The organism is Mycolicibacterium pulveris (assembly GCF_010725725.1).
Taxonomy (GTDB): Bacteria; Actinomycetota; Actinomycetes; order Mycobacteriales; family Mycobacteriaceae; genus Mycobacterium; species Mycobacterium pulveris.
Window position 1 is genome coordinate 1,530,617 of the sequence record NZ_AP022599.1, and the last position, 54,343, is coordinate 1,584,959.

Annotated in this window: 61 protein-coding genes and 1 pseudogene (2 of these 62 cut by a window edge); 28 read left to right on the forward strand and 34 right to left on the reverse strand. The window is 68.8% G+C overall.

From position 1 onward, the window contains the following. Both G6N28_RS07510 and G6N28_RS07515 read right to left on the reverse strand, forming a co-directional pair. Positions 1-946 carry the 5' portion of a GlxA family transcriptional regulator gene (locus G6N28_RS07510; RefSeq protein WP_163905945.1) on the reverse strand. 5 nt of this gene lie to the left of the window's left edge, so the window shows 946 of its 951 coding nt (coding positions 1-946); the start codon lies at positions 944-946; its stop codon lies beyond the left edge, outside the window. A gap of 63 nt (positions 947-1,009) precedes the next feature. Next, complete coding sequence (locus tag G6N28_RS07515) at positions 1,010-1,975, reverse strand: o-succinylbenzoate synthase (RefSeq protein ID WP_179962036.1); 966 nt, start codon at positions 1,973-1,975, stop codon at positions 1,010-1,012. Positions 1,976-2,087: 112 nt separating this feature from the next. Between G6N28_RS07515 and G6N28_RS07520 the strand changes: the two genes are divergently transcribed. Further along, entirely contained in the window at positions 2,088-2,705 is a 618-nt protein-coding gene (locus G6N28_RS07520; protein ID WP_163905949.1) for an SOUL family heme-binding protein, read from the forward strand. An 8-nt stretch (positions 2,706-2,713) separates the two neighbouring features. On the opposite strand, the gene G6N28_RS07525 is transcribed toward G6N28_RS07520, so the two are convergent. Then, on the reverse strand, positions 2,714-4,291 hold the full coding sequence (locus G6N28_RS07525; RefSeq protein ID WP_163898874.1) for a long-chain-fatty-acid--CoA ligase: 1,578 nt from the start codon (positions 4,289-4,291) through the stop codon (positions 2,714-2,716). A 197-nt stretch (positions 4,292-4,488) separates the two neighbouring features. On the opposite strand from G6N28_RS07525, the gene G6N28_RS07530 reads away from it, so the two are divergent. Further along, positions 4,489-4,953 (forward strand): YciI family protein, encoded by a 465-nt coding sequence (locus tag G6N28_RS07530; RefSeq protein WP_128108437.1) that lies wholly within the window; start codon positions 4,489-4,491, stop codon positions 4,951-4,953. 17 nt (positions 4,954-4,970) lie between these two features. On the opposite strand, the gene G6N28_RS07535 is transcribed toward G6N28_RS07530, so the two are convergent. From G6N28_RS07535 to G6N28_RS07590, 12 genes are read right to left on the reverse strand one after another with little or no spacing between them, the layout of a single operon-like run. After that, entirely contained in the window at positions 4,971-5,126 is a 156-nt protein-coding gene (locus tag G6N28_RS07535) for a DUF3253 domain-containing protein (RefSeq protein WP_163898877.1), read from the reverse strand. Positions 5,127-5,136: 10 nt separating this feature from the next. Then, entirely contained in the window at positions 5,137-5,709 is a 573-nt protein-coding gene (locus tag G6N28_RS07540) for a hypothetical protein (RefSeq protein ID WP_163898880.1), read from the reverse strand. A 2-nt stretch (positions 5,710-5,711) separates the two neighbouring features. Then, positions 5,712-6,506, reverse strand: a complete 795-nt coding sequence (locus tag G6N28_RS07545) for a mannan-binding protein (protein WP_163898883.1) — start codon at positions 6,504-6,506, stop codon at positions 5,712-5,714. Continuing rightward, positions 6,507-7,163, reverse strand: coding sequence for an Rv1363c family protein (locus G6N28_RS07550; RefSeq protein WP_163898887.1), 657 nt, complete (start codon positions 7,161-7,163; stop codon positions 6,507-6,509). 31 nt (positions 7,164-7,194) lie between these two features. Continuing rightward, a complete protein-coding gene (locus G6N28_RS07555) occupies positions 7,195-8,445 on the reverse strand; it encodes an MlaD family protein (RefSeq protein WP_163898890.1) in 1,251 nt (416 codons plus the stop codon). Next, positions 8,442-9,785, reverse strand: a complete 1,344-nt coding sequence (locus G6N28_RS07560) for an MCE family protein (protein ID WP_163898894.1) — start codon at positions 9,783-9,785, stop codon at positions 8,442-8,444. Before G6N28_RS07560 ends, G6N28_RS07555 begins: the two co-directional genes overlap by 4 nt. Then, a complete protein-coding gene (locus G6N28_RS07565; protein ID WP_163898898.1) occupies positions 9,785-10,906 on the reverse strand; it encodes an MCE family protein in 1,122 nt (373 codons plus the stop codon). Before G6N28_RS07565 ends, G6N28_RS07560 begins: the two co-directional genes overlap by 1 nt. Further along, positions 10,903-11,949 carry an MCE family protein gene (locus tag G6N28_RS07570; protein ID WP_163898901.1) on the reverse strand — a complete coding sequence of 349 codons (1,047 nt, stop codon included), beginning with the start codon at positions 11,947-11,949 and terminating at the stop codon, positions 10,903-10,905. The genes G6N28_RS07565 and G6N28_RS07570 overlap by 4 nt, the downstream gene beginning before the upstream one ends. Beyond that, positions 11,942-12,997, reverse strand: a complete 1,056-nt coding sequence (locus G6N28_RS07575) for an MCE family protein (RefSeq protein ID WP_128108446.1) — start codon at positions 12,995-12,997, stop codon at positions 11,942-11,944. Before G6N28_RS07575 ends, G6N28_RS07570 begins: the two co-directional genes overlap by 8 nt. Continuing rightward, entirely contained in the window at positions 12,994-14,646 is a 1,653-nt protein-coding gene (locus G6N28_RS07580) for an MlaD family protein (protein ID WP_163898904.1), read from the reverse strand. Before G6N28_RS07580 ends, G6N28_RS07575 begins: the two co-directional genes overlap by 4 nt. Further along, positions 14,647-15,501, reverse strand: a complete 855-nt coding sequence (locus tag G6N28_RS07585) for an ABC transporter permease (RefSeq protein WP_163898907.1) — start codon at positions 15,499-15,501, stop codon at positions 14,647-14,649. A gap of 1 nt (position 15,502) precedes the next feature. After that, entirely contained in the window at positions 15,503-16,339 is an 837-nt protein-coding gene (locus tag G6N28_RS07590; protein WP_163898910.1) for an MlaE family ABC transporter permease, read from the reverse strand. Between the two features lie 387 nt (positions 16,340-16,726). Here G6N28_RS07590 and fadD8 point away from each other — a divergent pair, with 387 nt between their 5' ends. Together fadD8 and G6N28_RS07600 are read left to right on the forward strand one after the other, a co-directional pair. Beyond that, on the forward strand, positions 16,727-18,352 hold the full coding sequence (gene fadD8 / locus G6N28_RS07595; RefSeq protein WP_163898914.1) for a fatty-acid--CoA ligase FadD8: 1,626 nt from the start codon (positions 16,727-16,729) through the stop codon (positions 18,350-18,352). An 89-nt stretch (positions 18,353-18,441) separates the two neighbouring features. Further along, the gene (locus tag G6N28_RS07600; RefSeq protein WP_163898918.1) at positions 18,442-19,713 is read left to right on the forward strand and encodes a hypothetical protein; all 1,272 of its coding nucleotides are present in this window, start codon (positions 18,442-18,444) and stop codon (positions 19,711-19,713) included. A 101-nt stretch (positions 19,714-19,814) separates the two neighbouring features. On the opposite strand, the gene G6N28_RS07605 is transcribed toward G6N28_RS07600, so the two are convergent. Together G6N28_RS07605 and G6N28_RS07610 are read right to left on the reverse strand one after the other, a co-directional pair. After that, positions 19,815-20,423 carry a nucleoside/nucleotide kinase family protein gene (locus G6N28_RS07605; RefSeq protein WP_163898920.1) on the reverse strand — a complete coding sequence of 203 codons (609 nt, stop codon included), beginning with the start codon at positions 20,421-20,423 and terminating at the stop codon, positions 19,815-19,817. Next, positions 20,423-20,632, reverse strand: coding sequence for a ribosome modulation factor (locus G6N28_RS07610; protein WP_163898923.1), 210 nt, complete (start codon positions 20,630-20,632; stop codon positions 20,423-20,425). Before G6N28_RS07610 ends, G6N28_RS07605 begins: the two co-directional genes overlap by 1 nt. A gap of 138 nt (positions 20,633-20,770) precedes the next feature. Between G6N28_RS07610 and G6N28_RS07615 the strand changes: the two are divergent. From G6N28_RS07615 to G6N28_RS07675, 13 genes and pseudogenes are all read left to right on the forward strand, one after another. Continuing rightward, positions 20,771-21,434: pseudogene (locus tag G6N28_RS07615) on the forward strand (HAD family hydrolase). Between the two features lie 38 nt (positions 21,435-21,472). Then, the gene (locus G6N28_RS07620) at positions 21,473-21,892 is read left to right on the forward strand and encodes a nitroreductase/quinone reductase family protein (RefSeq protein ID WP_163905951.1); all 420 of its coding nucleotides are present in this window, start codon (positions 21,473-21,475) and stop codon (positions 21,890-21,892) included. A gap of 10 nt (positions 21,893-21,902) precedes the next feature. Next, positions 21,903-22,361 carry a nitroreductase family deazaflavin-dependent oxidoreductase gene (locus G6N28_RS07625; protein WP_163898926.1) on the forward strand — a complete coding sequence of 153 codons (459 nt, stop codon included), beginning with the start codon at positions 21,903-21,905 and terminating at the stop codon, positions 22,359-22,361. Beyond that, positions 22,358-23,269 (forward strand): 1,4-dihydroxy-2-naphthoyl-CoA synthase, encoded by a 912-nt coding sequence (locus tag G6N28_RS07630; protein ID WP_163898929.1) that lies wholly within the window; start codon positions 22,358-22,360, stop codon positions 23,267-23,269. Before G6N28_RS07625 ends, G6N28_RS07630 begins: the two co-directional genes overlap by 4 nt. A gap of 78 nt (positions 23,270-23,347) precedes the next feature. After that, a complete protein-coding gene (locus G6N28_RS07635; protein WP_163898933.1) occupies positions 23,348-24,226 on the forward strand; it encodes an SDR family oxidoreductase in 879 nt (292 codons plus the stop codon). A 5-nt stretch (positions 24,227-24,231) separates the two neighbouring features. After that, on the forward strand, positions 24,232-25,791 hold the full coding sequence (locus tag G6N28_RS07640) for a long-chain-fatty-acid--CoA ligase (RefSeq protein WP_163898937.1): 1,560 nt from the start codon (positions 24,232-24,234) through the stop codon (positions 25,789-25,791). Between the two features lie 64 nt (positions 25,792-25,855). Further along, positions 25,856-26,227: a VOC family protein gene (locus G6N28_RS07645; RefSeq protein ID WP_163898940.1), complete on the forward strand. Its 372-nt coding sequence runs from the start codon at positions 25,856-25,858 to the stop codon at positions 26,225-26,227. Positions 26,228-26,263: 36 nt separating this feature from the next. Beyond that, entirely contained in the window at positions 26,264-27,511 is a 1,248-nt protein-coding gene (locus G6N28_RS07650) for an inorganic phosphate transporter (RefSeq protein ID WP_163898943.1), read from the forward strand. 13 nt (positions 27,512-27,524) lie between these two features. Further along, complete coding sequence (locus G6N28_RS07655) at positions 27,525-27,809, forward strand: hypothetical protein (RefSeq protein WP_163898946.1); 285 nt, start codon at positions 27,525-27,527, stop codon at positions 27,807-27,809. 14 nt (positions 27,810-27,823) lie between these two features. After that, positions 27,824-28,126, forward strand: coding sequence for a DUF3349 domain-containing protein (locus G6N28_RS07660; RefSeq protein WP_163898949.1), 303 nt, complete (start codon positions 27,824-27,826; stop codon positions 28,124-28,126). 47 nt (positions 28,127-28,173) lie between these two features. Further along, positions 28,174-29,277, forward strand: coding sequence for an o-succinylbenzoate--CoA ligase (menE, locus tag G6N28_RS07665; RefSeq protein ID WP_220097458.1), 1,104 nt, complete (start codon positions 28,174-28,176; stop codon positions 29,275-29,277). A 2-nt stretch (positions 29,278-29,279) separates the two neighbouring features. After that, a complete protein-coding gene (locus G6N28_RS07670; protein ID WP_163898952.1) occupies positions 29,280-29,894 on the forward strand; it encodes a pyridoxamine 5'-phosphate oxidase family protein in 615 nt (204 codons plus the stop codon). A gap of 64 nt (positions 29,895-29,958) precedes the next feature. Then, a complete protein-coding gene (locus G6N28_RS07675; RefSeq protein WP_163898955.1) occupies positions 29,959-31,314 on the forward strand; it encodes a hypothetical protein in 1,356 nt (451 codons plus the stop codon). Here the strand turns inward: G6N28_RS07675 and G6N28_RS07680 are convergent. Together G6N28_RS07680 and G6N28_RS07685 are read right to left on the reverse strand one after the other, a co-directional pair. Then, entirely contained in the window at positions 31,279-31,995 is a 717-nt protein-coding gene (locus tag G6N28_RS07680) for a TIGR04282 family arsenosugar biosynthesis glycosyltransferase (protein ID WP_163905955.1), read from the reverse strand. The two genes, G6N28_RS07675 and G6N28_RS07680, sit on opposite strands and share 36 nt — an antisense overlap. Before the next feature lie 5 nt (positions 31,996-32,000). Next, positions 32,001-32,654: a glycosyltransferase family 2 protein gene (locus tag G6N28_RS07685; RefSeq protein ID WP_163905957.1), complete on the reverse strand. Its 654-nt coding sequence runs from the start codon at positions 32,652-32,654 to the stop codon at positions 32,001-32,003. Positions 32,655-32,722: 68 nt separating this feature from the next. On the opposite strand from G6N28_RS07685, the gene G6N28_RS07690 reads away from it, so the two are divergent. Continuing rightward, positions 32,723-33,181: a nitroreductase family deazaflavin-dependent oxidoreductase gene (locus G6N28_RS07690; RefSeq protein WP_163898959.1), complete on the forward strand. Its 459-nt coding sequence runs from the start codon at positions 32,723-32,725 to the stop codon at positions 33,179-33,181. Here the strand turns inward: G6N28_RS07690 and G6N28_RS07695 are convergent. Genes G6N28_RS07695 through G6N28_RS07710 form a run of 4 tightly spaced genes read right to left on the reverse strand, consistent with a single transcriptional unit; the run spans position 33,178 to position 36,938 of the window. Further along, on the reverse strand, positions 33,178-34,305 hold the full coding sequence (locus G6N28_RS07695; protein ID WP_163898961.1) for an NAD(P)H-dependent flavin oxidoreductase: 1,128 nt from the start codon (positions 34,303-34,305) through the stop codon (positions 33,178-33,180). The genes G6N28_RS07690 and G6N28_RS07695 overlap by 4 nt on opposite strands. 13 nt (positions 34,306-34,318) lie before the next feature. Next, positions 34,319-35,134 (reverse strand): alpha/beta hydrolase, encoded by an 816-nt coding sequence (locus tag G6N28_RS07700; RefSeq protein ID WP_163898964.1) that lies wholly within the window; start codon positions 35,132-35,134, stop codon positions 34,319-34,321. Next, positions 35,134-36,165, reverse strand: a complete 1,032-nt coding sequence (locus tag G6N28_RS07705) for an NAD-dependent epimerase/dehydratase family protein (RefSeq protein ID WP_163898967.1) — start codon at positions 36,163-36,165, stop codon at positions 35,134-35,136. Before G6N28_RS07705 ends, G6N28_RS07700 begins: the two co-directional genes overlap by 1 nt. Then, positions 36,162-36,938 carry an S-methyl-5'-thioadenosine phosphorylase gene (locus tag G6N28_RS07710; protein WP_163905960.1) on the reverse strand — a complete coding sequence of 259 codons (777 nt, stop codon included), beginning with the start codon at positions 36,936-36,938 and terminating at the stop codon, positions 36,162-36,164. Before G6N28_RS07710 ends, G6N28_RS07705 begins: the two co-directional genes overlap by 4 nt. Before the next feature lie 33 nt (positions 36,939-36,971). Between G6N28_RS07710 and G6N28_RS07715 the strand changes: the two genes are divergently transcribed. Beyond that, positions 36,972-37,844, forward strand: a complete 873-nt coding sequence (locus G6N28_RS07715; RefSeq protein ID WP_163898970.1) for a 1,4-dihydroxy-2-naphthoate polyprenyltransferase — start codon at positions 36,972-36,974, stop codon at positions 37,842-37,844. On the opposite strand, the gene G6N28_RS07720 is transcribed toward G6N28_RS07715, so the two are convergent. After that, entirely contained in the window at positions 37,837-38,961 is a 1,125-nt protein-coding gene (locus G6N28_RS07720; protein WP_163898973.1) for a DUF1214 domain-containing protein, read from the reverse strand. The genes G6N28_RS07715 and G6N28_RS07720 overlap by 8 nt on opposite strands. Beyond that, positions 38,958-39,533 carry a TetR/AcrR family transcriptional regulator gene (locus tag G6N28_RS07725; RefSeq protein WP_163898976.1) on the reverse strand — a complete coding sequence of 192 codons (576 nt, stop codon included), beginning with the start codon at positions 39,531-39,533 and terminating at the stop codon, positions 38,958-38,960. The genes G6N28_RS07720 and G6N28_RS07725 overlap by 4 nt, the downstream gene beginning before the upstream one ends. 28 nt (positions 39,534-39,561) lie before the next feature. Here G6N28_RS07725 and G6N28_RS07730 point away from each other — a divergent pair, with 28 nt between their 5' ends. The 7 genes from G6N28_RS07730 (at position 39,562) to G6N28_RS07760 (ending at position 45,895) form a co-directional block, all read left to right on the forward strand. Continuing rightward, complete coding sequence (locus tag G6N28_RS07730) at positions 39,562-40,809, forward strand: sulfotransferase family protein (protein WP_163898980.1); 1,248 nt, start codon at positions 39,562-39,564, stop codon at positions 40,807-40,809. Positions 40,810-40,975: 166 nt separating this feature from the next. Then, positions 40,976-41,977: an AAA family ATPase gene (locus tag G6N28_RS07735; protein WP_163898982.1), complete on the forward strand. Its 1,002-nt coding sequence runs from the start codon at positions 40,976-40,978 to the stop codon at positions 41,975-41,977. 2 nt (positions 41,978-41,979) lie between these two features. Next, positions 41,980-42,840: a DUF58 domain-containing protein gene (locus tag G6N28_RS07740; RefSeq protein WP_163898986.1), complete on the forward strand. Its 861-nt coding sequence runs from the start codon at positions 41,980-41,982 to the stop codon at positions 42,838-42,840. Then, positions 42,830-43,303 carry a hypothetical protein gene (locus tag G6N28_RS07745; protein ID WP_163898991.1) on the forward strand — a complete coding sequence of 158 codons (474 nt, stop codon included), beginning with the start codon at positions 42,830-42,832 and terminating at the stop codon, positions 43,301-43,303. Before G6N28_RS07740 ends, G6N28_RS07745 begins: the two co-directional genes overlap by 11 nt. Then, positions 43,294-44,295 (forward strand): hypothetical protein, encoded by a 1,002-nt coding sequence (locus G6N28_RS07750; protein ID WP_163898994.1) that lies wholly within the window; start codon positions 43,294-43,296, stop codon positions 44,293-44,295. Before G6N28_RS07745 ends, G6N28_RS07750 begins: the two co-directional genes overlap by 10 nt. Then, positions 44,292-45,182: a VWA domain-containing protein gene (locus G6N28_RS07755; protein WP_163898998.1), complete on the forward strand. Its 891-nt coding sequence runs from the start codon at positions 44,292-44,294 to the stop codon at positions 45,180-45,182. Before G6N28_RS07750 ends, G6N28_RS07755 begins: the two co-directional genes overlap by 4 nt. Then, entirely contained in the window at positions 45,179-45,895 is a 717-nt protein-coding gene (locus G6N28_RS07760) for a hypothetical protein (RefSeq protein ID WP_163899001.1), read from the forward strand. Before G6N28_RS07755 ends, G6N28_RS07760 begins: the two co-directional genes overlap by 4 nt. A 13-nt stretch (positions 45,896-45,908) precedes the next feature. On the opposite strand, the gene G6N28_RS07765 is transcribed toward G6N28_RS07760, so the two are convergent. Both G6N28_RS07765 and G6N28_RS07770 read right to left on the reverse strand, forming a co-directional pair. Further along, positions 45,909-46,253, reverse strand: coding sequence for an ester cyclase (locus tag G6N28_RS07765; protein WP_163899004.1), 345 nt, complete (start codon positions 46,251-46,253; stop codon positions 45,909-45,911). Positions 46,254-46,296: 43 nt separating this feature from the next. Beyond that, the gene (locus G6N28_RS07770; RefSeq protein ID WP_163899007.1) at positions 46,297-46,605 is read right to left on the reverse strand and encodes a DUF4229 domain-containing protein; all 309 of its coding nucleotides are present in this window, start codon (positions 46,603-46,605) and stop codon (positions 46,297-46,299) included. Between the two features lie 54 nt (positions 46,606-46,659). Between G6N28_RS07770 and G6N28_RS07775 the strand changes: the two genes are divergently transcribed. Beyond that, the gene (locus G6N28_RS07775; protein ID WP_164890155.1) at positions 46,660-46,821 is read left to right on the forward strand and encodes a hypothetical protein; all 162 of its coding nucleotides are present in this window, start codon (positions 46,660-46,662) and stop codon (positions 46,819-46,821) included. Positions 46,822-46,827: 6 nt separating this feature from the next. On the opposite strand, the gene G6N28_RS07780 is transcribed toward G6N28_RS07775, so the two are convergent. The 7 genes from G6N28_RS07780 to hemL are packed head-to-tail and all read right to left on the reverse strand — an operon-like array spanning position 46,828 to position 53,978. Beyond that, on the reverse strand, positions 46,828-47,913 hold the full coding sequence (locus G6N28_RS07780) for a MinD/ParA family ATP-binding protein (RefSeq protein ID WP_235674742.1): 1,086 nt from the start codon (positions 47,911-47,913) through the stop codon (positions 46,828-46,830). Positions 47,914-47,968: 55 nt separating this feature from the next. Then, a complete protein-coding gene (ccsB, locus tag G6N28_RS07785; protein WP_163899015.1) occupies positions 47,969-48,970 on the reverse strand; it encodes a c-type cytochrome biogenesis protein CcsB in 1,002 nt (333 codons plus the stop codon). Next, on the reverse strand, positions 48,967-50,625 hold the full coding sequence (resB, locus tag G6N28_RS07790) for a cytochrome c biogenesis protein ResB (RefSeq protein WP_163899018.1): 1,659 nt from the start codon (positions 50,623-50,625) through the stop codon (positions 48,967-48,969). Before resB ends, ccsB begins: the two co-directional genes overlap by 4 nt. Then, positions 50,622-51,464 (reverse strand): cytochrome c biogenesis CcdA family protein, encoded by an 843-nt coding sequence (locus G6N28_RS07795; protein WP_163899021.1) that lies wholly within the window; start codon positions 51,462-51,464, stop codon positions 50,622-50,624. Before G6N28_RS07795 ends, resB begins: the two co-directional genes overlap by 4 nt. Next, entirely contained in the window at positions 51,461-52,057 is a 597-nt protein-coding gene (locus G6N28_RS07800; RefSeq protein WP_235674500.1) for a TlpA disulfide reductase family protein, read from the reverse strand. The genes G6N28_RS07795 and G6N28_RS07800 overlap by 4 nt, the downstream gene beginning before the upstream one ends. Beyond that, positions 52,054-52,665 carry a histidine phosphatase family protein gene (locus tag G6N28_RS07805; RefSeq protein WP_163899027.1) on the reverse strand — a complete coding sequence of 204 codons (612 nt, stop codon included), beginning with the start codon at positions 52,663-52,665 and terminating at the stop codon, positions 52,054-52,056. The genes G6N28_RS07800 and G6N28_RS07805 overlap by 4 nt, the downstream gene beginning before the upstream one ends. Beyond that, entirely contained in the window at positions 52,662-53,978 is a 1,317-nt protein-coding gene (gene hemL, locus G6N28_RS07810; protein WP_163899030.1) for a glutamate-1-semialdehyde 2,1-aminomutase, read from the reverse strand. Before hemL ends, G6N28_RS07805 begins: the two co-directional genes overlap by 4 nt. 76 nt (positions 53,979-54,054) lie before the next feature. On the opposite strand from hemL, the gene G6N28_RS07815 reads away from it, so the two are divergent. Beyond that, positions 54,055-54,343 carry the 5' portion of a hypothetical protein gene (locus tag G6N28_RS07815; RefSeq protein WP_163899033.1) on the forward strand. The gene runs 14 nt beyond the window's last position, so the window shows 289 of its 303 coding nt (coding positions 1-289); it begins with the start codon at positions 54,055-54,057; its stop codon lies off the right edge, out of view.

Here is a 54,343-nt window from a genome sequence, read left to right on the forward strand (position 1 = left end):
CGAACGTCTTGCGGTACTGGTCGGGCGAAACCCCGAGCCGACGAACGAAGTTGCGGCGCAACGTTTCCGCGGTGCCCAAGCCGCACCGGGCGGCGATCACGGTGAGCGTGTCGTCGGTCTCCTCGAGCTGGCGGCGCGCGGCCTCGGTGCGGATCCGTTCGACATAGGCGCCGGGCGCCTCGCCGACCTCCTCGGTGAACAGCCGGGTGAAGTGACGCGGGCTCATCGCTGCGCGGCGCGCCAACTCCGGAACACTGTGCGGCCCACCGGGTTCGGTCTCGATGGCTTCCTGCACCCGCCGGATCGGGGTGCGCTTGGCCCGCGGCATCCACACCGGCGCGGCGAACTGCGTCTGCCCGCCGGGTCTGCGCAGGTACAGCACCAGCCAGCGCGCCACGGTCTGCGCGACGTCGGTGCCGTGGTCGTCCTCGACCAGCGACAGCGCCAGGTCGATGCCCGCGGTGACGCCCGCGGCGGTCCAGATGCGCTCGTTGCTACGCACAAAAATCGGATCCGGATCGACTGCCACCGAAGGGAATTCACGTGCCAGCCGGTCGGCGAACGCCCAGTGCGTGGTGACCGGGCAACCGTCGAGCAGCCCGGCCTGGGCGGCCAGGAACGCGCCCGTGCAGACGGTGACGACGCGGCGCGCGTGCTGCGCGACCGCCTGGATCCAGGCGATGACGTCGACGTTGGCGCGGGTCTGGTCCACGCCGAAACCGCCGGGCAGGATCAGCGTGTCGACGGGCTCGCCCGGGTCGGGCAGGGGCTGCGCGGCCAGCGCCAGCCCAGTGCCGGTGGTTGCGGGATGGCCGCCCTCGGTCACCACGCGCACCGTGTAGCCGTCGCGGCCGTGGGCGCCCAAATACGTCGAGGCGCCGCTGAACACCTCGTGCGGGCCGACCAGGTCCAGCGCCTGGACACCCGGATAGCCGAGGATCAGCACCGATCGCACGTCACCCAGTGTCGTGCACCCGCGCGATGGCGTCTATGCCATGCATCCCACAGATTAGGACAGGAGCGGGTGGCAGGTCCGCACCCGGCCGATCCACCACTGCCTGCGGTCGGGGGCGGCGGCCAGCGCCTCCAGCCGGGCCGGGTCCGGCACGACGGGCCGCACCGGCAGCGTCCCGTCGTCGAGCGCGAACGGTTCGGCGACGTCCTCGACGAACAACCCGCCGGTGCCCAGCCCGCAGGCGTGGGGCAGGTCCGGCAGCGCCGCGGCGGCCAGCAGCCCGCGCCCGATGCCCACCGCCGTGTCCAGCGCGCTGGACACCACGATCGGGATGTCGATCTGCGCGGCGATGTCCAGCAGCCGCGCCACCCCGCCCAGCGGCGCCACCTTGAGCACCGCGACGTCGGCGGCGTGCGCGCGCACCACGTGCAGCGGGTCGTCGGCCTTGCGGATGCTCTCGTCGGCGGCGACCGGCACGTCGATGCGGCGGCGCAGCTCGGCCAGCTCCGTGACCGATGAGCACGGCTGTTCGAGGTACTCCAGTGGCCCGTCGGCGGTCAGCGCTGCTGCGGCGGCGACGGCCTCGGTGACGCTCCAACCGCCGTTGGCGTCGACCCGCACGGTCGGCACGTGGGCGCGCACGGCGTTGACGCGTGCGACGTCGTCGGCCAGGGTCTGGCCGGGTTCGGCGACCTTCACCTTCGCCGTCGTCGCCCCGGGAAAGCGCGCCAGCACCTCGGGCACCTGCGCGGGTGCGACCGCGGGCACGGTGGCGTTGATCGGGACGCGGTCACGGCGCGGCGGCGGCGACGGGCGGTAGGCGGCCTCGATCGCCGCCGCCAGCCAGTGCGCGGCCTCGGGCGGCTCGTATTCGACAAACGCGCCGAACTCGCCCCAGCCGGTCGGCCCGTCGATCAGCGCGGCCTCGCGAACGGTGATGCCGCGGAACCGAACTCGCATCGGTAGTGCGACGACGTGCATGCGGTCCAGAAGGTCGTCGAGCTCCGGCATGTCGTCCATACTGCCGCACCGCCGATGTTTAGTTCTGGGCGCAACCGGCAAATTCTGAGGCGAACATTTCGAGTGCGAGGAGAACTGTGCCGTTTCCCACCGTGGTAGGGAGCCGACGATGATGCGGCTGCTCGAGATTCCCATGCAGATCGCGGAATCCGTGTTGTCGATCGTGGGCATCCGGGTGGGCACCGAAGAGCCCCACTATGTGGGTACCCAGCTCACGGACAGCGTGGAGATCCGGCGGTACGGTCCGCGGATCGCCGCGGAGACCACGGTGACCGCCGACGAGGACCGCGCCCGCTACATCGGTTTTCGACGCCTCGCCGGGTACATCTTCGGCGGCAATCACCGCGACGAGAAGATCGCGATGACCGCGCCGGTCAGCCAGCAGTCACGCGAGAAGATTGCGATGACGGCGCCGGTGGCGCAGGCCCGAAACGGTGACCACTCGACGATCCGGTTCTACCTGCCGTCGAAGTGGACGATGGACACCTTGCCGACCCCGGATGACGACGAGGTGCGGTTGGTGACCGTGCCGGGTGAGACGGTCGCGGTGTTGCGGTTCAGCGGCGACCGCAGCGCGCACGCCGTCGCTGCCCGGACGCAGGAACTTTCGGAGGTGTTACGCGCCAACGCGATCGAGGTCGCCGGGCCGGCACAGGCCTGGTTCTACGACCCGCCCTGGACGCTGCCGTTTCGCCGCCGCAACGAGATCGCGATCCCGGTGCGCCAGTAGCTCGGTCCTTAGACTGTCGCCCGGTCGCGGCCCTCCCAGTAGGGCTTGCGCAGCTCCTTCTTCAGGATTTTGCCGGTGGGGTTGCGCGGCAGCTCGTCGGTGATGTCGACGCTCTTGGGGCACTTGTAGCCCGCGAGCCGTTCCCGGCACCACGCGATCAGCTCCTCCGGGGTGGCCGAACCCTCCAGCGAGACCACGGCTTTGACGACCTCGCCCCACTTCTCGTCGGGAACGCCGATGACGGCGACGTCGGCGACCGCGGGATGCTCGGCGATCACCCGTTCGACTTCGATCGAGTAGATGTTCTCGCCGCCGGAGATGATCATGTCCTTGAGTCGGTCCTCGACGAAGATGAAGCCCTCCTGGTCGACGCGCCCGATGTCACCGGTGCGGAACCAGCCGTCGGAGGTGATCGCCTCGGCCGTCGCCTCCGGCTTGTTGTGGTAGCCCTTCATCAACTGCGGTGTGCGGAACCACAATTCGCCCTGCTGTCCGGTCGGCACCTCGTCCAGCGTGTCCGGGTCGACGACGCGCACTTCGGCGTTGGGCACCAGCGTGCCCGCGCTGGACAGCCGTTCCTCGCGGCCGGGGTCGCGGTGCGCCTCGGGCAGCAGGTGGCTGATCACCCCACACACCTCGGTGAGCCCGTACACCTGCATGAAATCGGTGTTCGGCCAGGCCTTCAACGCCGCACGCAACAGCGGCAGCGGCATCGGGGACGCGCCGTAGGCGAACGTCTTGAGCGCGCCGAACAGCTTGACCGCTTCCTCGCCGGACTCCAGCACCTTGGCCAACACGGCGGGCACCAGGAATGTTCTGTTGGCACCCTGCAGAATCGCGCCTGCCAACGAGGCGCCGTCGACCTCGCGGGTCATCACGCTGGGCATCCCGTCGTGCAGGCCGAACTGCACATACGACGAGCCGCCGACGTGGAACAGCGGCATCGACACCATGCTCTTGTCGCCCTCGTCGAAGTTGAAGCCCTCGTGGCCGTTGATGGTGTGCGCGATGATGTTGGCCTGCGTCAGCTCAACGCCTTTGGGCCGGCCCGTGGTGCCCGAGGAGTACATGATGATGGCCACGTCGTCGGGTTGGACGTCGGCGCCGCGGTTCACCGGCGTGGCCGAGGCCAGCATCGCCTCGTACTCGTCGCCTTGAGAGCCATTGCCGCCCTCCGGGGTCACCGCGACGATGTGCTCGATGTGGGTGAGCTTGTCGCTGATCTTGTCGATGCCCGACTTGAGCTCGGCCCCGACGACCAGCAGCTTGGCGTCGGAGTCGTTGAGCACGTAGTCGAGTTCGTCGGCGGCCAGCCGGAAGTTGATAATCGCGTTGGCCGCGCCAAGCGATGCGGCGGCCAGCGTCAGCTCCACGCAGGCGGGGTGGTTCTTGTCCAGGAACGCCACCACGTCGCCGCGTTTGACGCCACGCTCGGCCAGCGCGCCGGCGAGCCGACGCACGCGGTCGTTCCACTGCGCCCAGGTCCAGGTGCGGTCCAGATACGTGATCGCCTCGGAGTCGGGCTTGGTTTGCGCCCAGTGGGCGGTTCGTTCGTCGAGGAAACGCGGGTCAGGCAGCTCAGACATGTTCAGAGCGTGCCATAAACCCGGGTTCCAGCCAGGAGAGTTTCGCGAACCTCCGAATCTGCGATCCGTTCGGGCGGCGCGGGTCGGCCGCAGTTGCCGATCTCCCGGGAGACCTTCGATGAGAAATCGCGTCGGGACGTGTCGGTCTCTAAAGGTGCCCGTACGGGGCACGACGAGAACCTGAAGGAGACATCACGATGGCGCGTTACATGCTGATCATGCGCTCCACCCCGGAGGCCGAGGCCGCGATGGCCGAGGCCGAGATCGACTTCGACCAGATCTTCGAACAGATGGGCCGCTTCAACGAGGAGCTCATCAAGGCCGGTGTGCTACTGGCCGGTGAGGGCCTGACCGGACCTGAGGAGGGGTTCGTCGTCGACTTCAACTCCGATCCACCGACGGTCACCGACGGCGGGTACACGGACGCCAGGGAGCTGTTCAACGGGTTCTGGATTCTGCAGGTGTCGTCGAAGGACGAGGCCGAGCAGTGGGCGCGGAAGATCCCCCTGGGCAAGGGCGTCAAGGTCGAGGTGCGGCGGGTCGCCGAGACGACCGAGTTCCCGCTCGACAATCCCTGGGTCAAGAAGGAGATTCAGTGGAAGGCCGAGCTTGCGGAGAAGATCGCGACGCAGGCCCGCGCCGAGGCCGAGCAGTTCGTCTAGGCCCTCGGGCGGCGAGGCTAGGTGGCGCGGATCCGGATGGGTCCGCGCCACGTTGCGTCGGGGTCGAGCACCTCCCCCTTTTGGGTGATCTCGACGTGACCGTCGCGGGCCAGGGGCCCGCGTTCGCGGGACAGGTCCAGGATCGCCTCGCGCAGCCGCCGCCGGGTGCTCATTCGGCCGAATCTACGCTCCCGCGCACACCCCGGAGTCGCGGATCACCCCGCCGTAGACGTTGGCAGTGGCGATATTGGCGTTGATCTGCCCGGCGGGCAGCCGCTTCTTGATCTTGTCGCTGATCTGGGTGAACTGATACCACAGCCGGTACATCGAATCCCCGTGGAACACCGGCGAATACTCGCTCTGGTCCGGGTAGTTGATGATGAACAGCGTGTGCGCACGGGGGTTCAGGAAGGCCGCGGACTGGTCGAGGTTGGCGGCGACGACGTCACCGGCGCGGGTCATCCCCGGCGCCGACCAGTCGTCGTCGTGGTCGGCCAGGAAGTGCTGAAAGCCGAACACCTGCGCCATCAGTTCGTCGTACTGGGCGTTGAACCACTGGCAGGAGTCCCGCATCGCGGTGACCTGTTCGGGGGTGACGCGGATCTGCCACAGGTTGTACGGGAACACGGTGTAGTCGGGCTGCCAGGCCGACGGGTGCGGTGTGAACACCGGCAGCGTCGGCGCAACCTCGTCGGCCCGTGCCATCGGCGCGGCGACCAGCAGCGCCGCGATGCTCGCCACCACAACCCGAAACATGGTCAGGCGCCGCCGAATTCGGGACGCAGCACCGGCGCGAGCGCCGACAGCGGGATATGGGCCTGCACGGTGCCGCCGTCCATCGCCCACTGCATGCGGCCGATCGTGTAGTCCAACGGGCTGTCGCGACCGACCGGATAGTCGGGCATGTAGAGGATCAGCTCATCCGGGGTGAGCGCCCACGCCCGGTAGCCGCCGGAGTACACCTTGTCCGGGGTCCAGCGGTCCGGGGTGAACGGATAGGTGCCGGCCTGGTGCGGCGGCGGTGCGGCATCGAGTGCGGCGACGATGAACGGCGCACCCAGGCGCGGGATCTCGGCCAGGTGGTCGACGCCCGGTTTGAACAGGTCGGCCAGTTGCAGCTGCCGCCCGCCGGCGAAGGTGAAGGTGCGGTAGGCGTCGCTGATGATGGGCGCGTTCGGGTGTGCGAGGGCGTCGGTACCCACTGTGCCCGAATACATCTCGTGGAAGACGGCCGTCATCGCGTCGCCGTGATGGAAGATCTGGAAGTGCTGCTCGCCGAAGCTGTCCTGGACCATCTTCGTCGCGGCGTTGCGCCAGTTGTTCATCAGGTTGGTCAGGTATTCCCGGATGGTGGGGTTGTTCACCAGATCGCCGGGCAACGCCATCTTGATGGTGCGGACGGCGTTGCGCTCCGAGACCACCGACGTGCTGCAGAACTGCCCGTCCCACTGTCCGCCCAGCTCGTCACAGAACGACGGTGCTGACGCTGCAGCAGCGGGTGCGGTCAGCAGGGCGGCGACGACGGCTACCGCGGCCACGACGGACGCGCGCATCTAGGGCAGCTCGACTTCGCTTGCGCGCCAACGACCGTCGACGTACTCCATGGTCATCTTGATCCGGCTGCGATCGATACGCGGATCCGGGACGGTGGCGTTCTGCACCGCCTGATCGACGAATAGCAACACCACCACCTTGTCCGTGGTGGCGGATTGCACTGCCGACTCCAGCACCACCCCGTGCGCGGAGGCCTTGTTGTCGATCAACAACTGGCGCAGCTCGGCGCTGGACTTCGAGTACATGTCCTTGAACTCGCCGGTCGCGCCGTCGAGTACCGCTGCGAAGTTCTCGTCGACCTCGTTGGAGTCGATGCTGGTCAGCACCTGCGCGTACTCGACCGCCGCCTGCTGGGCGGCATCGGCGGCGTGTTCCAGCTGCCGCAGCTGCCATAGCTGCCAGCCCAGAAAACCGGAGCCGGCCAGCACCCCGACGACCAGGGTGGCCAGTGCCGCGAGCCGGATGCGGCGCGGCCAGTTCCGCTCGCCCGCCGTGCCGGACGCCGGGTCGTCGGGTGTCCGGTCGTCGCTGCCCGAGGCGGTCTCGGGGGCGTCGGACACGTCGGTGTCGGGCTGCTCGACGTCCGACGTTGCCTCAGTAGTTTCGCTGTCACCGTCGGGTTTCTTGTCGGTGTCCTTGTCGTTCGTCACAGACAACTTGATCTCCTAGCAACTACGCACTCGCGGCTCACCGCGGTGGCTCGATCGGTAGCGTCGGCCCACCGTACGGGGTGGGAATGGTGAACCGGCCCTTCGGGGTCGGATCCGTCTGCCGACCGAGATCGGCACCGGGCGGGGGGCCCGCGGTGTCGTCGTCGGCCGGCCGCGGCGCGTTCTTGGCTCCGCGGACCAGCATCCCGGGGTGATCGTCGCGGCAGAATGTGTACATGAACGGTTCCGGGTAGTCCGCGTTGGACGGTGGAAGGCGCGGCGTTCCGTAGTCGCAGTGATACCGCGGGTAGATGTCGCCGCTGGCCCACAGCCCGTTGTCGTGCATCGCGCTGCCCAGCGCGTCGAGCAGCGAGCCACGGTAGTCCGGGAACAGCGCATTCAGTGCCGGCACCCGCAGGTACAACAGCCGGGAGACGGTGGTCAGATTGCCGAGCAGTTGCACCATCGTGTCGGAGTTGTCGATGAACAAGGCGTCCACCGCGGACAGCGCATCCGGACCCTGGTTGGTGAGCCGGCGATAGCCGTCGCGCATCTTGTTGATGCCGACGAAGCTCTGGTCGAGATTATCTGAGGCAACTGCGATTCCGGCGTTCTTGTCGGCGGCCAACGTGAGCACCACCCGGCTGGTCCGCAACAGGCTGCTGGTCTCCGGCAACACCGAATCCATCGTGGACAACAGGAACGTACCGCCTTCGACGATGTCCTTCAGCTTCTGGGGACCGGCCTGCGACAGGCTCAACTCTCGCCTGATCAGCTCGAGTTTCTCGGTATCGGCCTGCGCCAACGCCCCGTCCGTGTTGGCCAACAGCTCGGCCAGGCTGACCGGCACCGTGGCCCTACCCTGCTCGATGACGGCGCCATCGGCCAGGAACGGGCCCTGGTCGGACTCCGGCAGGAAGTCAATGTACTGCTCACCGGCCGGCGACAGGCCCGACACCGCGACATCGCTGGATTCCGGGATCTTCATCGACGATTTGACGTTGACCACCGCGTTCACCCCGGCCGGGGTGATGTCGAGCCGGTCCACCCGGCCGATCGGCACGCCACGCATCGTCACGTCCTGGTCGGGCAGCAGGCCGGCCGACTCGGGCAGTTGGATGGTGAGTTGATACTGCGAGGCGAACGGGTTCACCCGCAACGCACCGAACAGCAGGTAGCCGGTCGCTACCACCAGGACCAGAACCAACCCGGCGGAAGATAGCCAGGCGCGGCGGCGGTGGCCGAACCGGACAAGGTCGACCAGCCGGTCGGCAACTGTCGAGATCATCGTGGCGCCTCCGCAGGCAGTGGCGCGGGTGCAGGCGGCGGGGCGGGCGAAGGTGGCAGCGGCGGCCCGGCCACCGGCCCCAGTGCCGGCAGTGGAATATCGGTCGCCGGGGGCGCGACGGGCAGCGGTGCCGGCGGCGTTGGTGGGGCGAGCGGTGGCCCCGCGACCTCCAATTCCCCGGGCTCGGTCGGACTGGGGATCACCGGGACCTGCGGCACACCGGGACCCTTGCCGACGATCTTCTCCTGCAGCCGGTACAGCGTGTACTTGAACGAGCCCACCAGGTGAAACCAGTTGTGCCACTTGGGACCGTGGAACCCCTGGTCTCCGGCGAAGCCGATATCGGGTATGTGTCCGAGGATCAATCGGTCGATGCTCGCGTTGGTCGCGAGCGCGTTGCCGGTCATCGACTTGATGAATGGGGGCATCAGCCGGTTCAGCGCATAGAGCGTCGCGTCGGGGGCCAGCGCGACGTCGTTCCACGCGCCGGCGACGGTGTTGGCGTCAGCGATGACGCTGCGGCCGCTGGTGTCGGTGCCGGCGATCGACGGGAACTTGCGTGCCTGAACGGACACATCACCGACCTGCTCGACGAGGTCGGCGATCTGGGTGGTGTGTGCCGCCAGCGTGTCGGTGGCCGGACGGGCTTCGGCCATCACTTCGCTGATGGTCTGATTCTTGGCCTCGATGGCCTCGACGAGCCGGGAAGTCTCGGTGATCGCGTTCGAGATCTGCCCGGACCGGGCGTTCAGCGTGCCCAGGGTGTCGTTGGTCTTACGGATGAGATTGCCGAACGCCTCGCCCTGATCGCCGGTCGCCTTGCCCAGTCCGTTGATGATGTTGGTGAAGTTGCGCACCGCACCGCCGTTGACCAACACCGCCGCCGATGCCAACACCGATTCGACGGTGGCTGCGGCCGTCGTCGACTCCAATGGGATCGTGTCGCCATCGGTCAACAAGGGCGCGTTCGGATCGGCGGGGAACGGCGGCTTGATCGCGATGAAAATATCGCCGAGGGGTGTCGCGGAACGTAATTCGGCGGTGCTGCCCTGGGGCACCTGAACTCCGTCCATGATGCGCAAGGTGGTCACCGCGGTGTAGTTGCGCGCCTTCATCGACTCCATCTGGCCGACATCGGCACCGGCCAGCTTCACCTTGGCGCTGGCGGGCAGGTTCAGCGCGTTGGAGAACACCGCCGTCAGCTGGTAGCCGCCGGAGCCGACGCCGGGTGCCGGCAGCGGCAAACTGGCCAAACCGTCGGTGGCACAGCCGGAAAGGGCCAGGCACGCCGCCATCGCCAGCGCGATCGGCCGACGGTGGCGCCTGCTGCTCGGGGTCATTATTTCTGTCCCATCGCCGCGAGTCCGTCCAGCATGTACGTCAGCCCGAAGTCCGGCCCGAAGTCCTGCAACGTCCCGGTGCTGCAGCCCAGTTGCCGCAGCCCCATCACGTTGCACACCTCCTTGATGAACTGGTTGTCGAACAACACCCGGTCGGTGAGCACCTTGACCCGCAAGGCGCCGTTCTTCCGGTCGACGATGTTGTACAGGTTGTCCAGTGTCATCGGCGCCACGTCCAGGAATTCCTTGAGATCGCGTTCGTGATCGACAGCCGTGTTCAGCACAATGTCGCCGTTGGCGACGAGATCCTTGATGGTGTCGCGATGGATCTCGAGCACCTCACGGGTGTTGGTCAACACCTCGTTGATCTTTTTGCCGGTGGTCCCGCTGCCGAGGTTCTCATCGGCCAGGATCTGGCTGAGTGCGCGCACCGACGAGCCGAATTCCCGCAGTGTCTCGTCATTCCTGGCCGCCGCCTCTGACAACGAACTCAAGTTCCGGACGATGGTGGTCAGCTGATCCTTGGTCACCGTGCCCCGATCGGCGCTGAGCCGCAGGGCATTCGACAGCTCGCCGAGCGCGTCCTTCATCTGCTGGCCGTTGCCGTCGGCGATCGCGGCGGTGGCGTTGACCACATCGGCGATCGGGCCGTCACCCTTTCCGTCGCCCTCCAGAGATACCGACAGCTTGTCGAGAACGTCGAGCACCCGGGCGAATTCCACCGGGGTCTGGGTGCGATTCAGGCCGATGGTCGCGTGATCCTGCAGGGTCGGACCGCTGCCCGAGTAGGGTGGCGTCAGTTCGATCTGCCGGTCGGTCAGAATCGAGTTGGAAATCGTCACCGCCTGGACGTCCGCGGGAACCTTGACATCCTTGTCCACGGTGAAGTCGACCTCGACGTAGCCCCCCTTGGGGGTGATCTTGGCGACCCGGCCCACCGGCATCCCGAGAACCGCGACGGTGTTTCCCTCGTATAGGCCTGCGGCACTGTCGAACTGGGCGGTCACCGTGATGGTGTCGAGCCGGTCCTTGGTGTAGAGCACCACGACGGTGGCCAACACCAGACCCGCGACCAGTGCGATCGCACCGGCAACCAGCAGCTTGGTCTTGGTGATCCTCATTTGCAGTCCTGGTAGTACTCGATCATGCTGAATTGCTTGGCGCGGCCGCTGATTGCGCACATCCACGAGTCGACCAGCAGGCCGTTGGTCGCGTTGAACCCAGCCGCATTGCCGCTGCCGGTGGCGTTGGCCAAGCCACGCAGGGCGATTGGCCCGGACTGCAGGATGCTGCGCAGGAAGCCGTCACCGTCGCGGGCGAGCAGAGTGGACAACTCGCGCAGATTGCCCAGCAGCTCCTCGAGTTCGGGCCGGTCGTCGATGACGACGCTGCTCAATGTTTCGACGAGGTTGGTGAGCGCATCCATCATCGCGTGGAATGTCGCACGCGACGCGACGAACTCGCCGAGCAACGAGTTGCCCTGGTTTACCAGGCTGCCGATGGTGGACTGCTGACGGCGCAGCGTATTGCTGACCACTTCAGTGGTTTTCAGCAGTTCACCCAGTTGGTCGCGACGCTCGGCGATGATCGTCGACAGCGTGTGGGTGTTCTCCAGGGCCTGCGGCACCACCGGCGGCAACGTCTTCATCTGCTCGCCCAGAATGGACAGCGTCTCGGCGAAATTGTCGGAGTCGACCTGCTCGTAGGTTCGGGTGACGTCGGCGAGGGCTTCCTGCAGGTCGTAGGGGACCTCGGTGTGGGTCAGGTCGAAGGTGTCGTTCGGCAGCGAGCCTGCACCGTCGGGAAACAGGGCCAGATACCGCGAGCCGAGGATCGTGGTGATCTTGATCGAGGCCCGTGAATCCTCGCCCAGCGCAACGTCATTGCGCACCTTGAGCTTGGCCTCGACGTAGTCACCGGCGAGTTCCATACTCAACACCTCGCCCACAGGGATTCCGGCAACCGTGACCGGATTGCCGACTTGCAGCGCGGCGGCCTGCAAGAAGTGCGCGGTGTACTGCCGGTAGCCGAAGTTGGCCACCTTGAACAACAGCAGCGTTCCGACGAGCAACGAAACCACCAGGACCGCAACGACGCCCATCCAGGTCTTGTTGCGGTTCTCCAGCGGGAGTCGCCGGCGCCGCGGCTTCGTCTGATCAGCCATTGGCCATGTTCCTGCACTTCGGGGTGTAACGCGCCTTGTTGCCGGGGGTGGCGGCGTCCACGATGATCGGCACCACGTCGTTGAGGCCGGGGAAGAATCCTTGGATATTCAGGTCACATGCGTAGGCGTTGGCGAAGGAGCCTTCGCTGGTGATGCGTGCAAAGCCCTTCAGCAGCAACGGGAGGTTGGCGCCGGTAAATGCCAGCTGGTTCTCCAGACCGACCATGTGCGCCGCGAACCCCGGTTCGCGGGTGACCATTTCCTTCAGCGACGGGTACACCTCGTCGGAGATCGTCGACAATTGCCGCACCACCTTCGCGATCGAACTCATCGACGCCACCAATTCGGGGCGTCGCGCGTCGAAGGTCGACACCACCGTGCGGGCTTCGCCGATGATGTGGTCGAGGTCGTCGTTGTGCCGGGCGAGGTTGGCCACCACGACGTTCAGGTCAGTGATCACCTCACCGAGTTGCTCGTCCTGACCGGCGAACGACTCGGTGAGCTGGCTGGTCTGGTCCACCAGGGCGGTGATGGACCCCTTGTCGCCCTGCAGCGATTGGATGACACCCTTGGTCAAGTTGTCGGCGTGCTTGGGGTCGAGAACGCTGAACAGTGGCTCGTACCCGTTGAGCAGCCGGCCGACATCGAACGACGGGTCGGTGCGCTCGACGGGGATGACGCTGCCGGGCTTCAGCGGGCCCGGGTCACCGAGATTGCCCAGCGACAGACCGAGATATCGCTGGCCGACGATGTTCTGGTAGGTGACCGAGGCAACGGTGGTGCCCAGCACCTGCTGGTCGCTTTGCACCACGAAGGACACCTTGGCGTGTTTGCCTTGCAGCTCAATGCTTTCCACCCGGCCCACCCGCACACCGGCCATCCGCACGTCGTCGCCCTCACGCAACCCGAACACATCGGTGAACATCGCGGCATAGGGCACGGTCCGGCCGGCCACGTCTCGACGCAGCGTGACGTACACCAGCCAGGTCAGCGTGATCGCGACCACCATGAACAGCGACAGGCCGATCAGCGCTCCGCGGTACTTCATCGGGCCTCCTGGTCAAGCGAGACGGTCGTGCCACGGGCTACCGGTCCGAGCAGCAACTGGGTCGCCGTGGTGGCCGGCTGGCCGGTGATGACGGACAGCTGGTTGCGTTCCTGTCGGCTACCAACGGGTCCGACGTTCCCGCCGAAGGCCGCCGGCTGAGCCGGCGTTATAGCAGGAGCCGGCTGAGCCGGCGTTATAACAGGAGCCGGCGCGGCTTCGGCGGGCAACGGACCGGATGGCTGCGGAGCTACCGGCCCGGCAGGTGGGGCTGGCGGATCCCATGGTTTGGGCGCGACCGGTGCCGGTGGGGATTGGATCACCGGCGGCTGTGGCGTTGGTTCCAGCGCCGGGTTGGCCGATCCGGGTACCGGTGGCGACGGCGAAACTCCCGGTGGCAGAGGTGGATTCGGATCAGCCAGGTTTGGGTACGGGTTGACCAGCGGTGGCCCGACGGCAACCAGGTTGCCGTTCTCCCCCAATACCGTGCCGGGCGGGGGCGCCAGGTCCTTCGGAGGCTGATAGTTCTGTGGTAGCAGCGTATCCGGGAGGGGCGGCCGCACCGGAACCAATGGCGCGGTGTAACAGCTCGGGCCCTTGAGTTCGCCGTACTGCGGGCAATCGGCACGGGTATAGGTGTAGGTCGGCGTGAACGACAGGTTCACCCGCATGTTGCCGATGTCGCGGTCATGCATCCACACCTCGTCGAAGAACTTGTCGGACAGCTCGTTCAGCTTGACGAAGGCCGGCACCCAGTGGCGCGAGGTATCCGCCAGGTTGCCGACCACCGGGGTCAGCTCCGAGCTGATCTTGACCATTCGGTCGGTGTGGTTGTTCAGCGCGGTGTGAGTGGTGTTCATGGTGTGGATACCGCCGTTGACCAGCGTGTCGAGCTGGGCCCGCTGCTCGACCAGCACCTGCATCGGTTGCACCGCCTTCTGCAGCGCGTCGAACAGTTCCGGTGTGGTCTGCTGCAGTCCGACGGCCGCATCGGTGAGCGCCGACACCGTCGTCGAGTCCGGCCCGGTGGCCACAATCGCGTCGACATCATCGATGAGCCGGTCCAGTTGGGCGCCGGCGGCCAGCAACTCGGTGCGGCGGTCCTCGGTGGCCTCGTTGATCGCGGCCAGGATGCCGATGGTTTTGTCTTCGCGACCCCGCCCGGTGGCGGCCAGGATGTCGCGCAGCTTGCTGATCGTCGTCTGGAACAACACGGTCGGCAGCTCGGTGTCCTCCGGAATGTGCGCGCCCGCACGGATCGGCGGCCCGTCGCCGTTGTCGACCAGCTGCACCGACGACACCGCGAACACGTTGCTGGGCACCACCCGCGCGGTGACGTTGGCCGGTATCGAGCGGGCGTAATGCGGGTCCAGGTTGATGTGGACGTAGTTCGGGTTGCCGTCCGCGGCCGGGGTGACGCTGTCGACCGTGCCGACCAGCACGCCGTGGTACTTGACATCCGACCGCTGGGGCAGGCCGTCACCGACGTTGACGAGGTCCGCGACGACCCGGACGAACGGATCGAGCCGCCCGGTCGACTTGACCAGCAGGGCCGTCGAAATCACCCCTAGCACAAGGAGAACCACGAGCCCGCCGACCAGCAGCTGCCGGTCGTTGGGGCCGCGCCCGTCCAGGTCGAAGGAATTCGCCACCTAGCCCCCGAACCTCGCTCCGGAGTCGACGTTCCACAGCGCCATGGTGAGCAGCATGTTGACGATGATCACCACGGTGATGCTGGCCCGCATCGCATGGCCGGCGGCGACGCCCACACCCTCGGGGCCGCCGGCGGCGTAAAAGCCGTAGTAGCACTGGATCGTCGTGGCGATCCACACGAAGATGATGGCCTTCAGCAACGAGTACAAGATGTCCTGGCCCGACAGCATCAACGTGAAGTAGTGCAGATACGAACCCGTCGCGCCGCCGCTGATGACGCGCACCACCACTTGGGTGGTCAGATAACTGACCGCCAGGCACACGACGTAGAGCGGGATGACGGCGACCACCGAGGCCATCAGCCGGGTGGTCACCAGGTACGGCACCGGGCGGATCGCCAGGGACTCCAGCGCGTCGATCTCCTCGGCGATCCGCATGGACCCCAGCTGTGCGGTGAACCGGCAGCCCGCCTGGGTGGCGAACGCCAGCGACAACGCGATCGGGGCCAGCTCGCGGGTGTTGACCAGCGAGGAGATGATGCCCGTCGCCGGGCCAAGGCCCAGCAGGTCGAGGAAGTTGTACCCCTCGATGCCGACGAGCGCACCGACGGTGACGCCCAGCACGATCGCCACCCCGGCGGTACCGCCGCCCACCACCAAAGAGCCGTTACCCCAGGCGATGTCGGACAGCAGACGCACGAATTCGGCGCGATAATGCCGTAGCGCCAACGGGATTGCCGCGATCGCGCGGACGAAGAACACCAGCATGTGGCCGAGCCGGCCGATCGGCGGGGTGGCCTTCTGGTAGAGGCGGACGAAGGGCGCCAGCAGCGGCGGTACGAAAGTCGACGCCATCTCAGAGCCCGACCCGGGGGAACAACATGATGTAGAGCTGGCTGATCGCGACGTTGACGACCATGAGAACGAGAATCGACTCGACCACCGCGGCGTTCACCGAGTTCGCCACCCCGGTCGGCCCGCCCTTGGTCGACATCCCCTTCTGGCAGGACACCACCGCGACGATCGCCCCGAAGATGACGGCCTTGACCAGCGCCACGATCATGTCCCCGGTGGTGGTGAACGCGGCGAAGGTGGCGACGAAGCTGCCCGGGGCACCGTTTTGGAAGTACACGTTGAACAGGTAGCTGGCCAGAAAGCCGACGAAGCACACCACGCCGGTGAGCGCCACGCCGATCATGATGGCCGCGGCGAACCTGGGCACCACCAGGCGCCGGATCACGGAAACACCCATCACCTCCATCGCCTCGGTCTCCTCGCGCATCTTGCGGGAACCGAGATCCGCTGTGATCGCCGAACCGACGGCGGCGGCCATCAGGATCGCCGCGGTCAGTGAGGCGGCCTGACGGATCACCGCCAGACCGCTGGCCGCGCCTGCCAGTGACGTGGCGCCGACCTGGCCGGCGAGCAATGCGAACTGAATCGACAGGGTGACTCCGATGGGCAGGGCCACCAGCACCGTCGGCAGCACGGCGGTGCCCGCCATGAACGCGGCTTGGCGGATGAACTCCCACCACTGGAACCGGCCGGTGAAAAGATCGACGAAGAAGTACTGCACCGTGCGCACCGCGAGCACGAACTGGTCGCCGGCGGTCGCCAGCGCTGCCACGGGGTGACGTTTGACGTAGCCACCGGCCCAGTCGCCGATGACCTCGACGCTGTCACTACGCGCCATAGTTACGAACCGTCATTAACTTATTGCCTCGCGTCTGTGTCCGCCGCATCCCCAAGTCTGCGGGTAAAAGCAGCATATTCACTTGACTTCGCCGTATAGACGTGACCAACCGCGGTGGTGGTCCACCCTGGGCTCCAGTGGCCCCACCGCAGTAGTGATGAGTATGCACATTTACTAATGCCGAGTCTGCAGAATTGCGGAATACCCACCGCGGCGACGAGCCGGGCATGCTGACACGAGCGAAAGCGTGCGCTCAACCGGCATTTCCGGCGGCGCGGAATTGTCGTGGCCGTCAACGAGAGGTGTTTGCGGGTTGGCCGTTCCCGCGAGCCCGCCTTTGTGGGGCACCGGGGGGGGCATTCTGGAACACGTTCTAGTGTGATGGCCATGGTTAACTCCTCGCACGAGCGCTCGTCGGTAGACCTGTTGCGTCACCCCCTGCACTCCGGACACCTCACCGTGGGCGCGCTGAAGCGGAACAAGGACAAACCGGTGCTGTTCCTCGGGGACACCACGCTGACCGGCGGCGAGCTCGCCGACCGCATCAGCCAGTACATCCAGGCGTTCGAGGCGCTGGGCGCGGGCAGCGGAACGGCGGTGGGCCTGCTGTCGCTGAACCGCCCCGAGGTGCTGATGATCATCGGCGCCGGCCAGACCCAGGGCTACCGTCGCACCGCACTACATCCTCTCGGTTCGCTGGACGACCACGCCTACGTGCTCGACGACGCCGGCGTCTCGTCGCTGATCATCGACCCGGTGCCGATGTTCGTCGAGCGCGCGATCGGGCTGTTGGAGAAGGTGCCGTCGCTCAAACAGATCCTGACGATCGGTCCGGTGCCGCAGGCGCTGACGGGCGTCGCGGTGGACCTGACCGCCGAGGCCGAGAAGTACCCGCCGCGCCCGCTGGCCGCGGCGGATCTGCCGCCGGATCACATCGGCGGGATGGCCTACACCGGCGGCACCACGGGCAAGCCCAAGGGCGTGATCGGCACGGTGCAGTCGATCACCACAATGACGACGATCCAGCTGGCCGAGTGGGAATGGCCCGAGCACCCGAAATTCCTGATGTGCACGCCGCTTTCGCACGCCGGGGCGGCGTTTTTCGTGCCGACCATCGTCAAGGGCGGCGAAATGGTGGTGCTGTCCAAGTTCGACCCGGCCGAGGTGCTGCGGGTGATCGAGGAGCAGCGCATCACCGCCACCATGCTGGTGCCGTCGATGATCTACGCGTTGCTGGACCACCCGGATTCGCACACCCGCGACCTGTCCTCGCTCGAGACGGTGTACTACGGTGCGTCGGCGATGAACCCGGTGCGCCTGGCCGAGGCGATCCGCCGCTTCGGGCCGATCTTCGCCCAGTACTACGGCCAGTCCGAGGCCCCGATGGTGATCACGTATCTGGCCAAGGGCGACCACGACGAGAAGCGGTTGACCTCCTGCGGGCGCCCGACGCTGTTCGCGCGGGTGGCGCTGCTGGACTCCGACGGCAACCCGGTGCCCCAAGGTGAGGTCGGCGAGATCTGCGTGTCGGGCCCGCTGGTGTCCGGTGGCTACTGGAACAAGCCCGAGGCCACCGCGGAGACTTTTCGTGACGGCTGGATGCACACCGGCGATCTGGCCCGCGAGGACTCCGACGGCTTCTACTACATCGTCGACCGGACCAAGGACATGATCGTCACCGGCGGGTTCAACGTGTTTCCGCGCGAGGTGGAAGACGTTGTGGCCGAACATCCTTCGGTCGCACAGGTGTGCGTGATCGGCACGCCGGACGAGAAGTGGGGCGAGGCGGTGACGGCGGTGGTGGTGCTGCGGCCCGAGGCCGAGCGGTCCGAGGAGGCGATCGCGCGGATGACCGCCGAGATCCAGGCCGCGGTCAAGGAGCGCAAGGGTTCGGTGCAGTCGCCCAAGCAGGTGATCGTGGTCGACTCGGTGCCGGTGACTGCGCTGGGCAAGCCCGACAAGAAGGCGGTGCGCGCACAATTCTGGAAGGACGCCGACCGCGCCGTCGGCTGAGCCCTTTTGGCGCGAGCGTGCGTGTCTGAGGCCGACACGCCGACAAAATCCGCGAGTTTGCGCACGCTCACGGGAGAGGGTGACCCTCGATGACAGACGACGGGTGGGTGCGCGGTGACTATCTCGGCCTCGACATGCCCGCGCACGCCGACGCCCTGCGCCGCGGCGGCGCATCATTTCTCACCGAGGCGTTTCGGCGGTCGGGGGCACTGACAGCGGGCAACACAGTCCTTGCGATCACCGACCTGCGTGAGTTCCGCGGCGGCAGCACCGGTCGCAAGGCGATGCTGTCGGTCGACTACGACGGCACGGTACGCTTGCCGACCGATCTGTTCGTCAAGTTCTCCCGCGACTTCGGCGACCCCGCACGCGACCGCGGCCGCACCCAGATGGAGTTCGAGGTGCGCTTCGCGTTGCTGTCACGCATGCCGGATTTTCCGATCACCGTGCCTCGCTGCCTGTTCGCCGACTACCACGCGCCGTCGGGCACCGGGCTGCTGATCACTGAGCGAATCCCCTACGGCACCAACGGTATCGAACCCCACTATGACAAGTGCATGGACTACACCATGCCGGATCCGCTGGCCCACTACGAGGCCCTGCTGGGTGCGCTCGGCCAGCTCGCGGGGGCCGGCAAGGCGGGCCGACTGCCGCAAGAACTCGTCGAGCAGTTCCCCGTCGACATGGAGCGGCTGTCGGTCGGGGAACGCGCGCCGTACACTGCCGATCAACTCCAGCGCCGGGTCGACCGGCTCGCCGAGTTCGCCGTCGCGCACCCGTCCCTGCTACCGGACAACGTCCGCGAGCCGGAATTCCTTGCGCGGCTGCGTAATGAGGTGGCCCGCTTCCCGGACCGGGAGAAGGACATCTGGCGACACCTTGCCGACGATCCCGATTACGTCGCGCTGTGTCACTGGAACGCCAGCGTCGACAACGCCTGGTTCTGGCGACGTCCGGACGGGCACCTCGAATGCGGGCTGCTGGACTGGGGTTGCGTCGGCCAGATGAACCTGGCGATGGTGCTCTGGGGTGCGATGTGCAGCGCGGAGACCCAGATGTGGGATCAGCACTTCGATGCGCTGCTCGAGCACTTTCTCGCCGAGTTCCGTTCGGCGGGAGGGCCGGCGCTCGAGGCGGCCACGGTCACACGGCACCTGCTGCTGTACGTCGCGGTGATGGGGCTGGCGTGGTTGCTCGATGTGCCGTCGTACCTGCTGAAGCTGCTCCCCGAACCGGTTTCCGATCGGTTCGACGCGCGGATCGCCGGCGACGAGCAGGCCCGCAGCCGCTTGTTGATGACGACCAACTTCCTCAACCTGTGGGCGACGACCGACGTCGCCGGTGCGCTGGATGCGATTTGACGCCGGGCCGCGCACCCGCGAGCGTGCGTAAACTCGCGGTTCTTGTCGGCGTGTCGCCCTCAGACACGCACGCTCGCGCTTAAAGGAGCACCTAGAAGGTGCTACACGATGAGGTCGGCTTTGTGTCGGCCCGCCTCGATCCGGTCGGCGTTGGGTTCGTCGACCGCGTGGACCCAGGACCGCGCCTGTTCCGCTGTCTTACCGAACTGCACGTGCCGCTTGATAAGTCGGCGGCGACGCTCGGCGGGGTCGACATCGAGGAACCACACCTCATCGAGCATCGCGCGCACGGCAGGCCACGGCTCGTCGTCGTCGAGGAGGTAGTTGCCCTCGGTGACGACCAACCGCGCATCGGGTGCGACGGGGATGCTGCCCGCGATCGGCTGCTCGAGGTCACGGTGAAACGCCGGCGCGTACACGGTGTGCGGCGGCTCTGCCCGAATCCGTTGCAGCAGGCTCAGATAGCCGTATCCGTCGAAGGTGTCGATCGCGCCCTTGCGATCGAGCCGGCCCAGCCGCGTCAACTCGGCGTCGGCGAGATGAAAACCGTCCGCGGGCACATACACGGCACCGTCGAACGCCGCCTCGACGTCCTCGGCGAGCGTCGACTTGCCCGCACCCGGCGCGCCGGTGATCCCGAGCAGACACCGGTGTTGCCGATCAAGACGACCCGCCACGCGCGCCGCGAGGTCGGGCGGCAACGGCGCCATCAGTCCAGCAGCGCGTCGATCTCCGCGGCCAGACGCGCGATACGCTCCCGTTCGCTGGGGATCCCCCGGTTCTCCTCCGCGGCGCGCTGCCAGCCCAGCCGCCACATCCGCGCCACCACGCGGTCACCGATGCCCGCATACGGGTTGACCAGCGTGTGTGGGAACGCTTTGCGTCCCTCCCGGTAAGCAGTAACCAGTCGATGCGCCATCGGTGACCACCTTCCCACCGCGAGCAGGCGCACAAGCGCACCTGCACCGGCGTGTCGATACGTTTCTGCGTCTGCTCGCCGAAGAATACGAGAACGCTTGACCCGCAAGGCCGCCCGTCCCGGATCTACCATGGTGAAATGACCGAGATCCGGGCCGTTTTGTTCGACCTCTCCGGCACCCTGTTCCGGCTCGAGGAGGACGAGAGCTGGTTTTCCGGCATGGAGGTCGACGAACGCGAGGTCGACGGCCACGTTCAGGCCGAGCTGATGCGCCGGCTCACCGCGCCGACCGGTCAGCACGTGGACATGCCCGGCGACACCTACCACGCCTGGGTCAACCGCGACCTCGCTCCGCACCTGCACCGCGAGGCCTACCTGCACGTCCTTCGGGCTATCCGGGCTGGCGGGTCATCACGCCGAAGACCTGTACGCCCGCGTCATCGACCCGCAGTGCTGGACGCCCTACCCCGACACCGCCGACGTGCTCGAAAACCTGCACCGACAGGACATCAAGACCGCGGTGGTGTCCATCATCGCCTTCGACGTGCGGCCCGCGTTCGCCTCGATCGGCGCGGCCGAATTCGTCGACGAGTTCGTGCTGTCCTATGAGGTCGGCGCCGTCAAACCCGACCCCGCCATCTTCGAGACCGCGCTGCAGCGGCTCGGGGTCGGCGACAGTGACGAGGCCGACGGCGGCGCCCGCGCCGTCGGCTGCGGCTTCATCCTCGTCGACCCGCTGCCCACCACCGAACGCACCGCCGGCCTGCGAACCGCGCTGGCAGACTACGGTCTTCAAGTGTGACCGGCGATCACGTCGCACCACCGCGCGGGCTCAAGACCATGAACAGGCTCGTCATGGTGTTGCTGCGGCTCGGGATCCCGATCTCGCGGCGCGAGGAACCGGTGGTGCTGACGGTGCGAGGCCGCAGGTCGGGCAAGCCACGTTCGACCCCGATCACGCCGATGGCCGTCGACGGTGTCCGCTACGTCGTCAACGGCTACCCGGGCGCGGACTGGGTCGCCAACGTGCGCGCGGCCGCCGGGGACGCCACCCTGACCAGGGGCCGACGCCGCGAGCACGTCCGGATGGTCGAGCTGAGCGCCGGCGAAGCCCGACCGGTGTTGCGGGAGTTCCGGACCCAGGTGGCCGTGGGCGTCGACCTGATGAAGCGTGCGGGCATCCTGCAAACCGGATCCACCGAGGAACTCGAGGGCATGGCCGGGCGCCTGCCGGTGTTCCGCATCGAGCCGGTCACGTAGCGTCGTGACCATGTCCGACAGCGCCCGCATCCGGCCGCCGTGGTGGCTGAAGTACGTGAACAAGGTGATGATCGGCCTGCAGAAGCTGGGCATCCTCGGCGAGAACGGACCCGTCGTGCTGGAGGTGCGCGGCCGCAAGAGCGGCAAGTTGCGGCGCACGCCGATCACCCCGATGACGGTCGACGGTCAGCGGTACGTGCTCGGCGGGCTGCCGGGCTCGGACTGGACGGCCAACCTGCGCGCCGCCGGCGAGGCCACCCTGCACATCGGCCGCCGCAGCGAACGGATCCGGGTCGTCGAACTGCCGCCCGACGAAGCGCGTCCCCTGCTGCGCGAGTTTCCGATCAAGGTGCCCACCGGCGTCGGCTTCATGAAGAACGCCGGGCTGGTCACCGGACCCAACCCCGACGAATACGAGGCGCTGGCCGGGCGGTGCCCGATGTTCCGCTTGGAGATTGTAAACGCATGAGCGACAACCCCTTTGACCCGTCACTGTGGCAGCCCGTCGCCGGGTTCGAGCTGACCGACCTCACCTATCACCGTCACATGCTCGACGGGAAACCGCAGCCGACGGTGCGGGTGGCGTTCGACCGGCCCGAGGTGCGCAACGCGTTCCGGCCGCACACCGTCGACGAGTTGTACCGGGTGCTCGACCACGCCCGGATGTCGTCGGACGTCGGGGTGGTGCTGCTGACCGGTAACGGCCCGTCGCCCAAGGACGGCGGCTGGGCGTTCTGCTCGGGCGGCGACCAACGCATCCGCGGCCGCAGCGGCTACCAGTACGCGTCGGGTGAGACGGCCGACACGGTGGATCCGGCGCGGGCGGGCCGGCTGCACATCCTCGAGGTGCAGCGGCTGATCCGGTTCATGCCCAAACCGGTGATCTGCCTGGTCAACGGCTGGGCGGCCGGGGGCGGGCACAGCCTGCACGCGGTGTGCGACCTGACGCTCGCCAGCCGCGAGCATGCCCGGTTCAAGCAGACCGACGCCGACGTCGGCAGCTTCGACGGCGGGTATGGCAGCGCCTACCTGGCCAAACAGGTGGGCCAGAAGTTCGCCCGCGAGATCTTCTTCCTGGGCCGCCCGTACACCGCCGAGCAGATGCACGCCATGGGCGCGGTCAACGCGGTCATCGACCACCAGGACCTGGAGACCGTGGCGCTGGAATGGGCCGAGCAGATCAACGGCAAGTCGCCGCAGGCCATCCGCATGCTCAAGTACGCGTTCAACCTCACCGACGACGGTCTGGTGGGCCAGCAGCTGTTCGCCGGGGAGGCCACCCGGCTGGCGTACATGACCGATGAGGCGGTCGAGGGCCGCGACGCGTTCCTGGAGAAGCGCGACCCCGACTGGAGCCCGTTTCCGCGCTACTTCTGAGCCTGTGATTTCGGCGCGCAAACAGCCCGTGAGCGTCCATTAGCGCGCCGAAATCGCAACGACCTAGACTGCGGATTCGTGAGTAAGAGCCCGCTGCGGCGGTTTAGCGAGCAGGTCGTGCTGGCGACCATGCGCCCGCCGGTGGCGCCGCAGCTGGTCATGCTCCGGCCGGACCTGGCCGACGTCGAGCTGAGCGGCAAACGCGTGCTGATCACCGGGGCGTCGTCGGGCATCGGCGAGGCCGCCGCGGAGAAGTTCGCCCGGCGCGGCGCGACGGTGGTGGTGGCCGCGCGGCGCCAGGAGCTGCTCGACGCCGTGGTGGCGAGGATCACCAAGGCCGGCGGGACCGCGACGGCACACGCCTGCGACCTGGCCGACATGGACGCGGTCGACGCGCTGGTGGCCAAGGTCGAGCACGACCTCGGCGGCGTGGACATCCTGATCAACAACGCCGGCCGGTCGATCCGCCGGCCACTATCCCAATCGCTGGAGCGCTGGCACGACGTCGAACGCACGATGACGCTGAACTACTACTCGCCACTGCGGCTGATCCGCGGGTTCGGCCCCGGGATGCGCGAGCGCGGCGACGGCCACATCATCAACGTGTCGACGTGGGGGGTGCTCAGCGAGGCCGCGCCGCTGTTCTCGGTGTACAACGCGTCCAAGGCGGCGCTGTCGACGGTGAGCAGGGTCATCGAGACCGAGTGGTCTCATTGCGGCGTGCACTCCACGACGCTGTACTACCCGCTGGTCGCCACCCCGATGATCGAGCCGACCAAGGAGTACGACGGCGCGCCCGCGCTCACCGCGCCCGAGGCGGCCGACTGGATGATCCTCGCCGCGCGCAAGCGGCCGGTACGGATCGCGCCGCGGATCGCGATGACGGCCAGGGCGTTGGACACCGTCGCCCCCAACTGGCTCAACGCGCTGATGAAGCGCCAGCGAGTTCAGCCCTGACGTCGATGGACTATCCCGAGATCACCGCGATCGCCGACATCGTGCGGACCCACGGCGCCGGGCGCCCGGACGCCGTCGCGCTGATCTGCGGTGAGCGCACCATCACCTTCGCCGAGCTCGACGCGCGTTCCAGCCGGGCCGCGCAGGCGTTCCGCGCGGCCGGCGTGGGCCCCGGTGACCGGGTGGCGTTCATCGAGAAGAACGGCGCCGAGTTCTTCGAAGTCCTGTGCGGCTTGGCCAAACTCGGCGCGATCGCTGTGCCGGTGAACTGGCGGCTGGCCGCCCCGGAGATGGCGCACATCATCGCCGACGCCGGCGCCCGCGCGGTCGTGGTCGGCGAAGAGTTCTTCGGTCACCTCGAAGCGATCGTCGACGACCTGGGAAGCGTGCCCACCGTCGTGGCGATCGGCGAGCACGACCGGTGGCCGGCGTTCGACGACTGGCTGAGCCCGCACCCGCCCGAAGACCCCGGCGTCACAACGGGTTCCGACGACGCCGCGATGATGATGTACACCTCGGGGACGACGGGCGCACCCAAGGGCGTGGTGCTGAGCAACGCCAACTTCGTCGCCAAGACGGTCGGGTGTGCCGAGGCGTGGCGGTTCAGCGCCGACGCCGTCAGCCTGGCCGTGATGCCGTTGTTCCACATGGCAGGCACCGGCTGGGCGCTGGTCGGGCTGTACGTCGGTTGCCCGACGGTGGTGCTGCGCGACGTCGACCCGCACGCCATCCTGGCCGCGATCACCGGCCACCGCGTCACCAACATGTTGCTGGTACCGGCGGTCATCCAGCGCCTGCTGGCCACCCCCGGCGTCGACTCCGCGGACCTGTCGAGCCTGCGGGTCATCGTCTACGGCGCGTCCCCGGTCGCCGAAGACGTCGTGGTGAAGGCCATCGAACGGTTCCGCTGCGACCTCATCCAGGTCTACGGCATGACCGAAACCACCGGGTCGGTCACCCAGTTGAATCACCGTGCCGCCGAACCACTTCGGTCCTGCGGCAAGCCGTATCCCTGGGTGGAGCTGCGCGTCGTCGGCCCCGACGGCCGCGACGCGGCGCGCGGCGCGGTCGGCGAGGTGTGGACCCGCTCGGCGCAGAACATGCTCGGCTACTGGAACCACCCGGCGGCGACCGCCGCCACGCTCACCCCCGACGGTTGGCTGAAGACCGGCGACGTCGGCTACCTCGACGACGCCGGCTATCTCTACCTGTTCGACCGGATCAAGGACATGATCGTCTCCGGCGGCGAGAACGTGTACCCGGCCGAGGTGGAGAACGTGCTGATGGACCACCCGCAGGTCGCCGACGTCGCCGTGATCGGCGTTCCCGACGACACCTGGGGCGAGGCGGTCAAAGCCATCGTCGTACCCACCGTCGCCCCCGCCTCCGAAGCCGCGCTGGACCCCGCCGAACTGATCGGGTTCGCCCGGGGTCGGCTGGCCGGCTACAAGCTGCCCAAATCGGTCGACTTCGCCGCGGAGCTGCCCCGCAATCCCAGCGGCAAGCTGCTCAAACGCCAGCTGCGTGAGCCCTACTGGTGTGACGTTGATCGGCGAGTTCAGTGACACACCGGGGGTCGCGCCGGGTGTCGCGATTGGATAACGGCGACGACGTGCTACACACATCTGTATGGAGATCCTGGCCAGCCGGATGCTCATCCGACCGGCCGATTACCAACGCTCGCTGCGGTTCTATCGCGACGAGCTCGGCCTGGCCATCGCCAGGGACTACGGTGCGGGCACCGTCTTCTACGCGGGTCAGTCGCTCATCGAGCTGGCCGATCACGGCACCCCCAACGCTGGCGGCGCGATGTGGCTGCAGGTGCGCGACGTCTACGCCACCGAGAAGGAGCTGGCAGCACGCGGGGTGCCGATCGCGCGGGAATCCCGGCAGGAACCGTGGGGTTTATATGAGATGCATGTCCACGACCCAGACGGGGTTCTCCTCATCTTCGTGCAGGTTCCCGAAACCCATCCGCTACGGCGCGACACCAGAGGATAGCCAGATGTTCGCCATGCCACCCGGAGAATCCGCGCTGTGAGCCTCGAGCTGTTTCTGCTGATCATTGTGGTGATCACGGCTCTGGCTTTCGACTTCACCAACGGCTTTCACGACACCGGCAACGCGATGGCGACCTCGATCGCCAGCGGTGCGCTCAAGCCGAAGGTCGCCGTCACGATGTCGGCGGTGCTCAACCTGCTCGGCGCGTTCCTGTCGACCGCGGTGGCCGCGGCGATCGCCAAGGGGCTCATCGATCCGGGCCTGGTCAGCCTCGAGCTGGTATTCGCCGGGCTGGTCGGCGGCATCGTGTGGAACCTGCTCACCTGGCTGTTCGGCCTGCCGTCGAGCTCGTCGCACGCGCTGATCGGCGGCATGGTCGGCGCGATGCTGGCCGCGGTCGGCGGCCACGGCGTCATCTGGCACGGTGTGGTGTCCAAGGTGCTGGTGCCCGCGGTGCTGGCCCCGGTGATTGCGACGATCGTCGCCGGGGTGGGCACCTGGCTGGTGTACCGGATGGTGCGCGGTGTTCCGGAGAAGCGCACCGAGCGCGGGTTCCGCTACGGGCAGGTCGGCTCCGCGGCGCTGGTGTCGCTGGCGCACGGCACCAACGACGCGCAGAAGACGATGGGCGTCATCTTCCTGGCGTTGATCGCCTACGGGTCGGTGAACGAATCAGCGCCGATGCCGCCGTTCTGGGTCATCCTGTCGTGTGCGGTGGCGATCGCGCTCGGCACCTATCTCGGCGGCTGGCGCATCATCCGCACGCTGGGCAAGGGCCTGGTCGAGATCAAGCCGCCGCAGGGCATGTCGGCCGAATCCTCCTCGGCGGCAATCATTCTGTTGTCGAGCCACTTCGGCTACTCGCTGTCGACCACGCATGTGGCCACCGGGTCGATCCTCGGCAGCGGCGTGGGCCGGCGCGGCGCGGAGGTGCGCTGGGGGGTGGCCGGGCGGATGGCCTCGGCGTGGTTGATCACGGTGCCCGCCGCCGGGATCGTCGGCGCCGTCACGTACTGGATCGTCAACGCCATCGGCGGATACACCGGCGCGGCAGTCGGGTTCGGGCTGCTGGTGGCGGTGTCGTTGGCGATCTGGCGGCAGTCGCGCAAGGCGCCGATCGACCACGAGAACGTCAACAACGACTGGGAGGGCACGCTGACCGCGGGTACCGAGGGCCGGGCACCGCTGGAGTCGCCTACGCCGGTACCGTCCGCACCGTCCGCGCCGTCCGCGCCGGCCGCGCCGGCCGCGCCGGCGCCGGTCAAGATGCCCGAGCCGGTATGACCGGAGAGCAACCGTGAGCGACTGGTTCAACTACATCGCAGCGCTGAAGATCCTGGCCGTCGGCCTGCTGATCGGGGCGGGGCTGCCCGCGCTGTTCGCGATCGGGGTGCGGCTCAACGCCGAAGGCGCTGGCGCCACCGAGCACGCTGCGTCCCAACGTCATCCGCTGATCACGGCGCTGAGCTGGGTGATCTTCGCGCTGGTGGTCGTGGCGGCCGTGGTCGGCGTGCTGTTCATCGCCCGTGACTTCATCGCCCATCAGACCGGGCTGTACCTGCTCGGCGCGCAACCCACGTAGCATCGTGAGCGACCGTGACCAAGTTTCTGGCCAAGATCGTCGCCTGGATCACCGACGGCTACCCCGAAGGTGTGCCCGGTCCTGACCGGGTTCCGTTGTTGGCGTTGCTCAAGCGGCGGTTGACCGACGACGAGGTCAAGGCCGTCGCGCAGGAGCTGATGAACCGCGGCGAGTTCGACAACGCCGACATCGGTGTGCTGATCACCCAGATCACCGACGGCCTGCCGTCGGTCGACGACGTGGAGCGGGTGCGGAGCCGGTTGGCGGCCAAGGGGTGGCCGCTCGACGATCCCCGCGACCCCGAGGAGAACGCATAGCCGTCCTGCGCCCCGTCGCCGTCGCATCCGATGCGTCGGCGCTGGCGATGCTGCCCGTCGTGGCGGATGCGCTCGAGCGGCGAGCATCCATCCTGCCGGTCCCGGCCGACGATGCGCGCGAAACCTCGTTGCTGACATCGTCGTTGCGCGCCGGTGACGAGATCGACGACGACGTCGCCGTCGTGGTGTCCACGTCCGGCACCACGGGGGTTCCCAAGGGCGCGATGCTGACCGCCGCGGCGTTGACGGCCAGCGCCGACGCCACGCACGCCCGGTTGGGCGGCCCCGGCCGGTGGCTGCTCGCGCTGCCCGCTCATCATGTCGCGGGACTACAGGTACTGGTGCGCAGCGTCGTCGCGGGCACGACGCCGGTGGCGATCACGCCGAGTTTCTCCGTGGCCGAGCTGATTTCGGGTGCCGAGGCGCTGGGGTCGGGCCGCCGGTATGCCTCGCTGGTGGCGGTGCAACTGGACAAGGCATTGGGAGATGCGGCGGCGACTGATGCGCTGGCGTCGCTGGACGCGGTGTTGCTCGGTGGCGGGCCGCTGCCCGGTGAGCTGGGGCGCCGCGCCGCCGAGGCCGGCGTCCCGGTGGTGCGCACCTACGGGATGAGTGAAACCGCGGGCGGATGCGTGTACGACGGGGTGGCGCTGGACGGGGTGCGAGTCCGGATTCAAGAAAACCGCGTGGTGTTGGGCGGCGCGACGATCGCCAAGGGCTACCGCAACCCGGTCGATCCCGACCCGTTCGCCGAGCCCGGCTGGTTTCGCACCGACGACCTTGGTGTGCTTGACGATTCAGGACGGTTGACGGTGCTCGGCCGGGTCGACGAGGCGATCAGCACCGGCGGGTTGACCGTGCTGCCGCAGCTGGTGGAGGCGGCGTTGGCGACGCACCCGGCGGTGGCCGAGTGCGCGGTGTTCGGGGTGCCCGACGACCGGCTGGGCCAGCGGGTCACAGCGGCCGTCGTCGTCGCGCCGGGGGCGGCCGCGCCCACGGTGGCGGCGTTGCGCGAGCACGTCGCGCAGACGCTGAACGTCACCGCCGCACCCCGGCAGATCCACGTCGTCGACAAACTGCCGCGGCGCGGGATCGGCAAGGTGGACCGCCGGGCGTTGGTGGCCCAATTCACCGGCCACGGCATGATGTGACAATGCGTCGCGAAGTCGGGAGCATCGAGGAACTGCGGGCCATCGTCGGCGAGCCCGATGTCTATGTCGCCAACAAGGTGAAGGACCGGCTCTCGCCCGTACAGCGCGACTGGGTGGCGCACTCCCCGCTGTGTTTCGTGGCGACGACGGACGCGCGCGGCCGCGTCGACGTGTCGCCGAAGGGCGATCCGCCCGGGTTCGTCCACGTCCTCGACGACACCACGATCGCGATCCCCGAGCGGTCCGGCAACAAGCGCGTCGACGGGTACCGCAACGTGCTGCAGAACCCGCATGTCGGCACGCTGTTTCTGATCCCCGGCCGCGGGGACACGCTGCGCATCAACGGCACGGCCCGAATCCTGTCCGACGCCGAGTATTTCGATGCTCTCACGATCAAGGGCCGTCGGCCGCTGCTCGCGCTCGAGCTGTCGATCGAAGAGGTGTTCTTCCACTGCGCCAAGGCATTTCTGCGCTCGGACACCTGGGATCCGTCGACGTGGAATCCCTCGGCGCTACCCAGTGTCGCCCAGCTGCTCAAGGCCCTGCGCAGCGACTGGAGCGACGCCGAGCTCGAGGACTACTACAGCGAGGCCAAGACCCGCGAGCGCCTCTACTGATTTGGGTGCAGTTTGTCACGGTGAGCGTGACGAACTACGCCGAAATCGCCACTAAGGTGACCGCATGCGGACGAGTCGCAGGGAGGCGGTGGCGGTCGCCGTCGGGGTGCTGCTGGTCGCGGCGGCGTTCGTGGTGCCGCACCTGGACCTCGGCATCGTCACGCCGCTGATCAACGCGACACCCGGGCGCTTGCAGGCCTTCGCCGACACCGCACCGATTTTCGGGTGGTGGAACGCGCACGTCGGCTGGGGCACGGTGCCCGCGATCGTGCTCGGCGCGGCGGCGGTGCTGTGGGGCCCGGCGCTCGCCCAGCGGTTGCCGTGGCGGGCGCTGCCCTGGGCTGCGTGGGCGACCGCGTGCGCCTGGGCGTTCTCGCTGGCCATGATCGACGGCTGGCAGCGCGGTTTCGCCGGCCGGCTCACGGCCCGTCACGAATACCTGCGCCAGGTGCCCACCGTCACCGACATCCCCGAGGCAGTACGCACCTTTGCCGACAGAATTCTGGACTACCAACCGGATTCATGGATCACGCACGTGTCGGGGCATCCGCCGGGTGCGCTGCTGACGTTCGTGTGGCTGGATCGCATCGGCTTGGGCGGCGGCGCCTGGGCGGCGCTGCTGTGCCTGCTCGTGGGGTCCAGCGCCGCGGCGGCGATCCTGATCGCGGTGCGCGCGATGACCGACGAGCGCACCGCGCGGCTGGCGGCGCCGTTCGTAGCGGTGGCGCCCACCGCAATCTGGGTCGCGGTGTCGGCCGACGGCTACTTCGCCGGGGTGGCGGCGTGGGGTATCGCGTTGTCGGCGTTGGCGGTTCGGGGGCTCGGGCCCTGGCCTGGGCTGGCCGCCGCGGGCGCCGGATTGTTGTTGGGCTGGGGGATGTTTCTCAACTATGGCTTGGTGTTGATGGCGCTGCCCGCGCTGGCGGTGCTGGTGTGTGCACCGTCGTGGCGGGCGGCGTTGCGGGTGCTGGTCCCGGCGGTGGTGGCCGCCGGTGTGGTGGCCGCGGTGTTCGCCGCTGCGGGGTTCTGGTGGTTCGAGGGCTATCTGCTGGTGCAGGACCGCTATTGGCAGGGCATCGCCAACGACCGGCCGTTCCAGTACTGGTCGTGGGCGAACTTGGCGTCGGTGGTCTGCGCGATCGGGCTGGGCAGCGTCGCGGGCATCGGCCGAATCTTCGACATCGCGGCGATCAGGCGCCGCAGCGGCCTGCACATGGTGGTGATCGGTGCGCTGGTGGCGATCGCGTTCGCCGACCTGTCGATGCTCAGCAAGGCCGAGACGGAGCGGATCTGGCTGCCGTTCACGGTGTGGTTGCCCGCGGCGGCGGCGTTGTTACCGCCACGGTCGCACCGCTGGTGGTTGGCGCTCAACGTCATCGGCGCGCTAGTGCTCAACCACCTGATTCTGACGAACTGGTGACAGACCTGCCGCAGGCCAGCTGCCGTCGGGCCGGGTCGCCTCGACGAACCGGCTGCCTGCGGGGCAGGCCCGGCGCACGGTGTCGAGGTCGTCGACCGTGTCGAAATCGGCGAGCTCGGCGACCAGCCGCACGTCGATTCCCTTGGCGTACAACGCCGCCAGGGTCAGCGCCCCGGTGTCCCAACGCGACATCGGAACGCCGCGAAGGCATTCGGCCATGTCAGCGTCGGACACACCGAGGATCCACCACCCGCCGTCCTCCGCGAGGCCGACGACGGCCCGCGCGCCGAGCAGTTCCCGCGCGCATTCGTCGAGCATGTCGGCCGACACCTGCGGGGTATCCATCCCGATCTGCAGCACCGCGCGTTGGCCGGTCGCGGCCGCGGCGTCGTGATGCGCGTTGGCGAGACGGTCGGCGAAGTCTGCTCCTCGCTGCGGCACGACGGTGAATGCCGTCAGGCGATCGCGGATCTCGTCGGCGCGGCAGCCCGCGGCGAGGTCACCGGCCAACGCGACCACACGATGTCGCAGCGGGGCGGCGATCATCGCGTCGAGGGTGTCCAGCAGCGCGGCCGCGGCGATGTCGGCGGCGGCCCGCGCGCCGATCGAGGCGGCCAGCCGCGTCTTGGCCAGCCCGGGCACCGGCGCCTTGGCCACGATCAATCCGGCCACGGGCAGCACCACCGTCACGAGATCACCCGCCAGAAGTCCAGGGCCGCCACCACGCTGCCGCGCAGCGAACCGCTGACCTTCGACTTCCCGCCGGTCCGCGGTCCGTAGCGCACGTCGCGCTCCACCACATGCCAGCCCGCGGCGGCCGCCCGGACCAGCAGTTCCAGCGGGTACCCCGACCGGCGGTCCGCCACACCCAGGCTCAACAGGTCGTCGCGCCGCGCCACCCGCATCGGCGCGATGTCGTGCACCGGCAGACCGTGCCGTCGGCGCAGCCGCCAGCACACCGCCGCGGTGCCCAGCCGCGCGTGCCAGGGCCAGCGCAGCCCGGGGATCGGGCGTCGCCGACCGATCGCCATGTCGGCTCGCTCGAGCTCCTCGACGAGTCGGGGCAGGTCACCAGGATCGAGGGAGCCGTCGCCGTCGAGCACGGCGACGATCGGCGTCGTCGCCGCCACCACCCCGGCGTGCACGGCCGCCCCGTATCCCGGCTGGGGTTCGACGACGACGTCGGCGCCGTGCCGCCGGGCCACCTGCGCGGTGTCATCGGTGCTGTTGTTGTCGACGACCAGCGCCCGGTAGCCGGCGGGCATCGCCGCGAGCACACCCGGCAGCGATGCGGCCTCGTTGAGGCAGGGCAGCACCACAGTCACCGACACTTTTTCCAGGCTATCGGGAATCGGGCTCGCGGCCGCCCGGTTGTGGTTGGAAGATCACTCGACTACCAGGAGGGCGCATGACAACCCGACCCGCGGACAAAGCGCTGCGCAAGTTCAAGTGGGAGCGGCAGCTCGGAAGGACGGTGATGAATCCGGCCGTCGCGCTACTGGACCGGCTCGGACTGCGGGCGCCGCTGATGGTCGACCTGGAGACCGTCGGGCGCAAGAGCGGTGAACCGCGACGGGTGCCGCTGGTCGGGCGCGCCGACGACGGGGGCGTGTGGGTGATCTCCCAGCACGGCCGCCGCGCCGGATGGGCGCACAACATCGCGGCCAACCCGAACGTGCGGGTGCGGGTCGGCGACGAATGGCGCAGCGGCATCGCGACTTTCGAGCCCGACGACGACGTGCGCGCCCGCGCCCGCAGCTTCGGCGGCCGCGGCCGGGTCGGCCAGGCGGCGACGATTGCGACCATGCGCGCGATGGAGAGCGACCCGATCTCGGTGCGGATCACCTACACCGAAACCGCCGACTAATCCGGCAGGGAGTTGCTCAGCCGTTCGGTGGCGGCCAGGTAGTCCTCGATGAACTCGCGCACCACCTCGCGGGCGGGCTTGACCTTGTTCATCAGCCCGACGCCCTGGCCGACGAAGTAGGTCGCCAACGCCTGCGCGCCGGGATGGCCCTGCGCGGCGAGCACGTCGATGCGCCGCACCACAGGTTCGGCCAGCATCGACTGCAGCGGCAGCGGCAACGGCTGACGGCCGCCGTTGTTGGGCAGCCAGGCCTGCGTCCAGTCCGAAACCAGTTGGCGCGCGGGCTTTCCCGTCCGGCCCGCCGACCGTATGGTGTCGCGCGATGACGCCGCGAGGAACTTCTGCACGGTGTACGGAGCGGTCTCGGCCTCCTCGGTGGTCAGCCACACCGAGCCCGTCCAGGCACCGTCGGCGCCCATCGCGACGCAGCCCGCCATCTGCCTGCCGGTGACGATGCCGCCAGCGGCCAGCACCGGCACCTTCGCGCCGGCGGCCTCAATTGCTTCGATCACCTCGGGCACCAGCACCAGCGTCGTCACCTCGCCGCAGTGCCCGCCGGCCTCGGTGCCCTGCGCGACGATCAGGTCCACGCCGGCCCGCACCTGCTTGACCGCGTGCTCCTTGGCGCCGACCAGCGCCGCGACCGGAATGCCGTTGCTCTTGCCCGCCTCGATCATGTAGTCCGGCGGCACGCCCAGCGCGTTGGCGATCAGCTTGATCGGATGGCTCATCGCCACCTGCAGCAGGTCCTCGCCGGTGTTGCCGGACAGCATCGGCGGGCCGGTGCGTGGCGACTCGTCGGGCTCGATGCCGTGCTCGGCGAGCAGCTCGTCGATGTAGCTGCGGTACTCCTCGGGGATGCGGCTGGCCAGCGCGCTGCTGGACAGCTTCTCGCCCTTGCCCTCGAACTTGGCGGGCACGATCAGGTCGAGGCCGTACGGCTTGCCGTTGACGTGCGCATCGATCCAGGACAGTTCCTGATCGAGCAGTTCGGGGGTGTACGCGGTCGCGCCGAGCACGCCGAAACCTCCGGCGTTGGTCACGGCGGCCACCACGTCGCGGCAGTGACTGAAGGCGAACAGCGGAAAGTCGATTCCGAACTGCTCGCAGATGGCGGGTTTCACACAGCCAGTATTGCTAAAGCACACCGGCCGATGACAGGAACCCACCGATCGCGTCGAGCATCCTGGTGCCGTCGAGCAGCGCCCGGTCGTTGTGCCCGGCGCCGGGCACCACCACGTAGCGTTTGGGCGCGTTGGCCGCCTCGTACAGCCGTCGGGACAGCTGCTCGGGAACGATGTCGTCGGAGTCGCCGGCGATCACCAGCAGCGGCGCCCGCACCGACGCGATCCGGTCGATCGACGGATACCGGTCGAGCAGCACCCGCCGCATGGGCAGCCACGGGTAGTGCACCGCGGCCACGTCGGCCAGCGACGTGAACGGTGAGCGCAGGATCAGCGCGGCGGGCGGGCGCTGCACGGCGAGCCCGACGGCCACTGCGGCGCCGAGGGATTCGCCGAAGTACACGATCTGTTCGACGCCCGGCTGCGTGGCCAGCCACTGCTGTGCGGCGCGCGCGTCGGCGGCCAGCCCGTCCTCAGACGGGCTGCCCGGGTTGCCGCCGTAGCCGCGGTAGTCGAACAGCAACACCGAAAGGCCCATCCGGTTCAGCGCCGCGGCCAGCGGCCAGCGCATCGACCGGTCACCGCCGTTGCCGTTGAACACCAGCACCGCGGGCGCCGGCCCGGATATCGGGAAATACCAAGCACCCAAACGGATTCCGTCGTCGGTCTCGATGACGACGTCACGCCCGTCGGGCAGCACCGTCGCCGCCGGCGGGACCGGACCCGGCGACGGGAAATAGATCAGCCGCCGCTGCTGCGACCAGAGCAAGCCGAACAGTCCCGAGGCCACAAGCGTGACCATAACGACTATGACGACGACGCGGCGCATCAGGACCGCAACGGCGCGAACGCGAACTCACGCAGCCCGTCACGCGGGTCCACCACGGCGCGAAATCCCAGCACCTGAGTCGCCCGGGTGGGGTCGGCGACGATGTGGCGGACGTCGCCGCTGCGGTACTGTCCCGTCACCACGGGCGGGGCGTCCCCGCGCGCCTCACACAGCTCGGTCGCCACCTGTTTGATCGAGATCGGGTGCCCCGAGCACACGTTGAACGCGGTGAACCCGTCGAGTTCGGCCGCCACGGCGGCGACGTTGGCTGCGGCGACGTCGTCGACGTGGACGAAGTCCCGCATCTGCGCACCGTCTTCGAAAACCCTTGGCACATCCCCGGATTCCAGCTCAGAACGAAAGATCGCCGCCACTCCCGAATACGGGGTGTCGCGCGGCATGTACGGCCCGTACACGTTGTGGTAGCGCAACGCGGTGACGGCACCCCCGGTGGCCTCGGCCCAGGCCAGCGCGTAGTGCTCCTGGGCGGTCTTGCTGGCGGCGTACAGGCTGCGCGGTTGCAGCGGCGCATCCTCGCTCACCAGCCGCCACCGCACCAGCGTCCCGCACATGGGGCAGCGGTGGTCGAACACGCCGGCGTCGAGGTCCTCGCGGGTCCGCGGGTGCGGGTCGACCGGGCCGTGCTCAGGACAGTCGTAGCGGCCCTGCCCGTACACCACCATCGACGACGCCAGCACCAGCCGCTCGCACCCGGCCGCGAACATCTCGGCGAGCAGCACCGCGGTGCCGTAGTCGTTGTGGCTGCCGTAGGACGGCGCGTCGGCGGCGTTGACCCCGGCGCCGACGACCGCCGCCTGGTGACACACCGCGTCCACCCCGTTGAGCAGCGGCGCCAGCGCCGACGCGTCGCGGATGTCGACCACCCGGCAGTCGGCCGGCGCCTGCGCCCCGGAGCCGTGCGCGGCGGGCAGCATGGCGTCGACGGCGACGACGTCATGGCCTGCGTCGCGCAGCGCGGCGTCGATGCGGGCTCCGATGAAGCCCGCCGCGCCCGTCAGCAGAATTCTCACGGCAGCTCGAAGGGCAGCGAGACACCCTCGTGCGCAAGGCAGTGGGTGCAGGTGCGGTCGGAGGCGACGTTCTCGATCGCCTCGTGCACCAGCTTGCGGAACGGCACCATGTTGCGCTCGAACTCGGCGAATACGTCGACCGCGCGGACCGCGCTCGCGGCGTGGATGCCTGCGTCCACGTCGGTCACCAAAGCAATGGCGGCATAACATATTTCGAGTTCACGGGCGAGCACCGCCTCGGGGTAGCCGGTCATGTTGATCAGCGTGAAACCCTGGCTCGCGAACCATCGGCTCTCCGCCCTTGTGGAGAACCGCGGCCCCTGGATCACCACCATGGTGCCGCCGTCGACCACGCCGGGCAGCTCGGCCGCCGCGGCGCGCAGCGACGGGCAGTACGGGTCGGCGAAGCTGACGTGGATGCCGCCGGAGTCGAAGTAGGTGTCCTTGCGCCCGGCCGTGCGGTCGACGAGCTGATCGGGCACCACCGTGGCGCCCGGCCCCAGGTCCGGGCTGAGGCTGCCGACCGCGCACGGCCCGAAGATCCGTCGCACCCCGAGCGCGCGCAGTGCCCACATGTTGGCCCGGTAGGGCACGGTGTGCGGAGAGAACTCGTGGTTGACGCCGTGGCGGGGCAGGAACGCGACCTCGTGCTCGCCGACGGCGCCGATGGTGATCGCCCCGCTCGGCGCGCCGTAGGGGGTGTCGAGGGTGACGCTGCGGGCGTCGGCGCCGAAGAACGAGTAGAAGCCGCTGCCTCCGATGACTCCGAGCATTGCCTCATTGTCCGTCATGGGACGATGGCGCTCGTGGCCAGTTTCGCGCAATGGGTCGAGGGTGCTCGCCCCCGGACGTTGCCCAACGCGATCGCCCCGGTGATCGCGGGCACCGGAGCCGCAGCCTGGCTGGGCGCGGCGAGCTGGTGGAAGGCCTTGCTGGCGTTGCTCGTTGCGGTGGCGATGATCGTCGGCGTCAACTACGCCAACGACTACTCCGACGGCGTCCGCGGCACCGACGACGTGCGGGCCGGGCCGCTGCGGTTGGTCGGATCGCGGCTGGCGGCGCCGCGTGCGGTGCTGGCCGCCGCGCTGGTGAGCCTTGCCGTGGCGGCGCTGGCCGGGGCGGTGCTGGCGTGGTTCAGCGCGCCGTGGCTGATCGCGGTCGGCGCGGTGTGCCTGGCGGGTGCGTGGCTGTACACCGGAGGGTCGCGGCCCTACGGCTACTCCGGGCTGGGCGAGCTCGCGGTGTTCGTGTTCTTCGGCCTGGTCGCGGTGCTCGGCACGCAGTACACCCAGGCGTTGCGGGTGGACTGGGTCGGGGCGGCGTGCGCGGTGGCGATGGGGTGCCTGTCGTCGGCGGTGCTGGTGGCCAACAACCTGCGCGACATCCCGACCGACGCCGAGTCGGGCAAGATCACGCTGGCCGTGCGGCTGGGCGACGGCCGCACCCGGGTGCTTTATCAGGCGCTGGTGGCGACGGCGTTCGCGCTGACGCTGGCGCTGATGCGCGCGACCCCCTGGGCCGCGGTCGGTTTCGCGGCGCTCCCGCTGGCGGTGCGCGCGGCGCTTCCGGTCCGCAGGGGCCTCGGCGGCAAGGCGTTGATCCCGGTGCTGCGCGACACCGGGTTGACGATGCTGGTGTGGGCCGTCGCGATCGCCCTGGCGTTGGCCCTGGCTAGGTGACGCTCGTGGGGGCGTCGGCGGCCTTGACCAGCTGCACCTGCGGGCGGGCGGGCACCTCATCGGCCAGGAACCAGCGGAACGCCAGGTTGCCGCGCGGATAGTCCACGGTGGTAATCGAATTCGGGTGCGCGGTCATCCCGCGCGAGATCACCGCGGTGACGGTGCCGTCCGAGTTGGGCACCGCGCTGTAGCCGTTGATCGAGGTCTTGGCGTCGGTGACGCCTGCCATGAACTGGTTCCACACCACCAGGTTCCAGAACCGGCACGACGGCGGCCGGTGCGTGACCACGAGCGCCTCGTCCTCCTCCAGCACGAAGCTGCCGTAGGCGTAGCAGGCGTCGCGCGCCGACCAGCCGAAGTTGGCGTCGGGCACCTGATACGGGTCGGCGAATTCGTTGGCCACCTGCGAGATCTCGTGGCCGAGCTGGTGGTGGTCGTCGACGCGGACCCCGACGGCCAGCGGCACGATCGCGAACATCGTGCGCAGCCACGCCGCGCTGGCCCGCAGCGCCGCCGCGGTTTCGGCGTCGCCGTGGCGGATGGGATCGGGTTCGTCGAGCGCCTCGATGCGCCAGGACACCGGGCGGCCGGTGGTCGGGTCGGCCTGGTAGTCGCGGGTCACCAGCACGACGCCGCCGTCGGTCGGTCCGTACTCGAACGAGAAGTTGCCGTCGGCGTCTATGTCGAGGTCGTCGTCACGCACGATCGCCACGATCCGGTCCGACCACGCGCCGGGCGAGGGTTCGTTGTAGGCGGTCACCGAAAAGTACACGCTGTCACCGCGATTGCCGCTGATCCGGTAGCGCCGCTTCGGGTCGACCGGGCACATGTAGTAGTAGGCGTCGGTGTTGTCACCGCCCCAGCGGCGGTCGCGGCGATGCGGTGTGTTGAGCTCGATCCACACCGGCCGGCTCGGTTCGGCGAACAGATAGGTGTCCATCGCGACGCCCAGGGTGGTGGCGAGCATGCGGTAGCCGTCGGCGATGTGGCGGTCGTCGGTGACGGCGCGGTCGCCCTCGAGGAAGGCCTTGTCGAGTTCGCCGAGCGTGTCGAGGAGTTCGCGCCAAGCGTTAGATGATTCGCGGCTCGCCCCGGAAGATGATTCGTGCTGCGTCATGCGCTGATCCCTTTCGTGATGAGTTCGGCGGTGCGGTCCACCCACGCGTCGTCGAGCGTGTCCGCGTGGGTGATCAGGGCCAGAAATGCGATGCCGGCGATCGCGTCGACGAGGTCGGCCGCGGTCACCTCGGGCCGGACCTCGCCGCGCGCGACGGCGGCGTCGAGCCAGTCGGTCAGCCCGCGGCCCAGGATGTCGGCGAAGCGCTCGAGCAACGCCGCGTGCAGCGTGGGGTCGGCCGCCATCTCACCGACCAGACCCGGCAGTGCGGCACGGGCGGCCGGGGTGGTCAGCACAGCCACCGTCCGGCGCATGATCTCGCGGACGTCGCCGGCGACGGATCCGGTGTCGGGCAGGTCGGTGGCCTCGCCGAGCGGAAACACCGCCTCGTGCACGAGGTGGGCCTTGCTGGGCCAGCGGCGGTAGATCGCGGGCTTGCTGGTGGCGGCCCGGCGGGCGATCGCGTCGACCGAAAGCGCTGCGTATCCGGTCTCGCCGAGCAGCTCGACCGTCGCCGCGAGCACCGCCCCGTCGATCCGCGGGTCGCGGGGTCGCCCAATCTCCACCGTCATTACGAAACTGACAGTAACATAAGTCGCTGTGACCGATGCCACAGCCGATCCCGTCCAGTTGCACGACCTCGCCGACCCCCGGTTCCCCGCGGAGGTGGAACCGCTTCGGCAGCTGATGACGTCGATGGCGCCCGAGTGCCCGCTCGACGCCGACGCGTTACACGCCAAGGCCGTCGCCGAGACCGGCCTCGACGATTTCGGCGCCGACGACTACCGCGAGCGCCTCGACGTGTTTCTCGCTGCGCTGCAGGAGATTCCACACCTGCACGCGGCGGGCGTGGTCAACTTCCACGCCCAGCTGCTGCAGTGGTTGAAGAACCGGCTGCTGCTCACCGACCTGCTGCGCCGCCATCCCGAGATCCACGACATCGAGCTGGTGGCGCCGGTCGTCATCGCCGGTCTGCCCCGCACCGGCACCACCCACCTGCACAACCTGCTGGCGGCGGGGCCGACCTTCCGCACCATCCCGTACTGGGAGAGCAACGAGCCGTTTCCGCTGCCCTCGGAGCTCGGGGTCGAGCCGGATCCGCGGCGCACCCGGATGGACGCCGCCGTCGAGTTCATGAACGCGGTGATGCCGCACTTCGCGTTGATGCACGAGATGACGACCGACCACGTGCACGAGGAGATTCAGCTACTGGCGAACGACTTCTCCTCGATGCTGTTCGAGACGCTCGCGCACGTGCCGCGCTGGCGCGACTACTACCTGACCCACGATCAGACACCGCACTACGAGCACCTGAAGACGCAGCTCAAAGCGTTGCAGTTCCTGCGCGGTGGGCGACGCTGGCTGCTCAAGTCGCCGCAGCATCTCGAGCAGCTGCCGGTGCTGAATCACGTGTTCCCGGACGTCGTGGTGATCGTCACGCATCGCGATCCGGTGCCGGTCGTGTTGTCGATGCTGGCGATGCTCACCTATTCGGCGCGCATGCACTGTTCGCCGGTGCCGGTGGACGACATCGCGGCGTCCTGGGTGGAGCGGCTCGAGCTCATGCTCGGCGCGCTCATCCGCGACCGCGACGTGATATCGCCGCAGCGCTCGATCGATGTGCGCTTCGACGACTTCATGGCCAACGAAATGGGCACCGCCGCAGCGATTTACGACCTCGCCGGGGAGACGATGGAACCGGAGGCGCGCGCCGCGATGCTCGGCTATCTCGAGGAGCACCAGCGTGGCCGGCTCGGCCGGGTGGCCACCTCGGCGCAGATGTTCGGGCTCGACGAGCGCGAGCTGCAGGCCCGGTTCGCCCCGTACGCGGAACGCTTCCTGAGCTGACCGCGGGGCCCTCCGGCGAGCAGACGCAAAAACCCCCTGAAAGCGCGGCAATAGGGGGTTTTCACGTCTGTTCGCCACCAACGACGTGTGCGCCTACCCTCGCCGGGGTAACCAACGCTGTCCGCAGCCCGATAGGCATCTCGGAAGCATCCCCGAAAGGACCTGCATGACCGCAGCACGCACTCAGCTCGACCGCCGCGACCTCGCCGACGCGCACCGCGTCGCCGCCGCGGTGTCCGACGCGTTCTCGGCCAAGGTCGTGGGGCAGGAGAACCTGCGCGAGTCGCTGCTCATCGGGTTGCTCGCCGGCGGGCACGTCCTCATCGAAAGCGTTCCGGGCCTGGCCAAGACCACGGCCGCGCGCGTCATCGCCGAATCCATCCACGGCGGGTTCCAGCGCATCCAGTGCACCCCGGACCTGTTGCCCAGCGACATCATCGGCACGCAGGTGTACGAGTCCGCGACGAACTCGTTCGTCACCCAGCTCGGCCCCGTGCACACCAACATCGTGTTGCTCGACGAGATCAACCGCTCCAGCGCCAAGACGCAGAGCGCCATGCTCGAAGCGATGGAGGAGCGCCAGACCACCGTCGCGGGCACCGTCTATCCGATCCCGGAGCCGTTCCTGGTGATCGCCACCCAGAACCCGGTGGACCAGGAGGGCACCTATCCGCTGTCCGAGGCGCAGACCGACCGGTTCATGCTCAAGGAGATCCTCGGCTACCCCTCCGCCGAACAAGAGGTGGAGGTCATGTTCCGGATGGACGCCGGGTTGTACGACAAGAACCACCGCACGCGGCCGGTCGTCACACTCGACGATGTGCGACGCGCACAGGACGTGGTGCGCAACGTGCACATGGACCAGGCGCTGATGCTCTACGCCGGCCAACTCGTCGGCGCCACCCGCCATCCCGACCAGTTCCTGCCCGCCCAGCTGGCCCGCCTCGTCGAGTACGGTGCCAGCCCCCGCGCGACCATCGCGCTGTGTCAGAGCGCGCGTGCCCTTGCGGTGTTGTCCGGTCGTGCCCACGTCGTTCCCGACGACATCGCCAAGCTGGTGCACCGGGTGCTGCGGCACCGGCTGATCCTCGGGTTCGAGGCGGCAAGCAAGGGCATCACCTCGGAGCGCGTCATCGACGCTGTGCTGCAGGCGATCCGGGTGCCCTAGCGGTGGGCCACCATCTCAACCGCGCGAAAGCACACTTCGGCACCGACACCCGTGGGTTGCTCGAGGGCGGACGCTACGCGCTGCTGCACACCCGCAGTCTGGAGTTCGACGAGCTGCGGCCCTATGTGCCCGGTGACGACGTCCGCGACATCGACTGGAAGGCCTCCGCGCGCTCGGGGCACGTGCTGATCAAACGGTTCGTCTCCGAGAAGCACCACAAGATCCTGCTGGTCGCCGACGCGGGCCGCAACATGTCGTCGCTGACCCCGAACGGCGAGACGAAACGCGATGTGGCAGCACACATTCTCGGGGCCTTCGGGCTGGTCACGCTCGGCCGCGCCGACCAGATCGGGATGGTGTACGGCGATGCCCGTGGCTGTGTCAACATCCGCCAGCGCCGTGGCGAGACCCACATCGAGAACATGCTGCACCGCTTCTACGCACATACCTTGGCCGAGCCGGGCGTCAGCGACATCGTGAGCCAACTGGACTACGTGGCAACCCATTACCGCCACTCGATGTTGATCGTCGTGGTGTCGGACGAACCCGAGGTCGACGACCGCCTCGATGACGCGGTCACCCGACTGCGGTCCCGCCACGACGTGCTGTGGGCGATGGTCCCCGACATGCCCGCGGTCGGCGACCACGACGGCTACGACGTGGGCTCGGGCAGCCTGGTGCTCCGCGGCGCAGCGCTGGGACCGCGCGTCGTTGCCGCCTACCGGCGCGCCGAACAGGAACGCGCACACCGGCTCGACGAGTACCTGACCGCCCGCGCGATCCCCTACGCCACGATCGGCGCCAGCACCCAGATCCGTCCCCGGCTCGTCGAATTGACCGAGGTGTTCGCTCGTGCCGGATGACCTGCTGCGCTTCGTCATCGGCCCCACCCCGTATTCGGGTTGGTGGCTGTGGCTGGCCGTTCTGTTGATCCTGCTCGTGATCGGCTGGTATGCCGCGGTTTTCGTGTGGACGCTGCCCGCCGAGCGGCTGCGCCGCCTGCCCCTCGTCGGGTCGTGGCACGCCAGGCTGTTGCGGCGCCGCTTCGCCCGCACCATCGACAACGTCGCCGAGCGGCACCGACGCGGTGACCTGCCGGCGCCAGACGCCGCCGCGCTGATCAGCCGCACCCTGCGCAGCTTTCTGCATCAGGCCACCGGCACCCCGGCCCAGTACATGCATGTCGAGGCCATCGCCTCCGGCGCGCTGGCTCCGGCCGCGCCGGTGTTCGAGGCGCTCAACGACGCGCAGTTCAACGCCTCCTCGCCGGTGGATGTCGCCCAGACCGGCTCGGCGGCAGAAGAATTGGTGCGCACATGGCCCTGAGTTGGTGGCCGGTGGCCGTGGTCGGCTTCGTCTGTCTTGCCGCCGCGGTGGCGCTGGCGGTGCTGCCGTCGCTTGACCGCGAGATCCGCGAACTGCGGCCGCTGGCGAACACCTCGCGGTTGACGCGGCTGCCCGAATACGCCCGCGTGGCACGCAGAAGGACACTGTCGGTGGTCGCAACGGTCGCGCTGCTGCTGATCCTGTTCACCGCGGCGACACTGGCCAGCGCCAGGCCCAGCGGATGGTGGTCGTCGCGCAGTGGAGACACCCCGCACGACATCATGCTCTGCGTCGGCCAACCCGCCACCGACCCGACCACCGCGACGTTTCTTTCGCACTTCGCCGCGCAGGCCGGAACCTACGGCACCCAACGCATCGGGTTGACGTCGCCGAACCGCCGCGTGATCCCGCTGACCCGCGACTACTCGTACGCCGCCGAAACGCTCACCGACATCGCCGAAGTCGGGCGCGCCGACGGAGACTCCGAGCTGTCCTCCGCCCAGCGCACCGCAGCGTCGTTCGCCCCCGCGGTGTCCTACCTCGACTACGCGCCCAGCGTCGCCGACCTGCTGGCGTTGTGTATCACCGGGTTTCCGTCCTTCGACGCGCCGAGCGCACACCGGCGCTCGCTGATCTACCTGGGCCCCGGTGAGCTTCGCGCGCCCGGCGAGACTCGGGCGGCGTTATTCGACGACCAGCAGGTCACCGACATGGCCACCGAAGCCGGCATCCAGGTCAACCTGCTCGCGAGCTCGCCGGGCGGCGGCCTGCGCGACATCACCGAAGCGACCGGCGGACAGTATGTTTCGCTCGATGCCGGCGACACCGGCATGATCCGGGCCCTCGACCGGATCCGGGACAACCCGCCGGACCCCACGGCGCCGTCCGACACCGTCGCCGCCTGGTACGGCGACTCGCCGAACGTCCCGCTGTCCGTCGCGGCGGTGGCCTCGCTGCTGCTGGCGTTGGCGTTGGTGGTGTTGCGCCGATGACGTTCGCTCCCGTGCTTCCCGCGGCGTTGCTGGTCGTGATCACGGCGGCGGTGGTGGTCCTGCGGCTGATCACCATGCGGTCGTTGGCGACCGGACCCGGGCACCGCTGGGCGACGGTCTGGCGGTGGTCCGGGCTGACGCTCGCGCTTCTGCTGCTGTTGATCGCCGCGGCGCGCCCCGGGTTCGGTCACGGTGGCCCGCAACGCATCACCGTGGCGCAGTCCGGCGACAACACCAACGTGTTCTTCCTCGTCGATCGGTCCACCGCCAGCACCGGCGCGATCGGCGAGGACATCCAATCCCTGATCGCAGCCCATCCGCAGTCGCGGTTCGCGGTGCTCAGCTTCGCGTCGCGGCCGTCGTTGGACTGGCCGCTGTCGCAGGACGCGTGGAGTCTGCAGCCCGAAATCGCGTCGCTCACACCGTATGACGAACCCCACGACACGGTGAACGCGGCGGCAGCCGCCAACGTGCTGCGCTACCAGCTGATCGCGGCCGGCCAGCAGTATCCCGACTCGCAGAACCTGGTGTACTACTTCGGTGCCGGTGCGCCCGGATCACAAGCGCCGCAGGGCAAGTTCGACCCGGTCGCCGGATCGGTGCACGGCGGCGCGGTGTTCGCCCGAGGCACAGCGCTGGACGAATCGACGTTGCGCCGCATCGCCGGCCAGCTCGCCGTGCCCTACCTCGGCCCCGGCGACGACGTGTCCGTCGCTCACGCCGCGCCGAACGGTACCGTCGCGCAGGCGCCGACGGACGGCGGCCAGCGTACCGAGCTGTACTGGATGTTCACCCTGGTCGCCGCGGTGCTGCTGCTGTTCGAGAGCTACCTGAGCATCCGCGAGCTGCGCCGGGTCCGGATGTCGCGCCGGGAGGTGATGTCGTGACGCGCCACCTGCCCCGGCGGCTGCGGCTGCGACGGCGACTGCTGGTGATCTCCGCGCCGCTGGTCGTTGCCGCGCTGCTCGCCGCGGTCAAGATGCTGTCGGTGGTGCTGGCGGGGCAGGCCGCCGAATCGCATTACGATGAACGGGCTTTGGGCGCTCTGCGCGGCGACGTGGCGACGCTGGGCGTGGTCAACGTGATCGAACCGGCGAAGGCGCCGTTCGCGGCGGGCGCCCTCGCCGTGCTGGAGAACCGGCTCGACGACGCCGATGCCGCGTTCACCGAGTCCCTGTCACACACCGATGCCGCGCGGTCCTGCCCGGTGCGCGTCAACCTGGCACTGGTGCGCGAGCGGCAGGGCGACATCTCCGCGTGGGAGGGCCGTCCGGACGCGGCCCTGCAGCGCTATCGCAGCGCGGCGGCGCTCGTCGCGAACGCGCCGCAGGGCTGCTTCGAGCACAACACCGACCCCGATCCCCAACGGCGCGCGGTGCGCGCCGACACCGCCGCCCGACTGGAGGCCAAGATGGCCGGATTGACCGCACCGCCGCCTCCCCCGCCGCCGTCGGCGTCGTCGCCGCCTCCCCCGCCCGCGGCCGTGCTCGCACCCGGCGCGCCCCAACCCGACGCCGAGCGCCCACCGCTGCTGTTGCACCCGCACAGCGGGGACCCGGTCGAGAGGCTGCGCCAACTGCTGCGGGACGCTGCCGGATAGTGCTGCCGGATAGTCAGGCCACCGACGTTCCGGTCCAGTACTCGGCGAAGCGGCCGTCGGCCACGCGCAGGATGTCGTTGCCGGTGAACCGCTTGGGGCCGTCCTTGGCCGCGCCGGTGCCGATCCAGCGCGCGGCCAGCAGATCTCCCTCGACGAACGGCTCGACCTCGATGACGAACTTCAGCTCGGCGAACATCCGGTGGGTCTCGTCAACCACCTCCTGCAGCGCCGCGGGCCCGCGCACCACCCGGTCCGGCCAGTGCCCGATGAAATCCTCGGTCACCACCTCGCCCGCGACGGGTTCACCCGCCCAGACCTCATAGATCCATCGTTCGTACAAATCCTTGGCAGACTCCATGCCGCTCGACTACCCGGCCAGCCCCGCGCGTAATCGGCCCCGGTCAGGACGGCGGCGGGTCTTCGCCGCGCAGCCTGGCCTGCAGTTGCTCGCGGTCCTTGCGCCGGCGTTCGTCGAAGGCCGCGATGCTGGCGGTGGCGCGGCGCCGCAGCGGAGCGAAGAGCCAGATGCCCAGCGGCAGCGCGATGATGATGGCGAACAGCAGCGCCACCACGAGCGGAAACTCGTCCAGCCCGAGCAGCCGCGCGGCGCCGAAGATCGCCGCGGCCACCGCGGCGACCAGCACCAGCCGCGCCGCGGCGTAGGCCAGCACGTCGACTATCAGGCGGGTTCCCGGACGACCATCGGACACGGCCCGAGCCTACCGATGACGCGTATCATCTCCAGCAAGGAGGTTATTTTCGCCGTGGCGTACTTGCTGTTGCTTTCCGTTTTGGCCGGGCTGACGTATGTGGGCTGGCGGCTGACGCGGGCGTCCGCGAGCCGCCCGCGAACGCGTGTGATCGGGCCCGACGACGATCCCGAGTTCCTGCGCCGTCTGGGCAGCGAGGACAACCCCAGGCCCTGAGCGCGGTTATCCGCCGGGGCGTTTCGCTTTCGCGCCGGGAAACCCGTCGGCGACCACGGCCGCCAGTTCGAGCAGCGCCTGGCGGGTCTCGGGCTTCAATCGATCGAGGCTGATCTCGGCGCCTTCCTCCAGGTGCGGATCAAACGGCACCTCCAGCACCGCGCGGCAGCGCCGGTTGAAGTGGTCGACGACCTTGCGCATGTCGACCTTGCCCGATCGTGGCCGCACCGCGTTGATGACGGCGATCGAGTTGCGCACCATGTCCTGATGGCCGTGCGCGTCCAGCCAGTCCAGCGTCGCCGAGGCGCTGCGCGCGCCGTCCACCGAACCCGAGCTGATCACCACCAGCGCGTCGGCCTTCGCCAGCACCGCGGCCATCGCCGAATGCATCAGCCCGGTGCCGCAGTCGGTGAGCACCAGGCTGTAGAACTTCTCGAGCACGTCCAGCGTGCGGGTGTAGTCCGCGGAGCTGAACGCCTCCGACACCGCCGGGTCGCTCTCGGAGGCCAGCACCTCCAGCCGGCTGGGACCTTGTGAGGTGTAGGCGCGGACGTCGCTGTAGGCGACGACGCCCTCGGCGTCGCGCAGCAGGTGACGCACGGTGGCCGGGGTCTCCAGCGGCACCTTCTGGCTCAGCGTGCCGCGGTCCGGGTTGGCGTCGACGGCGATGACCCGGTCCCCGCGGTGGGAGGCCAGCGTCGCCCCCAGCGTCGCGGTGATCGTCGTCTTGCCGACCCCGCCCTTCAACGACAGCACCGCGATCCGGTAGCAGCTGCGCAGCGGGCGTTGCACCTGCGCGACGAGCATCTGCCGGCGCTGAGCCTTGGGTCCCTCGCCCAGGTTGATCAGCTTGAACGACGCCAGGTACAGCCACCTGCGCCAGCCTTCGGAGGGGGCGCGTTTGGGTTGGCGCAGCAACGCCATCGTCGACAAGTCCAGGAACGGCGGCGGGTCGTCCTGCGGCTCGGTGGCCGCCGGCGGGGGCGGCAGCGGCAGCCCTTTGGGCGGCGTCGGGACGGTCCATTCCGGGGGCGGGTCGGCGGCAGGGTCGCGGAACCGGTCCTGTGCACGGAAACCGGTTGGCACGAACACGGTTTCGGCCGGTCTCGCGGCGTCGTCGGCGCGGTGCGCGGGATCTTCGGGCACGCTAGCCCACACCCGCGTACGAGTGCAGCCCGACCGTCACGAGGTTGATGAAGAACAGGTTGAACACCATCGCGACGAAGCCGGCGACGTTGATCCAGGCGGCCTTCTTGTGGCGCCAGCCCGCGGTCGAGCGGGCGTGCAGGTAGGCCGCGTAGATGACCCACGCGATGAACGACACCGTCTCCTTGGGGTCCCAGCCCCAATAGCGGCCCCACGCCTCCTCGGCCCAGATCGCGCCGAAGATGACGCCGAAGCCGAACACCGGAAACGCGAAGATCGTTGTGCGGTAGGCGATCCGGTCCAGTGTCTGCGCGTCGGGCAGCCGCGCGACGATGCGGGTGAGCGCACCCTGGCGGTCCGGGTCGCCCAGCGGCGACATCTTGAGCAGGAACAGGATGCTGGCCACGCCGGCGACCAGGAACACCCCCGAGCCGAGGCTGACCACCGACACGTGGATCGGCAGCCAGTAGGACTGCAGCGCGGGCATCACCGGGGCGGCGTTGGTGTAGAGCCAGCGGCCCGACACCGTCAGCAGGATCAGCACCGGGACGAGCACGAACACCCACAGCGTGCGGTACTTGCCCGCTCGTCCCGCCCGCCCGGAGCGCAGCACCACGGCCGCGGCGACCAGGCCGCAGAAGCAGGTGAGGTTGATGAACTCGTACATGTTGCCCCATGGCACCCGCGAGGTGGCCAGGCCGCGCAGCACGATGCACAGCAGCAGCAGGGCGGTGCCGAGGTAGGCCAGGGCCAGCCCGGCGCCGCCGATGCGTTCGTCGACGGGGCGCTTGGGCCGCTCGGCGACGACGCCGGGTGTGCTGTCGGTGCGCGCGGCGGGGGGTGATCCCGCGGCCGTGACGAGCTCGCGCTGCTCGACCTTGCGGCTGCGGCTGTAGGCCAGCTCGATGGCCAGCAGCACCAGCGCACCCACCAGCACCAGCACCGACGAGGTGAACGCCCAGTCCGAGTAGCGGGCCAGTCCTATGTCGATGTCGGTAGTCATGTGACCTCTTCTCGTGACCGCTGGGCCGTGTCATCCGCCGCGCCGTCAAGCACGTCGGGCACCAGCCGCTCGGTCAACCGTTCGAACTCGTCGCCCCACCCCGAGTTGTCCGTGCGGGCCAGCCCGCCCAGCTCGACGCTTACCGTACCCGGGGCGGCCGGGGTGATCCGCACCCAGATCCGTCGTCGCCGCACCAGCAGCGACACCAGCAGCCCGGCCATCATCGTCATCGCGAACACCAGCACCCAGACCTGGGCGGGGTCGTGGGACACCTGCACGTTGATGAACGGCACCGCGCCGTCGAACCGCACCACGGTGCCGTCGTCGAGCTGGGTCGACTCGCCGGCACCGAGGTTGACCCGGGCCACCTTGGTCAGCCTGTCCTGCTCGATCAGCCGGGCGTCGAGGTTGAACAGGGACTGCGGCCGCCCGGAGTCCAGCCCGCTGTCGCCGCGATAGACGTCGACGGCGACCGCGGGGTCGTTGAGCGCCGGGAAGCTCGAGGACAGCAGGGTGCCGTGCAGCTGTTCGGTGGGCGCGAACAGCCCCTGGATGGCGATCTGGTTCTTGCGGCGCTCGTCGGGGTCGGGGTAGGTGCCCGCCGGCGGGTCGAACCGCATGGCGCCCGACGACAGCAGCGTCAGCGAGTCATCGGGCCGGAACTGCAGCGTCTGGGTGCGGGTCTGCCCGTCGGGGAAGATCACGGTGAACGTGGGCGCATAGCCGTGGCCCTGCAGATAGACCCGGTCGCCGCCGACGCGCAGCGGCTCGTTGACCTTGAGCCGGTAGGGCCGCCAGGCGCCGGTGGTCAGGTCGTCGCCGGCTTGGTACTCGATGTCGGCGGCGTACGAGGTGGCCTGCCCGGTGGGCAGGTAGTCCGCCTCGAACGTGTTGACGCGCAGGCAGATCGGATGCAGCGAGGTGCCGTCGACGGTGTTGCCCGCGCGGAACGAGTCGAACGCGGCCGGGGATGCCGAGCAGAACCCGGGGCCGCCGTCGGCGATGACGATGACGTTGCCCTCGTAGCCGAACATCTTGCCCGCGGCCACCGCGACGAGCAGGCCGAGCAGCGAGAAGTGGAACACGATGTTGCCGAACTCGCGCAGATAGCCCTTCTCCGCGGAGATTTCGGTGATCTCGTCGGTGGTGCGGGTGGTTTTACGCCAGCCGCGCAGCTTTTCGGTGATGCCCGCGGCCAGGGTTCGTGGGTCGGCGGCGACGGTGGCGGTGTGGTGTTTGGGGAGCCGGCCCAGGTTGCGGGGGGCGGGCACGGGGGTGGCGCGCAGGCTGCGGATGTGTTCGATCGTGCGCGGGGTCAGGCAGCCGACCAGCGAGATGAACAGCAGCACGTAGATGGCGGTGAACCAGAAGCTGGAGAACACGTCGAAGGCCTGCAGCCGGTCCAGCCAGGGCCCGATCGTCGGGTGCTCGGCGATGTACTGCTGGACTTTCGCCTCGTTGAGGTTGCGTTGCGGCAGCAGCGCGCCAGGGATCGCGGCGAGGGCGAGCAGGAACAGCAGCACCAGCGCGGTGCCCATCGACGTCAGCGTGCGCCAGGTGTTGCGCAGTTTCTGCGCGAGCAGGCGTGAATACCCCCTGAAACCACTGCTTTTAGGGGTTTTCACGTCTGCTCGCGGGGCGAAAGTGGCGCTCATATCGGCAAGGTGACGTCGGATACGAAGGCGTCGCGCACCCAGGACACGAAGTCGTTCCACACCCCGGTCACCAAGGCGGTGCCGACCAACAGCAGCAGGACGCCGCCGATGATCTGAATGGTGCGGGTGTGCCGACGCAACCAGCTCAACCCCTGAACGGCGCCCGCGGAGCCGAAGGCCAGCAGCACGAACGGGATTCCCAACCCGAAGCAGTAAGCCAGCACCAGCGCGACGCCGCGGGCCACGTTGGCGCCGTCGGTCGCCGACGCCACTGTGATCACCCCGGTCAGGGTGGGGCCCAGGCACGGGGTCCAGCCCAGCGCGAAGACCGCGCCGAGCAGTGGTGCGCCGGCGACGGTCGACACCTGCCGCGGCGTGAAGCGTGCATCGCGCTGCAGCGCGGGGATGAAGCCGACGAACACCAGCCCCATCACGATCGTGAGGACGCCGCCGATGCGTTGCAGCAGAAGCTGGTTGGTGATCAGCGTCGTCGTCATACCCAGTACGGCCACGGTGCCGAGCACGAACACGACGGTGAAACCCGTGACGAACAGTGCGGCCGCCCCGGCGACCCGCAGTCGCACGCCGCCCGTGCTCGCCCCGGCGGCCGTCGAGACCGACGTTTTGGCGGATTCTTCTCGCACATTTCCGCCAAAACGTCGGTTTGGGCGAGAAGTGGCGTCCGGGGAGACGCCCACCACCGCGGCCAGATACGACAGATAGCCGGGCACCAGCGGCACCACACACGGCGAGGCGAACGACACCAGGCCGGCCAGCACACACACCCCCAGCGCCAGCAGTACCGGTCCGGCAGCGGCGATCTCGGCGAACCCGGTCACGTCTTCGGCTCCGGCTCGGTGGCCAGCCGTTCCAGAACCGGCTGCAGGTCCTCGGCGAGCAGCTCGCGCAGGAACACCGCGGCGACCCGGTGCTCGCGGTCCAGCACCACCGTCGACGGGATGACCGTGGTCGGATACCTGCCGCCGAAGGCGATCATCGTGCGCATCGCCGGGTCGTAGATGGACGGAAAGGTGATGTGGCGGTCTTTGATGAAATCGCTTGCGGCATCGCGGTTGTGGTCGCGAACGTCGATCCCGAGGAACTGCACGCCGAGATCACGGGTCGCGTCGTACACCTGCTGCAGCTGCGTGATCTCGGTGCGGCACGGTGCACACCACTGCCCCCACACGTTGATCACCACGATCTCGCCCGCGAAGTCGTCGAGCGAAATGGTCTTGGTCGGGTCCATCAGGTCGGGGCCGGTCAACGATCCTGGGCGGCCGCGGTTCTCGGGCGGATCGTAGAAGATGTCGGTCTGCCCGCCGGGTGCGACGAACTCGAAGGTGCCGCCCTGCGCGACGGCGTCGTCACCGGTGGCGCATCCGGTGAGCACGGCCAGGACCGCGCCCACGAGGACCACCCACCGCTTCACTGCTGCGCCGGCTCGCGGTAGTACCAGTCGACGAGCGTCTCGCCGTCGTAGACGAACGAGTTCAGCGACGCCAGGCCGCATTGGCGCTTGCGCGGGTCGTGCGCGAACCGCTTGCCGGTCAGCGACCGGCGCAGGATCTCCACGGGCAGCTGATGGCTCACCACCACCGCCTCCCGGCCCCGCGCACCCTCACGGGCCCGATCGACGGCGCGGCGCATCCGGGCGGCGATCTCGCGGTACGGCTCACCCCAGGACGGCCGCAGCGGGTTCCACAGGTGACGCCAGTTGCGAGGATCGCGCAGTGCACCGTCACCGGGCGAGACCCGCTGGCCCTCAAAGATGTTGAGCGACTCGATGAGATCTTCGTCGGTGTCGATCGGCAGGTCCAGCCGCTTGGCGAGCGGGGTGGCGGTTTCCTGTGCGCGCTGCAACGGCGAGGCCACCACCAGCACGATGTCGCGGCCGGCCAGGTACTCGGCCACCTTCTCGGCCTGGGCGTGGCCCCGCTCGGACAGGTGGTAACCCTCGAGACGGCCGTACAGGATGCCGTCAGGGTTGTACACCTCGCCGTGCCGCATCACGTGCACGGTGGTCCTACTGCTGCTCATTCGGGCCGGCTCGCTTCCGCTGCGGCGCGCGCGGCGCCGGGCAGGGCCGCGGCGATGCGCTCGAACGCCTCGTCGTCCAATACCGTTGAGACAAACCATGTCTCGAAGGCACTTGGTGGCGGATAGATGCCCGCGTCGAGCAGCGCGTGGAAGAACGCCGGGAAGCGCCACGTCTCGGATGCCCGCGCCGACGCGAAGTCGGTGACCGGCCGCTCGGTGAAGAACACCGACAGCATGTTCCCGGCGCGCTGAACCTGGTGCGCCACACCGGCTTCGGTCAATGCCTGCCCGAGCAGACCGGCCAGCCGGTCGGCGTTGGCGTCCAGCGCGGCGTAGGCGGCGTCGTCCGCGGCGCGCAGCGTGGCGAGCCCGGCGGCCATCGCCACCGGATTGCCCGACAGCGTTCCGGCCTGATACACCGGCCCGAGCGGGGCGAGCCGGTCCATCACCTCGGCGCGGCCGCCGAACGCCGCGGCGGGCAGCCCGCCGCTCATCACCTTGCCGAACGTGAACAGGTCGGCGTCGACGGGATCGATGCCGTACCAACCGGATCGGCTCACCCGGAACCCGGTCATCACCTCGTCGAGGATCAACAGCGCGCCGGCGTCGGCGGTGATGCGGCGCAGCGCGGCGTTGTAGCCCGGTTGCGGCGCCACGGTGCCCATGTTGCCGGGGCTGGCTTCGGTGATGACGCAGGCGATCTCGTCGCCGAACCGGCCGAACGCCTCTTCGACGGCGGGGACGTCGTTATAGGGCAGCACGATCGTGTCGGCGGCCGCGGCACCTGTCACCCCCGGCGAGGACGGCAGCCCCAGCGTCGCCACCCCCGAGCCCGCGTCGGCCAGCAGCGCGTCGCTGTGCCCGTGGTAGCAGCCGGCGAACTTGATGATCTTGGGCCGGCCGGCGTAGCCGCGGGCCAGCCGGATCGCGCTCATGGTGGCCTCGGTGCCGGAGTTGACCAGCCGCAGCCGCTCGACCGGGGCGACGCGGGCCACGATCTCGGCGGCCAGCTCGGTCTCCGACGGGGTCGGGGCGCCGAAGGACAGGCCGGCGGCGGCGACGCGCTGCACGGCGTCGACGACGGCCGGGTGGGCGTGGCCCAGGATCATGGGGCCCCAGGAGCAGACCAGGTCGACGTAGCGGTTGCCGTCGGCGTCGGTGAGCCAGTAGCCGCTGGCCGAGGTGATGAACCGGGGGGTGCCGCCGACCGAGGCGAAGGCCCGCACCGGCGAGTTCACCCCGCCGGGGATGACCCCACTGGCGTCGGCGAACAGCCGCGCCGATACCTCGGTGGAGATCTGGTCAGCACGCATGGCCACCAGTGTCCCAGCACCGTGCAAACCGTCAACTACAGGGTGTAGCAGTGGCCGTTGTGACACGATGAGTCGGATGAGCAGGCTGTTACGACTCACTTTGCTGGCCTCCGCCGCGCTGGCAGTCGCCGCACCCGGTGCCGGCATCTCGGCGGCACAACATGGGTCGTGGTGTGCGCCGGTCGAGGAGTACCAGATCGAAGTCCTCGAGGGCGACGTCAACTGTACCGACGCCTATTACGTGGCTCAGGCCTACGACATCTACAGTTTCGACGAAGAGCAGTACCTCTACGAGTACATCTGCTACGACGCCTCTGTGCCGCCGGCGATCTTCAAGTGCGAATCCCAAACGGCCTGGTTCGCAG

What these genes read in the sequence shown, in the direction of transcription:
- G6N28_RS07515 (WP_179962036.1), bottom strand. Translation starts at nt 1,975, where the DNA reads ATGGACGACATGCCGGAGCTCGACGACCTTCTGGACCGCATGCACGTC.
- G6N28_RS07520 (WP_163905949.1), top strand. Translation starts at nt 2,088, where the DNA reads ATGCGGCTGCTCGAGATTCCCATGCAGATCGCGGAATCCGTGTTGTCG.
- G6N28_RS07525 (WP_163898874.1), bottom strand. Translation starts at nt 4,291, where the DNA reads ATGTCTGAGCTGCCTGACCCGCGTTTCCTCGACGAACGAACCGCCCAC.
- G6N28_RS07530 (WP_128108437.1), top strand. Translation starts at nt 4,489, where the DNA reads ATGGCGCGTTACATGCTGATCATGCGCTCCACCCCGGAGGCCGAGGCC.
- G6N28_RS07535 (WP_163898877.1), bottom strand. Translation starts at nt 5,126, where the DNA reads ATGAGCACCCGGCGGCGGCTGCGCGAGGCGATCCTGGACCTGTCCCGC.
- G6N28_RS07540 (WP_163898880.1), bottom strand. Translation starts at nt 5,709, where the DNA reads ATGTTTCGGGTTGTGGTGGCGAGCATCGCGGCGCTGCTGGTCGCCGCG.
- G6N28_RS07545 (WP_163898883.1), bottom strand. Translation starts at nt 6,506, where the DNA reads ATGCGCGCGTCCGTCGTGGCCGCGGTAGCCGTCGTCGCCGCCCTGCTG.
- G6N28_RS07555 (WP_163898890.1), bottom strand. Translation starts at nt 8,445, where the DNA reads ATGATCTCGACAGTTGCCGACCGGCTGGTCGACCTTGTCCGGTTCGGC.
- G6N28_RS07560 (WP_163898894.1), bottom strand. Translation starts at nt 9,785, where the DNA reads ATGACCCCGAGCAGCAGGCGCCACCGTCGGCCGATCGCGCTGGCGATG.
- G6N28_RS07565 (WP_163898898.1), bottom strand. Translation starts at nt 10,906, where the DNA reads ATGAGGATCACCAAGACCAAGCTGCTGGTTGCCGGTGCGATCGCACTG.
- G6N28_RS07570 (WP_163898901.1), bottom strand. Translation starts at nt 11,949, where the DNA reads ATGGCTGATCAGACGAAGCCGCGGCGCCGGCGACTCCCGCTGGAGAAC.
- G6N28_RS07575 (WP_128108446.1), bottom strand. Translation starts at nt 12,997, where the DNA reads ATGAAGTACCGCGGAGCGCTGATCGGCCTGTCGCTGTTCATGGTGGTC.
- G6N28_RS07585 (WP_163898907.1), bottom strand. Translation starts at nt 15,501, where the DNA reads ATGGCGTCGACTTTCGTACCGCCGCTGCTGGCGCCCTTCGTCCGCCTC.
- G6N28_RS07590 (WP_163898910.1), bottom strand. Translation starts at nt 16,339, where the DNA reads ATGGCGCGTAGTGACAGCGTCGAGGTCATCGGCGACTGGGCCGGTGGC.
- fadD8 (WP_163898914.1), top strand. Translation starts at nt 16,727, where the DNA reads ATGGTTAACTCCTCGCACGAGCGCTCGTCGGTAGACCTGTTGCGTCAC.
- G6N28_RS07600 (WP_163898918.1), top strand. Translation starts at nt 18,442, where the DNA reads ATGACAGACGACGGGTGGGTGCGCGGTGACTATCTCGGCCTCGACATG.
- G6N28_RS07605 (WP_163898920.1), bottom strand. Translation starts at nt 20,423, where the DNA reads ATGGCGCCGTTGCCGCCCGACCTCGCGGCGCGCGTGGCGGGTCGTCTT.
- G6N28_RS07610 (WP_163898923.1), bottom strand. Translation starts at nt 20,632, where the DNA reads ATGGCGCATCGACTGGTTACTGCTTACCGGGAGGGACGCAAAGCGTTC.
- G6N28_RS07620 (WP_163905951.1), top strand. Translation starts at nt 21,473, where the DNA reads ATGAACAGGCTCGTCATGGTGTTGCTGCGGCTCGGGATCCCGATCTCG.
- G6N28_RS07625 (WP_163898926.1), top strand. Translation starts at nt 21,903, where the DNA reads ATGTCCGACAGCGCCCGCATCCGGCCGCCGTGGTGGCTGAAGTACGTG.
- G6N28_RS07630 (WP_163898929.1), top strand. Translation starts at nt 22,358, where the DNA reads ATGAGCGACAACCCCTTTGACCCGTCACTGTGGCAGCCCGTCGCCGGG.
- G6N28_RS07640 (WP_163898937.1), top strand. Translation starts at nt 24,232, where the DNA reads ATGGACTATCCCGAGATCACCGCGATCGCCGACATCGTGCGGACCCAC.
- G6N28_RS07645 (WP_163898940.1), top strand. Translation starts at nt 25,856, where the DNA reads ATGGAGATCCTGGCCAGCCGGATGCTCATCCGACCGGCCGATTACCAA.
- menE (WP_220097458.1), top strand. Translation starts at nt 28,174, where the DNA reads ATGCTGCCCGTCGTGGCGGATGCGCTCGAGCGGCGAGCATCCATCCTG.
- G6N28_RS07670 (WP_163898952.1), top strand. Translation starts at nt 29,280, where the DNA reads ATGCGTCGCGAAGTCGGGAGCATCGAGGAACTGCGGGCCATCGTCGGC.
- G6N28_RS07675 (WP_163898955.1), top strand. Translation starts at nt 29,959, where the DNA reads ATGCGGACGAGTCGCAGGGAGGCGGTGGCGGTCGCCGTCGGGGTGCTG.
- G6N28_RS07690 (WP_163898959.1), top strand. Translation starts at nt 32,723, where the DNA reads ATGACAACCCGACCCGCGGACAAAGCGCTGCGCAAGTTCAAGTGGGAG.
- G6N28_RS07700 (WP_163898964.1), bottom strand. Translation starts at nt 35,134, where the DNA reads ATGCGCCGCGTCGTCGTCATAGTCGTTATGGTCACGCTTGTGGCCTCG.
- G6N28_RS07710 (WP_163905960.1), bottom strand. Translation starts at nt 36,938, where the DNA reads ATGCTCGGAGTCATCGGAGGCAGCGGCTTCTACTCGTTCTTCGGCGCC.
- G6N28_RS07720 (WP_163898973.1), bottom strand. Translation starts at nt 38,961, where the DNA reads ATGACGCAGCACGAATCATCTTCCGGGGCGAGCCGCGAATCATCTAAC.
- G6N28_RS07725 (WP_163898976.1), bottom strand. Translation starts at nt 39,533, where the DNA reads ATGACGGTGGAGATTGGGCGACCCCGCGACCCGCGGATCGACGGGGCG.
- G6N28_RS07735 (WP_163898982.1), top strand. Translation starts at nt 40,976, where the DNA reads ATGACCGCAGCACGCACTCAGCTCGACCGCCGCGACCTCGCCGACGCG.
- G6N28_RS07750 (WP_163898994.1), top strand. Translation starts at nt 43,294, where the DNA reads ATGGCCCTGAGTTGGTGGCCGGTGGCCGTGGTCGGCTTCGTCTGTCTT.
- G6N28_RS07755 (WP_163898998.1), top strand. Translation starts at nt 44,292, where the DNA reads ATGACGTTCGCTCCCGTGCTTCCCGCGGCGTTGCTGGTCGTGATCACG.
- G6N28_RS07765 (WP_163899004.1), bottom strand. Translation starts at nt 46,253, where the DNA reads ATGGAGTCTGCCAAGGATTTGTACGAACGATGGATCTATGAGGTCTGG.
- ccsB (WP_163899015.1), bottom strand. Translation starts at nt 48,970, where the DNA reads ATGACTACCGACATCGACATAGGACTGGCCCGCTACTCGGACTGGGCG.
- resB (WP_163899018.1), bottom strand. Translation starts at nt 50,625, where the DNA reads ATGAGCGCCACTTTCGCCCCGCGAGCAGACGTGAAAACCCCTAAAAGC.
- G6N28_RS07805 (WP_163899027.1), bottom strand. Translation starts at nt 52,665, where the DNA reads ATGAGCAGCAGTAGGACCACCGTGCACGTGATGCGGCACGGCGAGGTG.
- hemL (WP_163899030.1), bottom strand. Translation starts at nt 53,978, where the DNA reads ATGCGTGCTGACCAGATCTCCACCGAGGTATCGGCGCGGCTGTTCGCC.